A 57671-nucleotide genomic window follows, 5' to 3' on the forward strand; every position below is an offset into this window, starting at 1 on the left:
ACAAAAAAGAACGACGCACTGAACTTAAAACCTAACCGTTCACAACAGCGCGTCGTTGTGTGGGGTGCATTATAGAGAAATCTGAAATGAACGCAAGTGTTTTTTGTAAAAAATTTTAAAAAAATGGCCGCTTGCGTATTTTTACGGCAACTTGTTTATTTATTGTGAGAACTTTATTGATATTTCAGCATTCAATTTATAAAAATGTGATCTATATCACAAAATTATTTACTCTTTTGAAGTACTTGCTGTTATTATTTACTAACTCGATTAGTTATTAACTTCATATATAAGGAATAAATATGAGCCAATTAGATGAATTGCGTAAAGTAACCGTTGTTGTTGCCGATACAGGCGATATTGAAGCGATGAAGCTTTATAAACCTGAAGACGCAACCACAAACCCATCTTTAATTTTAAGTGCATCAGCATTACCGCAATATGCTCCATTAATTGAAGATGCTATTGCTTATGCAAAAGCACAAAGTAGCGATAAAGATCAGCAATTAGTTGATGCTGAAGATAAGTTAGCAGTAAATATCGGTTTAGAGATTCTAAAACTTGTTCCAGGGCGTATTTCTACTGAAGTTGATGCTCGCTTTTCTTATGATACAGAGAAAACTATCGCTAAAGCACGCAAATTAATTGCATTATATAATGATGCTGGCATCAGCAATGATCGCATTTTGATTAAAATCGCGTCTACTTGGCAAGGTATTAAAGCAGCAGAACAACTAGAGAAAGAAGGTATCAACTGTAACTTAACCTTATTGTTCTCTCAAGCTCAAGCTCGTGCTTGTGCAGAAGCAGGAGTTTACTTAATTTCTCCGTTTGTTGGCCGTATTTTAGACTGGTACAAAGCAAATGAAGGCAAAGAGTATGCTCCAGCTGAAGATCCGGGTGTAATTTCAGTAACCAATATCTATAATTACTATAAACAGCACGGCTATGATACTATCGTAATGGGTGCAAGTTTCCGTAATGTTGGAGAAATTATTGAATTAGCTGGTTGCGATCGCTTAACCATCTCGCCTTCTTTATTAAAAGAGTTACAAGAAAGCGATGAGAAATTAGTTCGCAAGTTAGATTACAAAGGCGAAATCAAACCTCGTCCAGAAAAAATGACAGAAGCTGAATTCTATTGGGAACATAACCAAGACCCAATGGCAGTTGAGAAATTAGCTGAAGGTATTCGTAAATTTGCTATCGACCAAGAGAAATTAGAAGCAATGCTTGCTGGAAAACTATAACAGTTGAATGAATGATAAAACCCACTTTAGCATTTTAGTTTAAAGTGGGTTTTCTTCTTATTGATGGATAGGTTGTAAAACTAATGATAAGTCGTTATTAATTACCTTGAATAATAAATCAATGTTTGGGTGTTTACCTACATTTTCCTTTGCATCTTCAGTATGCTCTGCAAACCATTCAAGACCTTGTTTTGCTGCAGTTGTGTCTAATTTCCCATCAAATTTCTCATAAAGTGCATAGTAGAGTTTTAGTGAGCCTAGTTTGCCTTCAATTGCTGGAATATGTTGCATTACCTCTCCGCTATTAATCACATCTAAACCTGAAAGATGATCGATGGTTGGAAAAGTTGCTAAGTAATCTTTAAATTGCATTTGGTTCTCCCTGATAAAGATAAAGGCAGATACGACATCTGCCTTTTGATTATATGCTATTATGATTAAAATTTGTAGCTTAAAGATCCGTTAATTTTACGTTCTTGCCCATAATAGCAATAAGTATCGCAAGCAGCTATATAACGGCGGTTTTCCACATTATCAACATTCACTTGTGCTGTCCAGTTGTTATTAAAGGTATAGCGAGCCATTAAATCTACTACTGTTGCTGATGGTACACAAGCATGTGAATACACGGAGTAATTTTTGGCTGTAACACTATGGCCTAGATAACGTACACCTGCTCCTATTGTTAAGCCATCAAGTACACCTTTAAAACTGTAAGTCGTTTTTGCTGCTAAGGTTGATGTTGGTATTAATGCATTACGCACATTGCCTGCTGTCGTTTCAGTATATGATTTCAAGTAAGTATAAGCTAAGACGGTATTCCAGTTATCAGTAATATTAGTATCTATCTGAACCTCTACTCCTTTCCTACGCACAGGCTCTACACTACTAATAATAGAACCCATACCTGTTGAAGAAGCCACTAACGCCCCTTTATCTTTCGCACGAAAACCCGCAATCGTAATTGTCGCATCTAACCAAGTAGGAACATATTTTAATCCCACTTTATATTGACGAGTAATATTTGGATCATAAAGAGTTTGAGTACCACTCAATCCCATTGGTAAATTAAACGATTCGCTATAGCTAAAATATGGATTTAGCCCATAAGCTCCTTCATACATAAAAGAAGCTGCATACGATGTATGATTATCTTTTACGGTTTGCGTGCTAGTGTATTCATCTTGTTTTACTCGGTCGTGCCGGACACCTAAACCTTGCACATATTTATCCGCAATACGGGCATTATTTTGTAAATAAAATCCTAATTGGCGAGCTTTAATTTGAGTTTGAGGTGCATTGCTTACATTTTGAGCCTGACCATAACCACTTGTAGCATTAATAACATTCGTTGCTGAGGTACTCCCAAATAAAGTATAAAGAGCATCAACTTTGCTATGACGATAATCTGTACCAACTACAACGGTATTTTTTAACCAATCATTTTTATAATCCCAAGCTAGACGATTATCTACTGCATTGATGAAGGCTTTACCATCATTAAATACTACACCACGATTTAACGAATATCCTGCTAAACTTGGTGAAATTGCTGTCCAATTTGCATCATAAGCACTTGGATAGGCATAAGAACCGCGATGGTAACTGGTTAAAATACTTAAACGAGTACGTTCACTAATATCCCATTCAAAACTTGGGGCAACATACAGCGCTTCATTTTTGGTTAAATCCCAATCTCCATCACGAGCACCATAGCTGGTGACAACACGGTAACGAGCAGATTGGTCAGAATTCATTGCTCCTGTGTAATCGGCAGCAAAACCATATTGAGTATGATTTCCCATATTTAGCTTGAATTCACCTGTACCAACTTTCTCTTTACTCGCTCTTTTTGTAATATAATTTACCAAACCAATCTGCTAATACCATAATTAATCCACCTAATAGAGCTGACATTAGCAATTGCTGATAAGCCTTTGTTATCCCTAAAAATCGTGCGATTTGTGGTACAAGTAAACCGATAAAACTAAGTGGCCCAATAATCAATGTGGCTAAAGCAGTTAATAATGCACTAAATAAAATCAACACCCAACGAACCTGTTTAAGGTTCAGCCCTATTGATTGAGCCACTGGAGCTTGTAAAGATAATATGTCTAACCAACGACTAAATATCAAACTAGTCAATAATAAAATAACACTCGCGATAGCAAAAGGTAAGGCAAGTTCTGCATTCACACTTTGGGTCGAACCTGATGTCCACGCAATGAGTTGATTGGCTCTTGGACCGCCAGTGGCAATAGCAATACGTTGTAAAGTATCAAAAAAGGCCGAAAGGGAAATCCCAGTCAGTAACACTGCTAATGCCCCTAAAATACCAGCGAGCCAAAAATATTCTATTTGTTGGACAGAAAACAGAAATAGCACTGCCAAAATCCCCATTGATGTACCTGAAGATACCCCAAGTAATTCAGGACTTGCCATTGAATTGAGTGTTAATCGTTGTAAAATAAGCCCTGCTATGGCTAATAAAATACCAACTGATAACACAATCAACACTCTCGGATATCGAATTTCCAGTAACACTTTTCTCCATTGCGTTTCCATTTCAATAATCGATAAACCACTATTACCATTACCCATAAATAAAGCAAGCAACACTGCTACCATAAAGCCAAATACAATCAAGGCAATTATAAGCGGTGATATTTTTCGATTATTTTGCAAATGTGTTTCTTGCACTCGCCCTGCGTGAGGCAATGCTTTAAACATTAACCACAATAATAATGGTGTGCCGAGTAAAGCAGTTACTGTCCCTGTTGGTAAGTTAATTCCTTTAAAATGAGCCAAAAGTTGCAAACATAAATCGGTAACACAAAGCAATAACGCTCCCAAAACAAAGGCAGAAATCAACTGCCCTTTCAAGGTTCTGATACCAAACTGTCGAACCATTGTTGCTGCCGCTAGCCCAATAAATCCGAGCATTCCAACTGCCGAGACCACCACTGCAATTAACAATGCTGACACCAATACGCCAACTAGCCCCAATTTCCCAACTGATACTCCTAAACTTTGAGCATTATTGTCATTTAGAGATAAAATTGTTAAAGGGCGAATTAGCACCACAACAAGTAAAAAAGCGGGTACGGTTTGGGCTATTAGCCAAAGGCTGTCTCGCCAACTTTCTTGAATAAGAGAACCGGCTCCCCATTGCGATAATCCTCTTGCCTCTTCCAGGTAAAATAGCATCATCATTGCTGAGAATGAGCCAAAGTAAAGATTAACGACTAACCCCGCTAAAATCAGTAATAATGCCGACATTGTTTTTCTCATTGCAAGACTTAATACCAATACCAAACTTAATACTGCACCAAAGAGAGCAATCACACTTGAGCCATTTTCTAACCATTGCGGAGCAAAAATCGCTGTAAGAAATAAAGCGAATTGTGAGCCACTACTGATGCCAAGTGAATAATCCGAAGCCAGAGGATTAGCTAAAACTTGTTGTAATAATAGGCTGGCAAAACCTAAAACGCCGCCAGCCAGTAACGCCATCAGCACACGTGGGAGAGTGTAGTTTTACACTAAAAGTAGATCTAAATTTTCTGTAGCTTGAAACAATGCATCAAAATGTATTTCATTCGGCAATTGAGCTTTAATTAAAATGGTAAATAATCCACAAAAAATGACCGCTAGTAATAAACCTAGCCGTAAAATAGGTTTTATCACCATACTTCGCCTCCATTTACTAAGGCTTCTGCTAACATTTCAGCAAAACGCTGTGCCGATGGGATCCCATCAAAAGTCCAGACTTCAGGCAAAATCAAGGGTGTTTTTGCCATTTCCAAACGTTGCCAAAGACTGTTATATTTCAATGCTGATGCAATATTTGCAGGATAGGGTTTAACTATCACAAATCGGCTATTTTGTGGCAAACTGGCTAATTGCGTTACATTAATTACTTCAAAACCCCAATTGTTGTACGAGCCTTGCCAACTATTTTCAAAACCGAGTTGTGAAAGTACCGTACCAAAAGAGCTATTTTTCGCATAAATTCTCAAATGACGAGTGTCAATAAACTGTACTAATGCAACAGGTCGGTTAAGATATGGCTTTACAAGCGGTCGAATTTTCTCAATTTTTTGCCAATAGCCTTGTTTGAGTGTGTGAAAGGCTTCTGTCTTTCCAACCAATTCTGCTACTTTTTCCGATGCAATCAGAATATTTTGCCACGCTCCGCCCTCACGATAGAAATCTACAATATCCACTTGCTGAGCAAAGCGTTCCAACAATGGTGTGGCTTGTATTAATAAAATGCAGTGGCTGAGCTTTCAAGCTGTGCGAAAGCAGTAATAGTTGCTCAATATTAGGCTGTAAGCGAATGCCAAGATCTTCCACCTTTTCAGGTAAAGCAGGCTCTTTTACCCATTTTTGATAACTTTCTACATCACCTACTGCAATAGGTTTTTCGCCTAATACAATTAATGTTTCGGCAACCGTCCAATCCAACGTAGCAAATCCTTTTTGCGGTTCGATTGCAAAAATAGTATTAGTAAAAAAGAGAGAAAAAACGACCGCTTGTAATAATTTCATCAGATTAGACATCAATAAAAACTCACTGGGCGTTTAGTTTTAGGGTGCTCGATCACATTAAGATCGATGCCATAAATAGATTTCAATGAAGAGGCACTAACAATCTGGTGCGAATTACCTTCTGCCAATAATCTTCCACTATGTAAAGCGATAAGATGATCACAATAACCTGAGGCTAAATTGATATCGTGAATCACAATAATAATACCTAAATTGAGTTCGTGAGCAAGTTTCTGTACCAACTGCATTACTTCAATTTGGTGAGCAATATCAAGGGCTGCAAGCGGTTCATCAAGCAAGAGGAATTGACTTTATTGGGCAAGCAGCATAGCCAGCCAAATGCGAGAACGTTCTCCGCCCGATAAAACATCAACTAGCTGATCTGCAAATTTTTCGGTATGCGTTAAGGCTAATGCTCGCTCAATGGCAGCATTATCTTGTTGCTTATTTCGACCAAATAAACCATTCCACGCATAACGCCCCATTGCAATCAGCTCACGAGCCGTTAAGTTAGTGGCTTGCGGTAAATGTTGAGGTAAATAAGCGACGTGTTTGGCAAATTCACGGCTAGACCATTCATTTAGTTCTTTTTGATTAAACGTAATTTTGCCCGACAAATAAGCGTTTTGCTTTGCCAGTAATTTGATTAAGGTAGATTTGCCCGAGCCATTATGCCCAATTAAACCATAGACTTTACCTTGCTCAAATTGCAACGAGATTGGGTGAAGTAAACGCCTATTGGGGATATCAAAGGTTACATTTTCAACGCTAAACACGTTTTTTCATTAAACGATAAATAAACTCATCTATTCTATTTAAAAACGATTAGCATTTAAACCCTTTTTATGAAGTGCCATAACAAAAAGGCTACATAAAGTGTAGCCTTTATCAATAAAATCTTAATTCCAATGAAATTGTCCATTTACTGCTGTAGCCTTGACATTAAATTGGTTATCGAAGACTGCTAAATTCGCAATTTTACCCACTTCCAATGAGCCAAGTGTATCTTCCACGCCAATCGCTCTTGCAGGATACAGTGTACTCATTCGGATTGCTTCATTGAGGCTGATATCACAATGCTGAACCACGTTACGGATAGATTCAATCATCGTAATCGCCGCACCACCTAGTGCCCCAAACTCATCGAAACATTTACCATCCTTTACGGTTACTTTTTTGCCGACAAAAATAAAAGACTCAATATCACTGCCCGCAGCGGCTACCGCATCACTCACGATCAACAATTTATCGCCTTTCGCTTTTTTCGCAATGCGGATATTGCCCCACTCAACGTGCAAGCCATCGCAGATAATACTCGCATAAATATCGCTATCTAACACAGCCCCCACAACGCCGCCTTCACGCCCGTTACTGACTGGCGACATAGCATTGTGCAAGTGTGTAGCAAAGGCTGCCCCTTCCGCAATACGCTCTTTGGTTTTCGCATAAGTGGCGTTAGAATGCCCAATAGAGACAATAATGCCTGCATCATTAAAGCGTTTAATATGATCTGCGGTTGGATTTTCTGCCGCAATAGTAATTTTAGTAATGACATCGCCATTCGCACAAAGGAACTCAAGCATTTCAGGGCTAATTTCACGGATAAACTCAGGGCGGTGAACACCTTTTTTCTCCACACTTAAATAAGGCCCTTCAAAGTGCAAGCCTAACGCTTGGTTTTTATATTTGGCTAAATATTCACGCATTACAGCAACCGCTTGCTTCATTCCCTCATCAGGCGAGGTAATGAAAGTCGGTAAATAGCTGGTTGTACCTGAACGCAAGTTCGTTTCTTGCATAATTTCAAGAGTACGAATGTTAATCTCTTCATTAAACGTAACACCGCCACAACCATTAAGCTGTAAATCAATAAAGCCGGCAGACAAATTCGCCCCACCTAAATCAATTTTTTGTAAATCTTGTGGTAAATCAGCTTCAAGGATAATCGTTTCAATTTTATCGTCTTTTACCACTAATGCGTGCTGATACAATACTTGTTCGCCTGTGTAAATGACGCAATTTGTTAAGGCATAATGGTTCATATTCTGTTCCTTTTAGGAATGTAGGGGCGTATGTCATACGCCCATTATTAATTAAAATAGGGTGTACGACGTACGCCCCTACCAATAATTAACGAGCTACGTTTTTCTCTAATTCTTTGAAATACTTAACTGTTTTAACTTTAAGCTCTTGAGTGGCTGGTTCATCACATACCACAATACCACGACGGTGTAATTGTAGGCAACTAATAGTCCAAAAGTGATTTACCGCCCCTTCCACACAAGCCTGTAAGGCTAAGGCTTTGTGATGACCTGTAACTAAAATCATCACTTCTTCTGCATCTAATAATGTACCAACGCCCACTGTTAAAGCAAATTTTGGCACTTGGCTTACATCATTATCAAAAAAGCGAGAATTTGCGATACGGGTATCTTCGGTTAAAGTTTTAATGCGAGTGCGCGAAGAAAGTGATGAAGCCGGCTCATTAAACGCAATATGACCGTCCACTCCAACACCACCCATAAACAGATGAATCTTACCATAAGAACGGATTTTTTCTTCATAGCGTTCACATTCTGCATTCACATCTTCCGCCATACCGTTCAGAATATTAATGTTTTCAAGCGGAATATCAACGTGGTCAAAGAAATGTTTGAACATAAAGCTGTGGTAACTTTCAGGGTGCTCTTTCGGCAAACCAACATATTCGTCCATATTAAACGTAACCACATTCTTAAAGCTCACTTCGCCTGCTTGGTAAAGTTTAATCAGTTCTTTATAGGTTTTTTCAGGCGTTCCCCCCGTTGGCAAACCCAGCACGAAAGGGTTTTCTTTGGTTGGTTTGAACGCATTGATACGATCGACAATATAACGAGCTGCCCAAACACTCACATCATGGTCTGTTTCTAATGGAATTAAACGCATAACATCTCCTTAAAATTCTTGAACAAATTACTTCATTTTTTACTATTTTAATGAAATATAACTTCAAATTCTATTTTTTATGCTGTTTTTGTGATCTGGATCACAGAATATTTATAGATTAAAAAAGTCAATCCTCAAAAATTATTTTTGGGATCGAGATCGAAAAAATAACTTTTCCTGCTTGATGTAAATCTCACAAATGCTATACTTTTACTTGTTTTTATATACAGTATTTTTATTATGCAAGAAATTAAACTTTTTGAACAGAAATCGGTACGCAGCCACTACGATGAAGAGAAAGACAAATGGTATTTCTCAATTATTGATGTGATTGAAGTATTGACAGAAAACGGACGTCCTCGTAAATACTAGAGTGATCTTAAAGTGAAATTAAAGAGTGAAGGTAGCGAACTGTCCGAAGAAATCGGACAGTTGAAAATGCCCTCTGCTGACGGAAAAATGCGTTTAACTGATGTGGCTGATACCGAGCAACTCTTTCGTCTTATTCAATCAATTCCGAGCCCAAGGCAGAACCATTTAAGCAATGGTTAGCAAAAGTGGGTTACGAACGCTTACAGGAAATCAATGATCCTAGCCAAAGCCTTGATCGAGCCAGAGAAAATTGGCAGAAAATGGGACAAAGTGAAAAGTGGATTCAACAGCGAATGATGGGACAAGAAACCCGCAATAAACTGACCGATTATTGGAAATCATCAGGGGTGGAACAACCACAAGATTTTGCCTTTTTAACAAATGTAATTCATCAAGAATGGAGCGGGTTATCTGTTCAAAAGCATAAATCGCTTAAAGGTTTACAAAACCAAAACTTGCGAGATCATATGACAGAAGCCGAATTGCTATTTACCGCTCTTGCCGAACTTTCTAGTCGCCAAATTGCAGAAAGTATGCAAGCCGTTGGCGTTGATGAAAATGCTCAAGCAGGAAAACAAGGTGGAAATATAGCCAAAAATGCTCGTCAGGAATTAGAAAATAAAACAGGGAAATCTGTTATTACAGGAGAGAATTTTTTTGCCACTATCTACAAACGAAGAAGAAAGCTAAATACTGATAGGTTTTCTTTTATCAACAAAGGTTGGATATACACCAACCTTTCCCTGAATATTTGCAAAAATTTACAAAAAATAGACCGCTTGTCGCCCTTAAATCGACTGTGCTGCCACCGCATTTTGATAGCCAAACTGCCGCCACGCCTCATAAACTACAACTGCGACAGAATTGGATAAATTCATACTGCGGCTGTCTTTGCACATCGGAATACGGATTTTTTGCGACATCGGCATTTCCGCCAATAACGGCTTCGGAATACCTCTGCTTTCTGGCCCGAACATTAAGAAATCGCCTAATTCATATTTCACATCGCTGTGGTTTTGTTCGCCACGAGTAGTTAAAGCAAACAGGCGTTTTGGTTTAGCTCGTTCTAAAAAATCCTCAAAGTTTTTATATTTTTGAATATTTACAAATTCGTGATAATCCAACCCAGAACGACGAAGTTTTTTATCGTCCCAGCCAAAACCAAACGGCTCAATCATATGTAAACGAAAACCACAGTTGGCACAGAGACGGATAATATTGCCGCTGTTTTGTGGGATTTCTGGTTCATATAAAACAATATCTAACATTTTTACCCTTACTCTCTCCCTTTGTGGGAGAGAAGACAGAAAAATATTTCGTTCAGAAATATTTTTCAGAGAGAGGGGCATTACAAAACTTTTAAGAAAAAGAACCACTTGCTTCCCCTCTCCCTAATTTTTCTTCTGAACGAAGAAAAATCTATCCCTCTCCCACAAGGGGCGAGGGTATTATCTATATCTATACATTCCTCACAATCCAACAATTATGAATTTGTGGATTGCGTTCAAAATCCAGCGGTAAAGTTTTATGCGAAATATTTTCCGCTGTTAAACCTAATGCTGCCAAGCCGTCAAAGTCCATTTTAAAGCCACGCTTATTATTCGAGAACACAATAGTACCATCAGCAGTTAAAATACGTTTAAGCTGTTTCATTAACTCAATATGGTCTCGTTGCACGTCCCAACTGTTTTCCATTCGCTTTGAGTTGGAGAAAGTCGGCGGATCAACAAAAATCAGCTCAAATCGCTCACGACATTCTGCCAGCCACTGCAAGCAATCCGCTTGGAATAAACGATGATGGCGGAGAGATAAATTATTCAACTCTAAATTCTGCTCTGCCCAATTCAAATAGGTGTTAGACATATCCACCGTCGTCGTTGATTTCGCCCCATTTAATGCGGCGTGAACCGTTGCTGATCCCGTATAGGCAAACAGATTAAGGAAGGTTTTCCCCTTCGCCATTTCGCCTACCATTTTACGAGTTAAACGGTGGTCGAGGAACAAGCCCGTATCCAAATAATCGGTTAAGTTCACCCAGAGCTTCGCCCCATATTCGTTCACATAGAAATAGTCGCCTTTATTGGCTAATTTTTCATATTGGTTCGTGCCTTTCTGTTTTTGGCGAACTTTCAGCACCAATTTATTCGTTTCTACCCCTGTTACATAAAGAGTTGCTGAAACGGCATCAAGCAAGCGTTGGCGAGCTTTTTGCTCGTCAATATTTTTCGGAGCTTGATACTCTTGTACCACGATGTGATCGCCGTATCTGTCCACCGCTAAATTATACTCAGGCAGATCCGCATCATATAAACGGTAGGCATCAACGCCTTGCTGTTTCGCCCATTTTTCGATCTTTTTGATGTTTTTCGCTAAGCGATTAGCAAAATCAGGAGCAACTTGAGCATTTTGCTCAAATTGTAAATTTTCGTCAAAATCTGACCGCTTGTTATGCTCGCTGATAGAATAATTTTTCTGTACACAATCGAGCGGACCATTTTTCGCCTTAAATTGACGAGCAGAACGTAAGCGTAAGCAATTTAGCAACTCAGGTTCGCCACTAAAAATTGAGGCATTCCAGCCTGCAAATTGCTGTTTTAAACGCTGTCCAAATACCGAATAAAGCGCAATTAATGCAGGCGTTGTGCCTAAACGCTCACCGTAAGGTGGGTTACAAATGACCGTGCCGATTTGGTCTGGAACTGGATTTTTCAATGCTGCAACATCGCCTTGTTGCCATTGAATGAGATGATCTACCCCTGCGTTTTTAGCGTTTTGTTTCGCTTTAGCAAGGACTCGGTGGTCAAGATCGAAGCCAAAAAATGTTTTTTGTAGGGGCGAATTACAATTCGCCTTTACATTATGAGCTTCCTCCAACACTTCACACCATAATGCCAAATTATGCCCCTTCCACGCATTAAAGCCCCAATGTTTACGGTGAAGTTGTGGGGCAATATTTGCCGCCATTTGAGCAGCCTCAATCAATAGCGTGCCTGAACCACACATCGGATCAACCAATGGCGTGCCTTTTTGCCAACCTGAACGCATCACAATGGCAGCCGCTAAAGTTTCACGCAATGGGGCTTTGCCTGTTTCCTCACGATAGCCTCGAATATGTAAGGCATCGCCACTTAAATCAAGCGAAACCACCACATTTTCACGATCTAAATAGACGTGAATACGCACATCAGGGTTATCTTTATCCACCGTTGGGCGTGCAGATCCTTTACGCTCAAAATAATCAACAATACCGTCTTTCACTCGCATCGCCCCAAATTGGGTGTTGCGGATCTCTCGGTTCGTGCCGTTAAAATCCACAAAAAAAGTATCGCGAGGATCGAACAGTTCCGCCCAATTAAATGAAACAATGGAGGCATATAAATCACTATCACTAAAAATTTTAGTTGTGATTAACGGTAGTAAAATCCGAGAGGCTAAACGGCTATGCAATAATGCTTGATATACGCCCTTTTGGGTGGTTGTAAAATGTACCCCACCCTGTGCAACTTTGCATTCTGCTTGGCAAACTTGCTCTAGCTCGGTTTTGAGCGTTTCCTCAAAACCTCGTGCGGCAGTGGCAAAATAAGTTGTTTGATTTGTCATTCTTTGTTACTCAAATAAAAATATCGCCTCATTATAGCCGAACAAGCGGTCTTTTTCTTGCAAAGTTTTGCAATTTCTTAATTACTTGAAACTTAGCCAAGATCAAAAAAGGGAGATTTATTCAATCTATAAACTTGCTATTTTGAAGCAATAATTGCAGAATTAGCCGATTATGAAGAAAGACAGGAGAAAGAAATGACAACTCCAACCACGATTTTATTAATTGATGACCACCCCTTAATGCGTCAAGGTATGCGTCAGCTATTGGAACTTGACGATCAATTTTCCGTTGTGGGCGAAGCTAGCAACGGCACAGACGGCATAAAACTAGCCTTACAACTTGAGCCTGATGTGATTATTTTAGATTTAAATATGAAAGGCATTTCAGGGCTTGATACGTTACGTTCATTACGTTCTCAAGGAGTAGATGCTCGCATTATCATACTAACGGTTTCTGATGAGCAATCCGATGTGTTTGCTTTAATGGACGCAGGTGTTGATGGCTATTTATTAAAAGATACCGATACGCCAGAGCTGTTAGACAATATCCGTAAAGCTGCCGCAGGCGAAGTGGTGTTAAACGAAACCGTTCGTCAGCACTTGCTAAACCGCCAACCAGAAAATGATCCGCTAAGCTGCTTAACCGATCGTGAGCTTGATGTTTTACAATGGATCGCAACCGGTATGTCAAACAAACAAATTGCCGCCCAGCTCTTTATTTCAGAAGAAACGGTAAAAGTACATATCCGCAACTTACTGCGTAAGCTCAATGTCCACTCCCGTGTGGCAGCAACCGTTCTCTATTTGGAGCAGCAGAAAGGCTAATCTAAAATACAGAAGAGATAAGAAATGCTGAATAACTTAACATTATTCAGCATTTTTGTTTATTGTTTGAATAGAATTCCGTAACACCAATTCTGGCTCTAGCATTATGGTTTGGAAATCCGTTGTTTGAGAGCGTATCCGCTTTAACAAGGTTTCAACCGCAAGTTGCCCTAATTCCGCTTTAGGCTGGCTGATGGTAGACAGCGGTGGTGAGAGATATTTTGCAAGTTCAATATCATCATAGCCAATAATTGAAATATCTTTCGGTACACTTAAGCCGTGCTGCCAAATGGCTTGGTAAGCACCCAGAGCGATAGTATCGCTACAGGCAAAAACTGCTGTTGGTTTCTCAGGTTGAGCAAGCAACTTATTCATTCCTTCCACACCACCTGCAAAATCAAAATGGCTTTCAATAATCCAATTTGGATTAAGCGGAATATTGGCTTCTGCTAGGGCTTTTTTGTAGCCCTCTAAACGATTTTTTGCCAATGATTTTTTTAGGCTTCCTGTAATAATCGCAATTTTAGAATGTCCTGCATCAATTAAGGTTTTTGTGGCAAGATAGCCACCAGATGTTGAATTCTCAAAGATTTTATCCGCATTTAACTCTGTAAACCACCAGTCTAAAACCACTGTTGGCAGTGGAATATTGAGGCTTTCATCAACATTTAACCTTGCATCGCCACACATTAAGAGCAAACCATCCACTTTACGTTGAATGAACGTTTGCAAATGGTGTTGTAAACGTTCCGCATCGCCATTGGTGGTAGCAATAATCAGATTATAGTGATTTTGCTGGCAATAACGCTCAACACCTGCCATCACTTCCGCGAAGAATGGGTTGCTCGTTGCGGTAACTAGCATACCGATGGTTTTAGTTTCATTCACTTTCAGGCTGCGAGCCAAGGCAGAGGGCGTATAATTGAGCTCTTTGACTACCCTCTGCACTTTTTGCCGAATTTCCTCACTTACAAATCGACTATTATTGATAACGTGAGAAACGGTCGAAGTTGAAACCTGTGCAAGCCGTGCAATATCTTTCATTGTTGCCATTTGCAAAATTTCCCTAAAAGACGACCGCTTGTTACTGCTTACTCAAAAAATCTAAGGTTTCTTGACGAGTAGGAATTGATGGCTGAGCCCCTTTTCGGGTGACGCTAATTGCGGCTGCTGCGTGTGCAAAACGAATTGCCTCATTAAGCGGTTTATCTTCCAACATTGCAGTGACTAATGCACCATTAAAAGTATCGCCTGCTGCGGTGGTATCAACGGCATTTACACGAAAACCTGCCACAATTTCCCCTTGCTCACTTTCGCTCACAAAAACGCCTTTTGAGCCGAGTGTAATTAGCACTTTTTCAATGCCTTTTTGATGGAAGGCTTGAGCTGCTTGTTTTGCACTTTCTTCATCCACGACTTTCACGCCCGTTAAAATTTCCGCCTCAGTTTCATTTGGGGTAATCATATCTAACAGACTTAATAATTTATCAGGTAATTCTCTAGCTGGTGCAGGGTTCAACACAACTTGTGTATTATTTTCTTTGGCTATTTTTGCTGCTTGAATAATCGCTGGTAAAGGGGTTTCTAGCTGCATTAATAAGCAATCTGCTTGAGCAATTTCCGATTGAAATTCCGCCACAACAGCTTCATCTAAATGTCCATTTGCTCCGGCTGAAATCACAATGCTATTTTCGCCAGATTCTGCCACTTGGATCATTGCAATGCCTGTCATTTCATTTGCTACAGATTTGATCGGTTGAGTGTTAATACCATCTTTCTCAAAAGCGGCTTTCATTGCTTTGCCGATGTCATCATCGCCAATACAGCCAATAAAAGAAACCTTCGCCCCAAGTCGAGCCGCTGCAACGGCTTGATTTGCACCTTTTCCACCATAAGCAATGTGGTAGCTATGCCCTGTTAAGGTTTCGCCTGGTTTAGCAAAATAGGGAACGGAAATAACGTGATCAGCGTTAATGCTGCCGAGAACGGTTAGGTTTTTCATATTATATCCTTGATATATGTAGGGGAGGGTCTTGTTCCCTCCCAAACAATATAACTACTACGGACAGGCACAGGACCTGTCCCTACGCTATAATTATTTTGAAATTACTTTTAAATCTACGGGGATTTTTGCTTCTACTTTTTCGCCTTTAATGACTTTATCCGCAGTTTCCACACCTAATGAACCGATTAATTCTGGTTGTTGTGCGATAGTTGCACCTAATTTGCCACTTTCAACCGCTTTTACGCCGTCATCAGTGCCATCAAAACCAACGATTAATACCTCTTTCTTCACTGCCCCCACTGCACGCAATGCACCTAATGCCATTTCATCATTTTGTGCGAAAATCGCTTGTACATCGCCTTTGCTTGATAATAAATTTTCCGTTACATTCAAGCCTTTTGTTCGATCAAAATCAGCGGGTTGAGATGCTAATACATTGAATTTATGCGCATCAATCGCTTGTTTAAAGCCCTCTCCACGCTCACGTGCAGCTGATGTACCCGCAATTCCTTCTAATTGGATAACTTTTGCGCCTGCACCCAATTTTTGTGCGATGAAATCACCCGCCATTTTACCACCAGCTACGTTATCTGATGCGATGTGGCTGACTACTTCTCCTTTGGCTGCACCACGATCTAATGTAATTACAGGGATGTTATTACGATTTGCAATTCTCACTGCATTTCCAACCGCTTCTGAATCTGTTGGGTTAATCAATAACACTTTAGCCCCACGCACGGTTAAATCTTCCACGTTAGAAAGCTCTTTTGCTGGGTCATTTTGAGAATCTAGCACCACTAATGTGTAGCCTAATTCATCCGCTTTCTTTTGAGCCCCATCTTTAAGGCTCACGAAAAATGGATTATCTAAAGTTGATACCGCTAATGCGATTGTCTCTTTCGCTGAAGCAGTTGCCGCTACAGAGAAACTCAACATAATAGCTGAAGCGAGAGTTGTTAATTTTTTCATAGAAAATCTCCTTTGAAGATGATTACACTTTTTTAGTACCTAAATAATTATCAGCTAATACGGCTGCTAAAATCACTAACGCTTTAGCAATCATCTGATAATATGAAGAAATATCCAATAAGTTAAGGGCGTTGTTTAAGAAACCAATTATTAATGCCCCAACTAATGTACCCATTACACGTCCTTTACCGCCCATTAAGCTCGTACCACCTACCACTACTGCGGCGATTGCATCAAGCTCATAAGAAACACCTGCTGTTGGCTGTGCAGAAGAAAGACGCGAAGTGATAATTAAGCCTGCTAGTGCAGATAAGAAACCACTTACAGCAAATACGAAAATCTTGATTTTATTTACATTAATGCCTGAAAGGCGGGTTGCAGATTCATTACCGCCTAAAGCGTAAATATAACGACCTATCGGTGTGTGTTTTAAAATATACCAAGCCACAGTAAATACAACTGCCATAATCCAAATAGGAAAAGGAATGCCAAATAAATACCCTGTGCCAATGAAAGAAAACGCGTCTGCTTGGTCAGAAAAACCAGTGCTGATTGGTCGTCCGTCAGTATAAACCATTGTTAAACCACGTAATAACGTCATTGTCACTAAGGTAGCAATAAAGGCTTGCACTTTGCCTTTTGCCACAATCACGCCACTCATACCGCCAAAGGCTGTTCCTAGTAATAAAACTAATGGAATGACAAGGAAAATCGGCATTTCCGACCCCACTAATGAGGCTGCCACTGCACCTGTTAATGCCAAAACCGAACCTACTGATAAATCAATCCCTGCAATTAAGATGACAAACGTCATTCCCACTGCAATAATCGCATTCACCGAAGTTTGGCGTAGAATATTTAAAATATTATCCACGCTGAAAAAATCAGGGTTAATCATTGAAACAATAATGATCAAAATAAATAAGGCAACAAAAGAGCGTTGCTCTATTAAAAATCTGCCTAGTTGAAATTTATTTGCTTGAGTTGTCATAAGAACACCTTAATTTAATACTGTATTTTTACCGATAGCTGCTGCCAGTAATTTTTCTTGAGTCGCTTCTTCACGAGAAAATTCTGCACTAATTCTGCCTTCGTGCATTACTAATATGCGATCACTCATTCCAAGCACTTCCGGCATATCAGACGAAACCATCAAAATACTTAATCCATCTTTTTTAAACTCATTGATTAATTGGTAAATCTCTTTTTTCGCCCCAACATCAACACCACGAGTCGGCTCGTCTAAAATCAACACATTCGGGCGGGTCATCAACCCTTTGGCGATTGCCACTTTTTGCTGATTACCACCGGAAAGCAGCCCGATTTGTTGCTCCCGATTCGGGGTTTTGATGTTAAACATCTCAATAAAATCATCGACCGCCAGTCTTTCTGCATCGTGTCTGATTGACCCACCTTTTGAGAAATGATCGAGAGAGGTCAAAGACATATTCTCTTTTACCGACATTCCTAAAATCAGCCCATCGCCTTTACGATCTTCTGAAATATACACAATGCCGTTATCCAATCCATCTTGCGGGCATTTATTGGAAATTGCTTTTCCTTTTAGCTCAATCGTGCCAGCCGTTTTCGGTAACGCACCATAAAGCACTTTCATTAACTCAGTACGCCCTGCTCCCATTAAGCCAGAAATGCCTACAATCTCGCCTTTGTGTAACTGGAACGATACATCATTTACACCGCTTCCACTTACATTTTTTACATCAAGAAGAAGTTCACCACGCTCTTGCTGCAAATGAGGGTATTGCTCTTCTAAGCGGCGACCAACCATCATTTCAATCAATTTATCTTCATCAATATCCGCAATCACTTGCTCGCCAATAAATTGACCATCACGAAGCACAGTAACATCATCGCAAATTTGGAAAATCTCTTTTAGGCGGTGTGAAATATACACAATGCCTCGATTTTCCGCTTTCAGCTCGTGAATTACCTTAAATAAGGCTTCGGTTTCGGTATCCGTTAAGGCATCAGTTGGCTCGTCCATAATAATCACTTTAGACTCAAAACTGAGTGCTTTAGCAATTTCTACCATTTGCTGTTCGCCAATCGATAATTCAGAACAGAGCTGATGACTGCTATGTTTCACACCAAGTCTAGCAAGCAATTTATCTGCCTCTGCGTACATTTTTTTCCAATCAATCGATCCCCAAGCGGTTCTAAATTCACGCCCAAGAAAAATGTTTTCCGCAATGGTTAAGTTACCGACTAAGTTAAGCTCTTGGTGAATAATGCTAATGCCTGCTTCTTGAGAATGTTTCGGGCCTTTAAAAGTAACTTCTTGACCTAAATAAGTGATTGAGCCTGCATCTTTACTGTAAATGCCCGTCAATACTTTCATTAAAGTCGATTTACCTGCACCATTCTCACCCATTAATGCCATTACTCGCCCTGCATACACAGATAAGCAAGCATTACTGAGAGCTTTAACGCCCGGGAAAGATTTATCAATCCCATTCATTTTTAATAAGGTTTCCATCATTCCACCTTAAAACGGTACACCTGAATATAAAATAATGTTGGCATAAGGTGAGCATTCGCCTGTACGCACAACCGCTTTGCTATAGTGTGTTTGCTCTTTGAAAATTTCGTGATTTACATAATCTACTTGAATTTTATTCTGTTGAAATTGCTCAAGTTGAGCTAAACGCTCTAACAAATCCGCTAAAATCTGCGGATTTTTTTGCTTAATTTCTTCTGCAATCAGCACTCGCTCAACAAAAAGTTCCTGTACTACCACATCAAATGTCTGTAAAAAACTCGGTACACCTGCGGTTAAAGCTAAATCTATTCTCTCCACTTCATTTGGAATAGGCAATCCTGCATCACAAATGGTTAAACTATCTGTATGACCAAGTGTGGCAATGCTGTGTGAAAGTTTTGCATTAAGATTTGTTGTTTTTTTCATCTCAATTTCCCTTTATCTCGCTTCATTATATTTGGAAAACACTCCATCGAAACGTTTCGATGAGATCATAAAAAATTTTCTGCTAACGATAAACAACCAAATTGCAAAAATGTGAAGTAGTTCAAATTATTTTGCTTTATAATAGGCAAAATCTAGTTACAAGCGGTCGGTTTTGTAAATTTTTTTGCAAATCTAACCGCTTGTTTAATTTTATTTTCTCAACACAAACTTATGGCTTTATTAATTACTCACAAATGTACTAACTGCGATATGTGCTTACCCGAATGCCCGAATGATGCGATTTCGGTGGGCGATGATATCTATGTGATCGACCCTGTATTATGTACAGAGTGTGTTGGGCATTACGACAAGCCAACCTGCCAGAAAGTTTGTCCGATTACTAACTGCATTATTACCGACCCTGATCATATTGAAACCGAAGAGCAACTTTGGGAACGCTTTGTGATGATCCATCACCCTGATAAGATATAAAAAACGGTCATATTACTATGACCGTTTCTTTTACTCGCTTTCTTCCAAACTATACGGCAGTTTTGCAATCTGTAAACTCACGCCGTTTACTCTAAATTGAGCATCAAGTTCTACATCTTTGTTTAGCACAACTTGCACCCATAGCGTGTTGTCATGCGTTGAGCTGGCTAATACTGTGCCTGTGCTTTTCCAGTTTTCGCCCAGTTGCATTTCTACTGCGGAACTTGGTTCTGGTAGAGCAACTTCGCCTTCAAATTTGCCAGCAAGGGTAAATAACGCTCGTTTATTTGCCCCACGATATTTAGCTCGGGCTACGGTTTCTTGTCCGATGTAGCAACCTTTAGTGAAAGAAATCGCATTTTCCAGTAGCTGTAAATTTGCAGCCTGTGGAATCAGCTCAAATTGGTTGGCTTTCAATAAGACAGGAACGCCGTCTTGAATGTCCATTAACGTCCAAAGGTTCTCATCAGCTGTTGTTTCAAGCACTTCGCCCCAGACAATCGCTCGAGACTGCCCTGTAGTTAAACGTAAAGCGGTCGAATTTTCGCTTAATTTTGCAAATGCTGCTTCACCTGCCATACCATAAAGTGGGTTGTCTAATTCCGTGAAGGTCACTTTTGAAAACACCGCATATTTTTTAAGTTGGGTCAAGGCTTCAGGCAATAAACTGCGGTGAATGACCGCCATAAATTTCTCATTTTCTGCACGATACAAACGCAGTAACGCACTCATTTTGCCTTTCGGATCACAATGGCTGGTTAGCGTATGTTCGCCCACCGAAATTTTTGCCACATCGCAGGTTAATTGCCCTTGCAGATATTTCTCAGCATCTACCCCTGCGATTTCAATTAAACGATACTGAGAAAGCGGCACGCAGAGATTTGGGTAGCCCTGGCTCACTTGCTTGAAATTCATTGCCATAATCTGTCCTATTCTAAATTCTGAATTTGCTCACGCATTTGCTCAATGAGCACTTTGAGTTCCACTGCAGAATTGGTTACTTCCGCATTAATTGATTTTGAGGCAAGCGTGTTCGATTCACGGTTCAGCTCTTGCATCATAAAATCAAGTTTACGCCCAACCGCACCACCTTTTTTCAGGATATTGGTGGTTTCTTTCACGTGCAGTTGCAAGCGGTCTAATTCCTCCGCCACATCAACACGTTGGGTGAGCAGTACCATTTCTTGCTCTAAACGTTGTGGATCGAGCTGTAAATTCAACTCATCAAAACGCTGTTGTAAGCGATCTTTCTGCCATTGCAAAATCTCAGGCATTAGCGCCTGTACTTTCGCCGCTTCAACCGAAATTGCCTCTAAACGCTGTTGAATTAAGGCTTGTACATTTTCGCCCTCTCTCGCACGCATTGCGATAAAGTCCGCTAAAATCTGCTCAAATCCCTCTAATAGATCTTGGGCGATTTGGTCTAAATCTTGGCTTTCATTATCCACTACACCCGGAAAACGTAATACATCAACGAGGTTGATTTCGCCTTCATTCGCCGTCTCTTTTAACCATTTTAATGATTGAACCACTTGCGTTGCGTAGTCTTTGTTTAATGCAATTTCACTGTTTTGTGTTTTGCTTAAATCAATGCGTAAACTGCACTCTACTTTGCCACGAGTTAAGGCTGAACGCAGACGTTCACGCAAGGTCATTTCAAGGTTTCGAAACTGCTCTGGCAGGCGAAAATAGGTTTCTAAAAAACGTTGATTTACCGATCGAATTTCCCACACCGCATTGCCCCACTCTTTCTTGATTTCTAAATGGGCAAAGGCTGTCATACTATAAATCATTGGTATTCCTCATATTATTGTAACCCTCTCCCCTTTGCGGGAGAGGGACAGATTTTTATTCGTTCAGAAGAAAAATCAGGGAGAGAGGAATTTGCAAAAAATTTCATAAAATCAACCACTTGTTACCCCTCTCTCTGCTTGTTTCGCCAAACGCTTCAACAAGCGCTCTCTCTCCCACAAGGGGAGAGAGTAAAAAACGATTAATAAAAGAAAAATCACATTCTACTGTTTTCTTTGTTAAAATGGTAAAAATTTTAGCAAAAAGGAAAAGAAAATGCGTCCAAATAATCGAGCAAATAACCAAGTTAGAGAAATTAAAATTACCCGTAACTATACACGTTATGCGGAAGGTTCAGTATTAATTGAGTTCGGCGAAACCAAAGTATTATGTAATGCCACGGTGGAAGAAACCGTTCCTCGCTTTTTGAAAGGTCAGCAACAAGGTTGGATAACAGCTGAATATGGAATGTTACCTCGTGCGACCCACTCTCGCACACAGCGTGAAGCCGCAAAAGGCAAACAAGGCGGACGCACAATGGAAATTCAACGCTTAATCGCCCGTTCTTTACGTGCGGTAGTAGATTTAAAAGCCTTAGGCGAACGTACTGTAACGGTAGATTGTGATGTAATCCAAGCCGATGGCGGCACTCGCACCGCCTCTATCACTGGAGCTTGCGTGGCGTTATATGATGCAATGAATAAATTAGTGGCAGACGGCATACTTAAAACCAATCCGATGAAAGGCTTGGTAGCAGCAATTTCGGTGGGGATTGTAGAAGGCGAAGCGGTGTGCGATTTAGAATATGTGGAAGATTCCAACGCTGAAACCGATATGAACGTGGTAATGGTAGAAGATGGTCGCTTAGTCGAAGTGCAAGGCACAGCCGAAGGCGAGCCATTCTCTCACGAAGAGTTACTCACTTTATTAGATTTAGCAAAACAAGGAATTAACCAGTTGGTTGATGCACAGCGTAAAGCGTTGACTGAATAATCTCTTCCCTATTAATCTTACTAAAGAATCTACATTAGGCGTAATTGCCTGATGTAGATTTTTTTATTCCCCTTACTCTTAAATAACCATTATTTTTTTATAGATATATTGCCTTCTTTTAAAAATCAATGTAAATTTCGTTTTCCATTATTTATTTATGGTTTTTACTTTTGAGGTTTGAAAAATGTTTAAGAAAAATAATCTTGCGGCTGCAGTATTTATTGCAATTAGTGGGATCAGTTATGCAAATGAAGCTGTATTGGAGACAATCAATGTTGATGGCAGCATACCTTCAACAAAAGGAAAATTACTCGGCGATGAGTTAAATAGCAATGAAGCTATTGTTGATGAAAAAAGACTAAAACAAGGTGGCGTTACCTTAGGTAATGCCCTTTCTGGTGAATTAGGGATTCACTCTAGCCAATTTGGGGGTGGAGCAAGCACGCCAATTATTCGTGGGCAAGAGAGCAAAAGAGCGAAGATCTTACAAAATAACGGTGAAAATTTAGATATGTCGGGAATGTCACCCGATCATGCAGTTACCGTTGATGCCTTACTAGCTAAACGCATTGAAATTTTACGTGGCCCAACAACCCTGCTTTATAGTGCAGGAAATACCGCTGGTGTGATTAATGTTATTGATAACAAAATTCCAACAGCCATTCCGGAAAAAGGCTATGAAGGGCAATTTGGTGTACGCTTTGGTTCAGCGAGTAAAGAGCGTTTAACCTACGGCGGTTCAACCTTTGCACTGGGTAACAATCTTGCATTGCGTGTACAAGGTATGTATAACAAAGCCTCTGCATATTATGCTCCGAATTTTACCATTGAAGGAAAACCATATCACCGAGTGCCAGACAGCGATGTGCAGTCCCAAACAGGTACAATCGGGCTTTCTTGGATTGGCGAACGTGGGCATATTGGTTTAGCCTACACCGACCGCAAGGATAAATATGGATTGGTTGGGCATACGCATAAATATGATCACCACACCATCAGTATTATTCGCCAAGCAGTAATGTTTGCGAAAGGCTATTTACGCTTCTACCCACACTTAGCAGAAGAAGGCGATATTGATTACAACAACCCGGGCATTCGTTTACTTCACACCCATATTCCTGGTGGTTCGCACTATGGGCAAGATAACCACGAGCACGGTAAACCTTGGATTGATATGCGTTCCAAACGATTTGATCTTGATGGAAGTTTAAAAAATCCACTGCCGGGCTTTGAAACATTAAAAATCTCAGGAAACTATGTTGATTACTATCACGATGAAAAAGATGGCAAACGGGTAGAGAACTACTTCAAAAATAAAGGTAAAAACTTACGCCTTGAGCTTGTGCATAAAGAATGGAATGGCTTGAAAGGGGCTGTTGGTGTGCAATACACCGACCAATTAACCTCCGCATTAGCCCTTGAAGCCTCACGAGCAGCAAGAGTGTTTAATAAGCAACCTTTACTTAATAACCCAAAAACAAAATTGTGGAGTGTGTTTGCGATTGAACGCTTAAACTTAGGCGATTTTACCTTTGAATTAAGTGGGCGAGCGGAACGCCAAAAAATTTCAATGGATTATGATGTGAAATTAATTGACCGTTGGTTAGGTTTCAACACTCCAATGCCAAATCTAGATCCGCACAAAGATAAGGGTTACTCCTACGGATTTGCAACCCATTGGTATTTTGCCCCGAACCATAAACTTACGTTAAATGCCGCTCATCAAGAGCGTTTACCGAATGCACAAGAACTCTATGCTCACGGTAAACATATTGCCTTAAATGCCTTTGAAGCAGGCAATAAAAACTTAACAAAAGAACGTTCTAACCAAGTTGAGCTTTCATTAGCCTATGTTGGTGATAAATGGGATTACAAATTTAATGTATTCCACACTCGTTACGGTAACTATATTTACCCATTAACCCTTAACGATAATCGTGGGCCGAAGTCCTTTACCGATGAATATAACTTAAAAGTAAATCGTTACTATCAAGGAGAAGCACGCTTTAGCGGCGTTGAAGGAGAAATTGGTTATCTATTTACACCAAATTATCGCTTAGCCGTATTCGGGGACTATGTTCGTGGAAAGTTAGTCAACTTACCTAATATTGCAATGAGCTACAATATTTGGACAGGTGAAGTTGACAAATGGGCATCTCAGCCGGATATTTCTGCACCTCGTATACCACCATTACGTTTAGGAGCAAGATTTAATGCAAACTTCAACCAAAACTGGTCTGGAATGCTTGAGTATTACCGTGTTTTCGATCAAAACAAGGTTTCAAAATATGAACAGCCAACAAAAGGTCATCACCAAGTTAATCTCGGTGTAACTTACAGCAATCAGTTTAATCAGACGGATTACCAAGTTTTCCTGAAAGTGGATAATCTGCTCAATCAGAAAATGTACCAACACGCCTCTTATCTACCACATATCCCACAAATGGGTAGAAATGCAATGCTTGGTTTAAATGTAAACTTCTAATTGCAAATTTTTGGCAAAAATTATTCACAATTCTTGTAAGGATTGCTCACAGCTTTGCTGCCGTAGGCTTTGCCAACGTTCAAAAGCGATGCTTTTTGTAACCGCTTGTAAAGATTAATTACAAGCGGTTATTTTTCTACATTTTTTACCAATTACAGATCGTCGATCACCAGATAAATTTTATTCACCGGGCCGTGTACACCAACAACTTTAATCAACTCAATATCTGCAGTAGCAGAGGGACCTGAGATAATGTTCACACAAGATGGCATTCTTTCACCTCGTTGTGCTTTTTCATGCAGGATTTGAGCTAATTGTGCCACACGAGGTAGCACTGTGCTTTTGCGTAATACCACCACCGATTTTTCAGGCAGTAAGCTCACCGAACGACCGAACTCTTTATCAGAGAATAACACTATACCGCCAGACTCCGCCAATCCATATTCGCCATATACCACACCTATATTTGCATTTTGTGCTTTCTCGAAGTTAGTTTCTGATTGGTTGAAATCCCAAATATAGCTGTCTTCGTACTTCGCTTGAATAGCTGAAGTGATACCCAGATCTTTTAAACGTTGATCGTTATTGATGATCACACTTGCTCCCCCATATTTTTCGCAGATCTCGATGATCAATTTAGGTACATCTGCTTCTTTCGTCTCTATAACATCTGCCATCATTACTCGAGCAAAGTCAATAAACTCTTGGCAAAGTTGTGGTTGAACAAGATCAGTTAAACGTGTAATAGCGTGGTTATTTTCCAACACAGGCATTGGTTCAGGCACATTCTGGCGTGGTCTACCCATACGCTGTGCTAATTTATTTAAGAAATTTTCACGATTTTGTAAATCCATCTTAATTTTCCTCTTAACCTCTGTTGTTGAACCAATCACGGAAGCTCTCTCCCTCAGGTTGAGGTAAATCACGGGCTTTTGTCCATTCGCCTAATGCACCAAAATTCACAGGAGCTTTACCGTTTTTAATGAATTTGCTTGCGACTTTTGCCCCTACATTCATACCTACTTTCCAAAGTGCCGGGTGTGAATTAGCAAAATTGAAGCCGAAAATAGATAAGCGTTCTGCCATTGGCGTTAAACCTGCCTCGGCAATTTTCTCACGGTGTTTTAAGATTAACTGTGCAAGTGGGATTTTCACTGGACAAACACTGTTACAAGCGGTACAGAGTGAACAAGCATACGGTAGTTCTTTAAACTCTTCGTAACCACCTAATAGTGGTGAGATTACCGAACCAATCGGGCCCGGATAGATTGAGCCGTAGCCGTGTCCGCCAATTTGGCGATAAGCTGGGCAAGTGTTCAAACACGCACCACAGCGGATACAGCGTAAAACCTCTTGGAATTCACTTTCTAAGATTTTTGAACGGCCATTATCCACAATCACTAAATGGAACTCTTCAGGACCATCTGTTTCGCCTTCAAGGCGAGGACCGGTTAGCCAAGTGTTGTAAGCCGTTAATTTTGCCCCTACCGCACTGCGGGCAAGCATTGTAATTAACACATCAACTTCCTTGAAAGTTGGTGCAATACGCTCCATACCCATTACCGCGATGTGTGTTTTTGGCACGGTGGTTGCCATACGCAAGTTACCTTCATTGGTAACTAAACAAACAGAACCTGTTTCCGGCACCGCAAAGTTACAACCTGAAATACCAATATCCGCTTCTAAAAAATCTTCACGAATTTTTTGGCGAACGAATGCTGTCATCTCTTCTGGGGTTTCAGAGCCTTCATAGCCTAATACATCGTGCATTTCTTGGCGGATTCTATAACGGTCTTTGTGGATTGCTGGCACAACAATATGAGAAGGTTTATCTCCCACAATTTGTAGTAAATATTCGCCTAAATCGGTTTCAACTATTTTGATGCCTTCAGATTCTAAAACGTGGTTCATACCGATTTCTTCGGTAACCATTGATTTTGATTTTACGATTTTCTTCGCATTTTTAGCCTTTGCCACGTTTTTGATGTAATCGGTGGCTTCTTCGGCAGTCTCGGCAAAGAAGACGTGTCCGCCGTTTTGGGTGACTTTTTCACTTAATTGGTAGAGATAAGCATCAAGGTTCGCTAAAACGTGATTACGGATTGCTTTCGCATCATCACGCCACTCTTCCCAGTTACCAAGTTCATCAACCATACGCTGACGGTTTGCACCGATAGTTTCTTGAGCTTTCACTAAGGCTTTACGAACAATTTCGTTATTTACTTGTTGCTCAACACGTTGCTTGAACGGCAGGGTATTAGTTTGTAAATAAGACATATTATTTTCCTCCCTGCATTAACACTTCGGAAATGTGCATTACTTTGATCTCTTTACCTTCACGGCTTAAGCGACCACCAATGTTCATCAAGCAACTCACATCAGCCCCGATTAAATAATCAGGCTCGTCTGTATCAATATTTGCGACTTTCTCTTTTACCATTTCGCCCGAAATTTCCGCCATTTTTACCGAGAATGTACCACCAAAACCACAGCAAGTTTCTTGGTTTTTGATTGGTAATAACTCCAAACCTTTCACATTTTGTAATAAGGCGATCGGTTCGTCTTTAATGCCTAATTTACGGAATAAGCTACAAGACGGATGATACACGGCTTTACCAGGTAAGTAAGCACCTACATCAGTAACACCTAATTTATTGACGATAAAATCGGTTAAATCGTGAAAACGATCTGCCACTTTCTGTGCACGGGCAACCCATTCTGATTCACCAAAACGCTCAAAATGCTCAGGGTAAGTTTTAATCGCATAAACACAAGAACCTGCAGGGGCAACGATCGGATAATCATTCGCTTCAAAGGTTTCTATCAAGTTTTTCATACCCGATAGGGCTTGTTTGGTATAGCCGCTATTAATTGCAGGTTGCCCACAGCAACCTTGTTTTTCTAAGAAAGTGATTTTGCAACCTAATTTCTCTAATAAAAGCACAGTGTTTTTTGCAACTCCTGCTTTCATCACATCTGCAATGCAGGTAACGTAAAAATTAACGTTCATAGAGAACTCCCACAATAAAAATAAGAATTAAACTCAGACTGCCCTATTTAAGACAGAGAAAGGAAGGGGGATTTGCAAAATATTCGCAAAATCTGACCGCTTCCTTTTTTATTCACTAAATACTAATTGTCTAGTTATTACACAGTATAGAAGAGTGGCACAATAAATAGTGCTGCAACTGCTGCAATAACACCATACACAATCATAGGTACAACTGTTTTCTTAATGATGTTACCTTCTTGTTTCTCAATACCTGTTACAGAACATACTGCTACGATATTATTGATACACACCATATTACCCATTGCACCACCAACTGATTGTAATGCAAGAATTAAGGTTACTGATAAACCAACTTGTTGGGCTGTTGCGTATTGTACTGTACCGAAGGTTAAGTTAGATACCGTGTTAGAACCCGAGAAGAACGCACCAATTGCACCTAAGAATGACGCAAATAATGTCCAAGATTGACCTGTAAATTCTGCGAAACTTCTACCGATAACTTGTACCATTGACTCTGAACCGCCAATTAACATTAATTTTACCATAATAATCGCACCTAAAAGGGCTAAGAATGGCTTTTTAACTTGGCTAAATGATGTGCCGAAAATATCTTTGGTATTTTTACCTGATACCGAGAAAATCGGTAAACAGATTAATACCGTAATCACGAACGGAATTAACGCCGGTACATAAAGTAATTTATAGCTGGTTGCAACATTCGTGCCTAAGATATTTTTCAATGCGAAAATTAAACCTTGGCTGATTTCAAAGTTAGCAAAGCCTACTGAACTTGTAATCCAAGTTGTTGCATCATTTAACCAAGTTTTAAATGGAATTTGTTGAATACGGGTAATCACTAAAATGAAAATTAACAAACCTGTTGGTAATAATGCTTTCGCAACTTCACCTGTTGTGGCTTTTTCACCGACTAAATTATTCTCTACTTTAGCCAAGCCGATCCCTGCATTTGCCACAAATACAGACACCAATAAACCAATTGCACCCGCCACTAATGAAGGGAATTCATAGTTGAATTGAGCAATAATGATATAAGGAACAACACAAGCTAAAATACTAATGTAGATAAACACGATATTCTGACGAATTTCTTTCCAGCTCACGATTAAACGTAGTGCCATAATCGGAATAATTAATGCCGCAATAGCGTGAATTAATGCTGTCATAGAACCAATTTCAAGCACTTGAGCATCTGTCAATAAGCCATCTTTTAATAATGGACCCATACCGAACCACGTTGGTGTACCTACTGCCCCGAATGATACCGGTACAGAGTTCATCACAAGCGCCAACATTGCCACTTGTAATGGTTTAAAACCTAAACCAACTAAGATAGGCGCAGCGATAGCTGCCGGCGTTCCGAAACCTGACGCACCTTCAATCATAAACGCAAATGCCCAACCGATAATCATTAATTGTGCGATTGGATTTGGATTAATTGCCCCTAACCATTTACGGATTGTATTGGTTGCACCTGATACTTCAGAGAAGCGGTTAAATAAAATTGCACCAAAAATAACCGTAATTGGCGTTAATACATCGCCTAAACCTGCAATAATATTTGCAAAGATTAAGGTAGTATCATTACCAAAATAGGTAAGTTGAAGAATAAAAATGAGTAATGCGGTTAGTGGAAGAGCCACATAAGATGGCAACGCATTGCGTTTTACCATTAAATAAATAAGTAAAACAATAGGAAAGACGCTCAGAAATAGAGCCATAGAACACCTCTTTTATGATTATAAAATGACCTTACTGGTCTGACAGGTGCGCATTTTACTCCTAAAGCAATCTAATGTAACTTGGTTGTTACAAATTTGTGATCTAATTCAAATTTTTAAGGTTCGTATGATTAAAAAAAAGACTAATTTTTTATGAATAACCCCCAATAGTTATTCATTTTTGGAGTTTATTTTGCAAAAATTTTATAAAAATTGACCGCTTGTTATCTATTTTTAAATTCAATCAAATATAATAAGTCAAAATTATTTTATTCTTTAAGGAAGTGTTATGTCTTTAACCTCTAACAACCGCTATCTTGCCATTTTTGGCGTTATTTTGGCTATCGGCTTAATGGCAGCCGCCTTTATTCTCGGGCATCAATTCAAAAACTTACAGCAAACAGGCGTTATTACCGTAAAAGGTCTTGCCGAAGCTGAACATAAAGCCACGCTAGGTACTTGGCGAGTGTCTATTTTTGGTTGGGGTTTAACCTATAACGATGCAATGAAAGCCAATCAGCAAAACTTAAATCAAGCAGTGAAGTTTTTGAAAGAGCAAGGCTTTTTGGATACGGAGCGTGAAATTACCGAGCTTTCAGTAAATGAAAGAACCGAATATTATGTGGACGAATTTGGTAAAGATCGTTCTCGCAAAAACGGCTATAACGCGACACGTTCAATCGTTCTCTCTACCAAAGATTTAGTCAAACTACAAAACGCCTTATCAAAAATCCAATTCTTACGAGCGGAAAATGAAGCGATTGATTTTAGCCAGCCCGATTATTATTTAGAGAATTTGGAAGAAATCAAACGTGATTTAATCGCAAAAGCAACACAAGATGCCTATGTACGAGCAGAAGAATTTGCCAAAACCAGTAATGTAAAGGTTGGCTTACTACGTTCAGCTTCACAAGGTTCTTTTGATATTAAATCCAGCCGCCCGAACACAGAAGATAGTGATGATAGCTATGGCGGAAGTTACGATACTTCAACTATCGATAAAAAAGTACGTTTAGTCGTAACCATTCAATACGCAATTAACTAACAAAAAAAGACAAAAAAAGACCGCTTACAAGCGGTCTTTTTTTCGGAAAATTTTACACATTGAAACGGAAGTGCATTACATCTCCATCTTGAACGATATACTCTTTTCCTTCTAAACGCCATTTACCTGCTTCTTTTGCTCCAGCTTCGCCTTTGTGGTCGATAAAATCTTGGTAAGCAATTACTTCCGCACGGATAAAGCCTTTCTCAAAATCGGTGTGGATAACTGCTGCTGCTTTTGGTGCGGTTGCCCCTACTGAAACCGTCCACGCACGCACCTCTTTCACACCTGCGGTAAAGTAGGTTTGTAGGTTAAGTAAGCGGTAGCCCGCACGAATTACACGGTTTAAACCCGGCTCTTCAATGCCTAAATCTTGTAAAAACTCGACTTTTTCTTCGTCATCAAGTTCTGCAATTTCAGATTCAATTGCTGCACATACAGGCACAACCACCGCTCCTTCTTTTTCAGCAATTTCACGCACACGATCAAGATATGGGTTATTCTCAAAACCGTCTTCGTTTACATTTGCGATATACATCGTTGGTTTTAGGGTTAAGAAGTTGTAACCTTTAATCGCGTGAAGTTCGTCTTTATCTAAATCGACCGAGCGAATCATTCCAGCATTTTCAAGCACAGGTAAGATTTTCTCCATAATCGATAATTCAAATTTTGCCTCTTTATCGCCGCCTTTTGCACGTTTTTGTAAACGCTGAATGGCACGCTCGCAGCTGTCTAAGTCAGCTAATGCTAGCTCGGTATTGATGATTTCAATATCATCGGCTGGGTCAATTTTACCTGCAACGTGAACAATATCATCATTTTCAAAGCAACGTACAACGTGCCCGATTGCATCTGTTTCACGAATGTTGGCTAAGAATTTGTTACCTAAGCCTTCGCCTTTACTTGCCCCTGCCACTAAACCTGCAATATCCACAAATTCCATTGTGGTTGGTAATACACGCTCTGGTTTTACAATTTCTGCTAATGCGTCTAAACGCGGATCAGGCATTGGCACAACACCTGTGTTTGGCTCGATGGTACAGAACGGATAGTTCGCCGCTTCAATACCCGCTTTTGTTAATGCGTTGAAAAGAGTTGATTTACCCACGTTTGGTAAACCGACAATACCACATTTAAATCCCATTTTTTGTTCCTTTAAATTACAAAATTTTGTGTAAATTTGACCGCTTGTAGAGGCAAATTGCAATTTGCCCATCAATCGTGTGAATTGGGCGAATTACAATTCGCTCCTACATTCTATGCTTTAAAACTATTTAAACGATTTGTTGCTTTGACTATGCCGTCTTTCAGCAAAATGTCAGTACAGCGAGCTGCTTCATCAACCACCGCATTAATCAGATCTTTTTCTGCTGGAGCGGGCTTGCCTAGCACATAAGAGGCTACCATATCTTTATGTCCCGGGTGTCCGATGCCAATTCGCACACGGTAAAACTCTTTGTTATTGCCAAGAGCTGCAATAATATCTTTCAAGCCGTTATGCCCGCCGTGTCCGCCGCCTTTTTTTAACTTAACCGAACCGGGCGGTAAATCAAGTTCATCGTGAGCCACTAAAATTTCTTCAGGCTTAATACGATAAAAATTAGCTAATGCCCCTACCGCTTTTCCACTTAAATTCATAAAAGTGGTTGGCACTAATAAACGTATTTCGCCTTGAGGAGTATTAATTTTAGCCACTTTGCCAAAATATTTGGCTTCTTCTTTGAGGCTTACATTATACATTCGAGCAAGTTCATTAATTAGCCACTCACCAGCGTTGTGGCGAGTCTCTTCATATTTTGCTCCAGGGTTGGCAAGCCCGACAATCAATTTAATTTCTGACACAATCTTGTCTCAATTCTCTAAATTAAAAAGCAATAGTTAAAAGGCGATATTGTAGAGAAAAACCGCTGTTTTCTCAAGGTAGCCATTAATCATACTGCCTATACGGGTTTGGTATACATTGATATTTCGCCAACATCGACTCGGTAAAATCAGAGCGTGATGAGGCATTGCTATTATTCAAGCTCACTACGCCAATTTGTTTCCCTCTACAATCGCCTTTTGCAATAAAGGCTAAATTATAACCCGCTTCACGAGTGTAACCCGTTTTGCTGACTAAGGCTTGGTATGATTGAGAACGAACCATACTGTTAGTGTTCCTCATTGACAAATAGCGACCACCTGCATACACACTCACTAATGGTGAGTTAGAAAGCTGCTGAATTTCAGGTTTACTTGCTGCATAGCCTGCTAATTTTGCGAGATCGACTGCCGTTGAAACATTATTAGGAGACAATCCCGAACTATCGCCAAAGTAGGTTTGCGTCATACCAATTTCTCTTGCTTTGCTGTTCATTCTAGCTAAAAACTGAGCTTTATTTAAATGCGTGGCGTGAGCCAGTGCATGTGCAGCATAGTTATCTGAGCGGACTAACATCGCTTTTAATAATTCGCTACAAGCAATGTTGGTATTTTTGGGTAAAGGGCTAGTTGTGCCTTTAATAAAATCTGCATCAGAAGGCAAAATTTGTGTTTGGCAGCTTGACCCGTAACGATTTTCTTCTAAAAACACCACTGCGGTCATCAATTTAGTGACAGAGGCAATCGGGCGAACTAAGTTAAAGTTCTTTCCTTCCAAAAATTTTTTCTGCTTTAAGTCAAACACCACATAAGCTGAATTTTCAGTTGGGATATAAGCCACTTTCGCTTTAATACGAGGGCTTGGCTTCTTTGCCGGCTGGGAGGAACAAGCACTCAGCACCAAAGCTGCAAGAATAACGGGAATAAATTTTTTCATAAAAGATTCGTCGAAATAATAAAGTCAAAGTTTGGTATTTTACTCGCTTTCTTGCGTTGTGCCATAGCAAGCGGTCGATTTTTACAAAATTTTTGCAAATGCTATTTGCAAAATTCTCTCAAAATTTAACCGCTTGCCCTCTTCCCTCAAATCAGCGAAAATATCAGCGAATTTTCGGCGGACTTTCCGCCCTTTTTATTTTTTAGTTATCGAGAACAAAATGTCATATCCACAAGAAATTAATAAACGTCGCACCTTTGCGATTATTTCCCACCCCGATGCGGGTAAAACCACCATTACCGAAAAAGTATTGCTTTACGGAAATGCCATTCAAACCGCAGGTTCGGTAAAAGGTAAAGGCTCGGCACAACACGCAAAATCGGACTGGATGGAGATGGAAAAGCAGCGTGGTATCTCCATTACCACCTCTGTAATGCAATTCCCTTACAATGATTGCTTGGTAAACCTGTTAGATACGCCCGGACACGAAGACTTCTCGGAAGATACTTACCGTACTTTAACCGCTGTAGATAGCTGCTTAATGGTTATCGACTCGGCAAAAGGGGTTGAGGAACGTACCATCAAATTGATGGAGGTTACCCGCCTGCGTGATACGCCAATCTTGACCTTTATGAACAAGCTTGACCGTGATATTCGTGATCCAATGGAGTTATTGGACGAAATAGAAAGCGTTCTGAAAATCAACTGTGCACCTATTACTTGGCCGATTGGCTGCGGTAAGTTATTCAAAGGGGTTTATCATATTTATAAAGATGAAACCTACCTTTACCAAACAGGTCAAGGGCATACTATTCAAGAAGTTCGCATTATTAAAGGCTTAGATAATCCAGAGTTAGACCAAGCCGTTGGCGATGATCTAGCCCAACAACTGCGTGATGAATTGGAGTTAGTACAAGGTGCTTCTCACGAATTTGATCACGATGCCTTCATCAAAGGCGAATTAACGCCAGTATTCTTCGGAACGGCATTGGGTAACTTCGGGGTAAATCACTTCTTAGATGGTTTAACCGAATGGGCTCCTGCGCCACAATCTCGTGAGTCAGACAGCCGCACAGTTGAGTCAAGCGAAGAAAAATTTAGCGGTTTCGTATTCAAAATCCAAGCGAATATGGATCCAAAACACCGCGACCGTGTTGCCTTTATGCGTGTTGTTTCAGGCAAATATGAAAAAGGAATGAAGTTAAAGCACGTCCGCATTGGTAAAGATGTAGTGATTTCTGATGCTCTTACCTTTATGGCTGGCGACCGCTCACACGCAGAAGAGGCTTACGCAGGCGATATTATCGGCTTACACAATCACGGCACAATCCAGATTGGCGATACCTTTACGCAAGGCGAAAACTTGAAATTTACCGGTATTCCAAACTTCGCACCAGAATTGTTCCGCCGCATTCGCTTGAAAGATCCACTTAAGCAAAAGCAGTTACTAAAAGGCTTGGTGCAACTTTCGGAAGAAGGAGCGGTGCAAGTATTCCGTCCACTCATTAATAACGATTTAATCGTAGGTGCGGTGGGTGTGCTACAGTTTGACGTGGTGGTTTCACGCCTAAAATCAGAATATAACGTAGAGGCGATTTACGAAACCGTAAACGTGGCAACCGCTCGTTGGGTAGAATGCTCTGATGCGAAAAAATTCGAAGAATTTAAACGCAAAAATGAGGCAAACTTAGCCCTAGACGGCGGCGATAACCTCACTTACATCGCTCCAACAATGGTAAACCTAAACCTTGCACAAGAACGTTATCCAGATGTAACTTTCTTTAAAACAAGGGAGCATTAATCATAAAAGCTCGGCACTAAAAGTCGAGCTTATTTTTTGCTCAAAATTTGACTAAACTAGAAAATAAAACTAAACTAAGAAATCAAACTAAGGAGAATAATAAGATGCATGCACCGATTGAAACTATCAATATACACGAAGCCAAAACCCATCTTTCTCGCATTGTAGAAGAGGTGAAGAAATTTGGTAAGCCGATGATTATCGCCAAATCAGGTAAAGCTCAGGTAAAAATTGTCCCTTTAGATGACAATACTCCACAAAAACGTTTTGGTTTTATGAAGCAATCAACTTGCAAAATCCCTGATAATTTTGACCGCTTTTATGAAAATGAAATAGCAGCAATGTTTGGTGGGGAAAACGAATGAAAATCTTGTTAGATACCCATATCTTACTTTGGATGGCTTGGGATAAAAAAGACAAATTTTCATCACAAGTGCTTGAATTATTAGAAGACCCGAATAACGAGCTCTATTTTAGTTTAGCGAGTTTATGGGAAATTTCGATTAAATCTTCGCTTGGTAAGCCTGATTTTGATGTTGATGTATCAGCATTCGAAAATGGTTTAGTTAATGCTGGTTTTCGCACTTTACCCATCACGTTAGCACATATTTTAAAGCAATCAGAGTTACCGCTAATTCATCGAGATCCTTTTGATAGAATGCTTATCGCTCAAGCAGAAATTGAAAGGCTCTTCTTTTTAACTGCAGATAACATCATTTTACAATATCACAAGCCTTTTATAATGAATGCCAGCTAATCTATTTTGCTATGAAAAAATATTTCCTCCCCTTATCACTCTTTCTAGCGAGCTTTTGCTACGCCGAAAACCAATGTATTGAGTACTCAAACCAATCTCCTGTTCATATTACACGAGTGGATCTCAACTGCGGCAATATTCAACTGATTGGCTCACAGAAAAGTGATAGTGAATCTACCGTATCTCAATTCGCTCAGAAATATGAAACTGATGTTGCGATTAATGCCAATTTTTATTGGAAAGATTACACCCCTATTGGTTTAGTCGTAACTCAAGGCAAACGCTGGTCAAAATATAACGATGTGAGAAATCGAGTGATTTTTGCGTGTGATAAAGCAAATAAATGCTTAATTGAAGATAAAAATAAAGCGACTCCCCACAACCCAAAATGGCAAGTTGCTATTAGCGGCTGGCATTGGTACAACGCAAAAAGTAAAAAGTTTGAGTGTGCCGATACCGACAAAGTAGGTTGTGTTCAAAGTATTTTTCACGATAAACACCCTCGCACCCTGCTTGGTTTGAACGATGAGAAAAACTGGCTCTATCTTGTTGTGGTTGAAGGAAGACAGTTTGCCTTCGGAGGCGTAACCCTAAATGAGCTAGCAGAAGCCGCTCATAAACTTGAACTCACAAGGGCAATCAACCTTGACGGTGGCGGAAGTTCAACGATGGTAATTGGTAACAAGCGGGTAAATTCACTGCCTGTTTTACAAAAGGAAGAACGTAAAGTTGCCAATCATTTTGGGATAAAAATTCTTCCTGTGCAAAAATAAAATTCACTTCACACTCTTGCTCATTAAATAACCAATTAAAATACTCAACTAAAAATAGCTCTACTTTTTTTATGGAAATATGCTAAAGTTCCGCCGTTATAGTAATCCCTTATTTTTTTATGGAGACAAATAGAATGAAAAAATGGTTAATTCCATTAACAATGGCGGCATTTTGCGTTGCAGCTTGTGATGATAAGAATAATGCACAAGCAAAAGTAGAGCAACCAGTGGCACAACCTGAACAATCGAAAAAAAATCCAGAAACTTTACCGCTTGTAACTATTGTTGCTCCTTGGGAATTAAATAGCTTAGATTTAAACCAATCTGGCGTGATTTTCCAACGTATGAATATTGCTGAAACCTTAGTTGAAGCCAACCTTGAAGGGCAATTAGTAGAAGGTTTAGCAACTAAGTGGGAAAGTAATGCTGATGCTACAGTTTGGACATTCTCTCTGCGTACTGCAAAATTCCATAACGGCAAGCCTTTAACCGCACAAGCGGTCGAAAAATCATTAAAAATTGCACTTTCAAAACCGGGTGTTTTGCAAAAAGCCTTTATCAAAGAGATCAAAGCGCTTGATAACAACCAAATTCAATTTGAATTAACGAAATCTTTTGTGCCGTTCCCTTCTTTCTTAACCCACTACACCACCTTAATTTTGGCGGAAGAAAGTTTTGATGAAAAAGGCGATGTGGCACAGGTAATCGGTACTGGTGCATTCAAAGCAACGAAAATTGAAGCACCACAAAAATTAGAGAGCGTTCGTTTTGATGAATATTGGGGCAGTAAACCACAACTTCAGCAAGCGAATTATTTAGCAAGCAGCCGTAGCGAAACCCGTACTTTAATGGCACAGAGCGATAAAACCTCGTTAGTCTTCAACTTAGATAAAGCGAGTGTGGCTCGTTTAAAAGCTGATCCGAATTTACAACTTATCAATACGTCTATTGCCCGCACGACTCAGCTCAAAATGGACGTTGCAAAGCCATTCTTTAACGATTTAGTCATTCGTCAAGCCTTATCGCAAGCAATTAACCGCAAAGCGATTGCTGAGCAGATCTTAAAAATTCAAGATGGAATGGCAGACCAAATTTTACCGAAAGCGTTTGCTGACTGGCGTGTTGCAACAACAGAATCAACCTTAAGCCACGATGAGACAATTGCAAAAATTAAGGAAAATTTGACCGCTTCCGGTTATGAATATAATGCAGAAGGCAAATTAACCAAAGAGGGCAAACCGTTTAGCTTCACATTGAGAACCTATTCAGATCGCCCTGAATTGCCGATTATTGCGACTATTTTACAAGCTGAATGGAAGAAAATCGGGGTTGATGTGAATGTATCTGTCGGTAACTTCAGTGAAATTCCGCTAGGGCATCAAAATGGTACTTTAGAGATGGCTCTTTATGCGTTCAACTATGCGAAAACCCTCGATCCGTTCGCCTTATTAGTGCAAGACTTTGCTAATGGTGGAAGCGATTGGGGAACAATGAACTGGCGTAATGAAACGCTAGATCAAGCCCTAAAACAACTTGAAACAGAAATCGATCCTGCAAAATCGAAGCAATCAAAGCAACAAGTGAGCCAAATTATTCACGATGAATTGCCGATTATTCCGATTGTGTACGATCAACAAACAGTTGTAGGGCATCAAGGTATTAATGGCTTGACACTTGATCCGTTTGAAAGACGTTTTTATTTGGAAAAGTTAAGTAAATAATTTGCGTAGGGACGCACTGCGTGCGTCCATAACGTCATATTTTCTATATTTGCGGACACACGCAGTGTGTCCCTACATCAAAAATCATTACCTTTTAAACTATAAAACAAATGCTAAAAATCCTCCTCCGCCGTCTTACCCAACTTTTATTAGTGATTTGGTCTGTCGGCACATTAACTTTCATTATTACCCGCCAACTGTCGGGCGATATGGCATACCGTATTGCCGCTAGCCGCTATGGTTATGACCAAGCGGATAGTATGGCAGCCGAAGCGGTGCGTGCCGAGCTTGCCTTAGATCAGCCTTGGTGGCAGAGCTATTTCAGCTGGTTAGGCGATTTATTACAGTTCAATTTAGGCAAATCGTTGGTAACTGGCGATTCTGTCTGGTCTGAAATTCAGCACCAATTCGGGCATACCTTAAGCCTTGCGGTTGTGGCACTTATCTTAGCAATCCTGATCGGTCCGACACTTGGGTTACTCGCCGCTCGCAAACCAAACGGATTTTTTGACCGCTTGACATTGGTATTCAGCACATTATTCCGCTCTGTGCCAGCCTTTATCATCGCTATCGGTTTAATTACGCTTTTTTCAGCACAGCTTAAATGGTTACCTGCGGGCGGATACGGTAGTTGGCAGCATTTTATCTTACCAGCTTTAACTCTTGCCATTGGCTTGAGTGCAGTTTCGGTGCGAGTTACTCGTTCTGCGATGGTGCAGGTAAAAAATGCCGAGTTCTACCAATTCTCGCAATTAAAAGGACTAAGCCGTTGGAAAACCTTTGTGCGACACGGTTTACCCAACATTGCCGTGCCTGTTATTGCTTACCACGCAGTACAGCTTGTCTATTTAATTGAAGGGGTTGTGGTGGTAGAAAGTTTATTCGCTTGGCCGGGCAGCGGACACGCATTGGTTCACGCCATTATTGCCCGTAATGTACCGATGATTCAAGGCACAACCTTAGTAATGGGCGGATTATTTGTTGTATTAAACACTCTTGCTGATCTACTCAGTGCTTGGATTGACCCACGAATTAAGCGATAGGACAGAAAATGAAAATTTCAACTTCACAATATTTAGGCGGCGCAATCCTATTGATTATGCTCGGGTTCGCCTTCTTACAACCTTATTTTTATCCGATGGATATCGGCTTTCAAGATTTAACCAATACGCTTTCTAATCCAAATGAATTAGCGTGGTTCGGCACAGATCATCTTGGTAGAGATATGCTCGCTCGCCTTTCCTCTGCGATTCGCCTCTCTTTTGGTTTATCGCTCTTTAGCGTGTTTTGTGCTTTAGTAGCAGGCTTGATTACGGGCATTATGGCAGGCTTTTTTGGCGGTTGGATTGACCGTATTTTCAGCTTTATTTGTGATTTAGTGATGGCTCTGCCGGGCTTACTATTAGTGCTACTCTTTGCTGCCCTCTCTCCAGGTTCGTTCTGGACACTTTACTTAGGGATTTCTCTGGTAATGTGGGTGGAGTTTTTCCGTGTGATCCGCTCAATCAGTTCAACAATGGCAAACAGCTCAGAAATTCAAGCCTCTCTCTTAATGGGAATGGGCTGGCTTTACAGCTTCAAACGCCATTTATTACCACGTTTATTACCAATGATTGCAACCTTATCTGCATTCTCGCTCGGCAATGCGATTTTAGCCCTCGCAACACTCGGCTTTGTGAGCGTAGGATTACGCCCACCAACAGCAGAGTTAGGCCTGATGATGACAGAATTATTCCCTTATTACTATGAAGCTCCGATTATCTTTTTACAGCCTGTCGTGGCGGTGTTTTTAATGGTACTTAGCCTACAATTATTGTCTGGGAAAGTTAAATAATTACGTAGGGGCGGGTCCTGTGCCTGCCCGAAAACTCCTATTATATTTATGGGCGGGCACAGGACCCGCCCCTACAGTAATAAAATAAAGATGAAACTACTCAATACCCAAAATCTCTCTGTTAAAACTACAAGTGGTTTAGAACTTGTTAAACCAATCAGTTTACAATTAGAAACAGGTAAAAATATTACAATCTTAGGCGAAACTGGTTCTGGCAAAAGTTTACTCATTCAAGCCATTATGGGTTCTCTTCCTGAGGGGCTAATTGCAAGCGGTGAAATTTCTGTCGAAAATTGCAAAATTTCTGCTGAACCTGACCGCTTGCAAACGCTTTGGGGCAAAACCTTAGTAATGCTGCCACAAGAGCCACGCCGCTCGCTCAATCCAATTATGGCAATCGGCAAACAGTTATGGGAAAGTTTTCACTATGTGGCAGGGAAATCATCTCCCCAAGCGAAAACGGAAAGCCAAACCTATTTAGCCAAACTCGGCTTGAAAGAGTCGGTGGAAAGCTATCCCCACCAGCTTTCAGGCGGTATGGCACAACGAGCTTCTTTTGCTATTGCAACCGCTGCTGGGGGAAAAATTTTACTTGCCGATGAGCCGACCAAAGGGCTTGATCCAACGAGCAAAGGTAAAGTAATTGAGCTGTTGAAATCCGCTTACCAAAACGGTGGCGGCTTATTAACTATAACTCACGATATTGAAGTTGCCGAGCAACTTGGAGGCTACATTCTGGTAATGAAAAAAGGCGAATTGTTGGAACAAGGTGAGGCGGAAGCACTATTAAGCAATCCTCAGCACGCTTATACCAAAGCCTTAATTGCAGCAGATCCAAAACATTGGCAACCCTTGCAAGATTTGCAAAATTTGAGCCAAAAACAACCGCTTGTATCGGTTAAAAATCTGAGTGTCGCTCGTGGCAAGAAAACCCTGTTTAACAATCTCTCCTTTGATCTGCACAAAGGCGAAGTGCTAGGCATTATCGGGCATAGTGGAATTGGTAAAAGCTCTCTTGCTGATGTATTGTGTGGTTTGCTAAAACCAAAATCGGGAGAAGTAAAATGGCACAGCCAAAGCCACAAAAAGCACCAAGTGTTAAAGCTCTACCAAGATCCACCGGAAGCCTTTGCCCCGAATGTCAGCCTACAAACTTTGCTTGATGATGTGATCAACAAACATCACTTAGATCGTAAACCAATCCCAAGCTTGTTAGAGCAACTCTCACTTAACCCTGAGATTTTGCAACGCAATGCGGAAAATGTCTCCGGTGGCGAGCTACAACGGGTGGCGATTTTACGAACGTTATTGCTCGACCCTGTATTGTTGTTTGCTGATGAGGTAACTTCTCGACTTGACCCAATCACGCAACACGAAACCATTGAATTGCTGATAAACCAATGCCGTGCCAGAAATTGCAGCTTGATTTTAGTCAGCCACGATCCTTATCTAATTGAAAAATCGTGCGATAAGGTGATTAATTTGGAAGAGTATGTAGGGTAACAAGCGGTTCAATTTCTGAGATTTTTTACGTCTCTACAAACAAAAATGCGAAGACACTATTTTGTTACATTAGTTCTTCGCATTTTTCCTTACTTATTCTTTATTATAGAGCCAGTTTCTGCCGCACAATTTCAAACAAACAAACGCCTGTTGCAACCGATACATTCAATGATGAAACCGATCCTGCCATTGGAATACTGATGAGTTGGTCACAATGCTCACGAGTTAAACGACGCATTCCATCGCCCTCTGCTCCCATCACTAAAGCGATTGAGCCTGTGAGTTTTGCTTCATAAATGCCCGATGTAGTTTCGCCTGCAGTCCCTACAATCCACACATTGTGGCGTTCTTGTAAATCACGCATTGTGCGAGCCAGGTTGGTTACACGAATAAGCGGCATTACCTCTGCCGCCCCACAAGCGACTTTGCGAGCGGTTGAAGTGAGTTGAGCTGATTTATCTTTCGGCACAATCACTGCATCAACCCCAGCAGCATCAGCAGTACGCAAACACGCACCGAGATTGTGTGGATCTGTTACGCCATCTAAAATAAGCAGTAACGGATTTTGTTTTTGGCTTAAAATTGCCTCTAGATCGTGTTCGTTTAGCTCTTTTTGTGGCACAACTCTGGCAATAATGCCTTGATGCACCTCACCCTGCGATTTGTTATCTAAGGTTTGGCGATTAACCTGCTGAACTGAAACACCTAAGCGTTGTAGTTCATTTAATAGTGGTAGTAACCTTTTGTCCTCACGCCCTTTCAGCACCAGCACTTCAATTAAACGCTCCGGGGCATTGTCTAAAAAGGCTTTCACGGCGTGAATGCCATAAATTTGTTCACTCATAATTTTCCTTAATAATCGGGCGAACACATCGGTTCGCCCCTAAAGTAAATACTTTACAACAATATCTTCACAATTTTATCGAGTTTTACTCTGCCAAATTTTTTCAGCAATTTACGCACATTTTCAGGGTAATCTGCTAACACTTCTAAATCGCTATAGTGGCTTAAAATCTGTGTGTGTTGGCGAATTTGGCTCAGTTCCATTTCCGCTTTTTCGCTGAGTTCAGCTTTTGGATCAGAAATTAAAATCGCATTTTCAGCATCTAATCGCCACGCACGAGGGTTTAAGTTATTGCCTGTGAGCAAAATATAGCGGTTATCAACCCATACACCTTTAAGATGATAGCTATTTTCGCCATCTTTCCATAAACGAATAGTAAGCTGCCCATTTTGAATATAAAAATTTAATCGCTTAGCGAAAGCCCGTAAATTCTTTTCATACAAATAAGGCAGAGCTGATGCCATCGTAAATTTTTCATCAGGTTTGGTGTAGAAATCATTAGCGGTTTTGTCGCCCACAATAATTTCAACCGATTTACCATTTGCCAGTAACCATTCAATGCGGGTTCTTAACGAAAGCGGGAAATTGAAATAAGGCGTACAAATCGTTAATTTTTGTTCTGTTTGGTAGAACAACGCCTCAATCACTTTGTTAAGCTGATTTCTACGGCGACCTAAGCCAAATAATGGTGAAACGAGCAAGTCGTCACTTTTCGTAATACCATTAAATTGATATTGCTCACGGCTTAGCTGTTTACGAAAAGCCTTAATCTGTGTGCGAATATCAACCGTCTTAGCACGATTTGTTTGATCTAAACGTTTGACTGCTTCATTCGGTAAAATATGTTGCTGAATAAAACCTACCCAACTATCTGCAAGTGCTTTATTTTCAATAACATGGTAGCGGTCGTAACGGTAGCGATCTAACTGATGTAAATAAACGTTATTAATGCTTGCTCCGCTATACAAAATCGTATCGTCAAACACGAAACCTTTTAAATGCAACACGCCAAACACTTCTCTCCCGTTAATCGGCACGCCATAGAACTCAATTTCTTGATCTTGAGGCAAATCTTGCTCAGATTTAAATTTTGTGTACCAATCGGCATTCGAGAGACTTCCCACTTCGCCAATACGTCCACGTTGGGCTCTGTGCCAATCAACCAAGATTTTAATTTCTAAATTTGGGTTGCTTCGTTTCGCATCATAAAGAGCGGTTAAGATCTCTTGCCCAGCTTCATCTTTTTCAAAATAGAGAGCGGTTAAATAAATGCGTTCTTTCGCCGCTTGAATCAGCTGTAAAATTTGCTGTTTAAACGCTTGGCTTGACTTAAGAAAATCCACTTGTTCTGCCGTTTGTGGCAAGAACGGTAAACTTTCTATCAGCTTTTCGGCTTTGCGTTGTTTATTCAAAATTAACATTAATGATTCCCGATTTTTAATAACTGCCCGCTATTTTACACCGAAACAATTAATAAAGCGATTTTACATTAACGGCACTCGTAGCTTTCGGGGTTGTTTGGCTCGCCTTTGGTGTAATAAGCCGCTTTCGGGTAAGGACAAAGTCGGATCTGTTTTGCCTTATTCGGATATAATTCGCCTGCTTTGGCAATGATTTGCTCTGGAGATTTACCCTTCTCCACCCAATTTTCAAGAGCGGTGAGCATATCAAAATCATTCACTGTTGCCCCTCGCCCACAATGGTTCATTGCAGGCACAAAAAACAATTTTGCAAAATTTTGCGGATTTTCGACCGCTTGTTGTAGGCTCTGATACCAATCTCGCAAATCAACCGCCGAAAAAATCGGGTCTGAAACGCCTTGATAAATCAGCATTTTTCCGCCTCTTTGCTCAAAAGTTGAAAAATCTAATTTATCCGCATCGTGAATACCGCCAACCGATTTTACTTGCTCGCTGGCAAGATCTAAATCCACTTCAAGTGGGTCAAAATTAGGCTGGAGAGGCGTTAAATAGTAATGAGTTAAACTTTTTAGCCCCATTTTAAAGCTGATGCTATTTGGTTCAGCGGTTTTGCTATCGCCTAATTTCCAATCCCGCCAGCCTTTTGCATTCACACCTGAATCGTATACCCAAGGACTGTAAATTAACTCGCCTTGGCTATTTTTTGCTCCACTAAAAGTGGTTTCAATAAGTGTAGCTTTCTCTTTTCCAAGCTCATTTTCTACCATTTCAGGCTTGAAATCGCACTTTTCCCACGCATTAATTAAGCCATCTTCTAAACCATCGAGTTTATCGTAACGCTTAAGAATGGCGTTGGCAAGAGTATCGAGATCCTGCTGTGTTAAGGATTCTGCTAAAATTTTCTGCCCGTCTTGATTGGTTGGAGCGGCTGCCAATAACGCTCGGTTATCCCATACCTCCGCCAAAACAGAAATAGGCTGGTAACTCTGCTGATTTTTCAACCCATTCGGCTTTGTAAATGTCGGTTTGGTAAATCGAGGAAGATTTGAGCTGTTGGCATTGCTCAGAAGAAGCCGCTACCGTTTGGGTAAATATTGAGATAAAAGAGAGGAAAATCAGTATTTTTTTCATTTTAATTATTCTAGGTAAATACAGGCGGTTATTTTTTAGGAAATTTTTGCAAATCTTAGAATGGGTGTCTATCTATCGCTGAAAAAGCTAAGGCAGGGAGAACCCTGCCTTAGAATAATTAATTTTGCGATTAAGCAAACAAACGTTTTTCGCCTTCGCCTGCAACGTTTTCCACACAACGTCCACATACTTCTTCGTGGCCTGCGTGTGTGCCGATATCGGTTGCATAGTGCCAGCAACGAGGGCATTTTTCGCCATCTGCATTTTCTACTTTTACTGCTAAGCCAGCTAATTCGCCTTCAGCAATATCCGCTTCTGCAAGTGGTTTTACAATCGCTTGTGAAGTAATTAATACAAAGCGTAATTCATTGCCTAGTTGCTCTAATAACGGACGAATTTCATCATTCGCATATACTGTTACTTTCGCTTCTAAACCTGCACCAATCACTTTATCTTTACGAGCTTGCTCTAACACACGGTTTACTTCCGCACGCACTTTTAAGATTTGCTGCCAGTAAGCATCGTCTAATTCATCTTGCTCGGTTAAAGCAAATAAACCTGTGTAAAACTCTTCGGTAAAGACAAATTCGCTTCTGCCTTCAACCTGTGGCAAGTAGCCCCAAATTTCATCTGCAGTAAATGAAAGAATTGGCGCAATCCAACGCACAAGGGCTTCTGCAATGTGCCATAACGCAGTTTGGCAACTACGGCGAGCAAGGCTATCTGCTTTGGTGGTGTATTGACGGTCTTTGATAATATCTAAGTAGAATGAACCCATCTCAATTGAGCAGAAACGCATTAAGCGTTGCACAACGGTGTGGAATTGATAGTTATCATACGCCTCTTTAATTTCATTTTGGGCTTCTAAGGCACAAGCTACCGCCCAGCGATCTAATGCGATCATCTCTTCCGGTTTGACGAAATCACGTTTCGGATCAAAACCGTTTAAGTTCGCTAACAAGAAACGTGCGGTGTTACGAATACGGCGGTAAGATTCCCCAGCACTATTTAAAATGTTGTGAGAAACGGCAATTTCGCCTGTGTAGTCGGTTGAAGCGACCCATAAACGTAAAATATCTGCACCGTTTTTGTTCCACACTTCGCTTGGCACAATCACATTACCGAGTGATTTAGACATTTTTCTGCCTTTTTCATCTACGGTAAAACCGTGCGTTAAAACTTGTTTGTATGGTGCTTTGTCATTCGTTGCGGTAGAAAGCATTAATGATGACATAAACCAACCACGATGTTGGTCTGAGCCTTCTAAATACATATCTGCTGAATTGCCGTTGAACTCTGGGCGTTGTTCTACCACAGAGGCATAAGTTGATCCTGAGTCGAACCATACATCAAGCGTATCTGGCACTTTGCGGTAATCTCTCGCTTCATCACCTAAAAGCTCTGCTGGGTCTAAATCCCACCACGCTTGAATGCCTTTTTCTTCCACACGTTTTGCCACTTCTTCGATTAATTCAAGCGTGCGTGGGTGTAATTCTTCGGTTTCGTTATGTACGAACATTGCCATTGGCACGCCCCAAGTACGTTGGCGTGAAATACACCAGTCTGGACGATTTGCCACCATATTATCAATACGAGCTTCACCCCAACTTGGAATCCAACGAACGGACTTAATTTCGCCTAATGCTTGTTTGCGTAAGCCTTGTGTTTCCATACCGATAAACCATTGCGGAGTTGCACGGAAAATAATCGGGGTTTTATGACGCCAGCAGTGCGGGTAGCTGTGTTTAATGCGAGATAATTTTAATAACGCCCCAACTGCTTGTAATTTCTCAACGACTTTATCGTTAGATTCAAATACACCTAAGCCAGCAAAGAATGGAGTTTCCGCTTTGAATTTACCGTCATTTGAAACCAAACCTGCCATTTCAATGTTGTATTTGCGAGAAACCACAAAGTCGTCCGCACCGTGATCAGGAGCAGTGTGTACTAAACCAGTACCGCCATCGGTGGTAACGTGATCGCCTAACACAAACGACACGCTATAGTCATAGAATGGGTGGTTAAAGCGTAATAATTCTAAGCTTTCGCCTTTTGCTGTGCCTAACACTTCAAAAGTTTCAACGCCTGCTGCTTTTGCAACATCTTCGACTAAATCGACCGCTAGTAGCACTCGTTCGTCATTAAATTGCACTAACGCATACTCAAGGTTTGCATTAATTGCGATCGCACGGTTAGACGGAATTGTCCACGGGGTTGTAGTCCAAATCACCGCAGAAATTTTGCCGTTACCTTTTGCATTGAATTTTGCTTCAATCTCTGCAGAATCCACCGCTTCAAAACGCACATAGATTGATGGAGAAACTTTGTCTTCATACTCCACTTCAGCTTCTGCAAGTGATGAACCACAATCTAAACACCAATGTACCGGTTTTGAACCTTTGTATAAATGACCGTTTGCAATCACTTTGCCTAACGTGCGGATAATACTCGCTTCAGTATGGAAATTCATTGTCAGATATGGATTATCCCAATCGCCTAAAATTCCCATACGGATAAAATCGGCTTTCTGCCCTTCAACTTGTTCTTTTGCGTAATCACGGCACGCTTGGCGGAACTCTGCAGCTGAAATTTTTTCATTTGGCTTGCCGACAATGCCTTCTACTTTTAACTCAATCGGTAAACCGTGGCAGTCCCAACCCGGCACATAAGGGGTATCGAAACCTAATGCGGTTTTCGATTTCATAATAATATCTTTTAAAATTTTATTTACTGCGTGGCCTAAATGTAGATTACCGTTCGCATACGGAGGACCATCGTGCAAAATAAAGGTTTTCTTACCTTTAGAAGCAGTACGAATTTTTTGGTAGAGGTTTTTGTCATACCAATTTTTTAACATATCAGGCTCGCGTTTAGCGAGATCCCCACGCATAGGAAAGCCTGTTTCAGGCAAATTTAAAGTGTTTTTGTAATCAACTGTCATTTTTATTTTCCAATTTTAATCAAATATTGGTGATTGTAGGGGCAAATTGCAATTTGCCCCTACCTGTATATTCCGAGCTCAAGAAACTAAATTGCAACGTTATTTTGCAAATTCCTTAAAAAATTCAACCGCTTGCACTCTGTCATTCTCAATCTGCATTTTTAATTCTTCAAAGCNACGTTATTTTGCAAATTCCTTAAAAAATTCAACCGCTTGCACTCTGTCATTCTCAATCTGCATTTTTAATTCTTCAAAGCTATTAAACTTAGTTTCACTGCGTAGTTTTTTCAGAAAAACGACTTCAATCGCTTCGCCGTAAATAGATGAATTGAAATCAAAAATATGCACTTCTAATAGCGGTTTTGTGCCGTTGATAGTTGGGCGGTTTCCCACATTGGCAATGCCGTTATAGCTACCTTGCTTCGTGTTTACTTTTACCGCAAATACGCCTTGAATTGGCGTAACTAGGCGGTTAAGCATAATATTTGCGGTTGGAAAGCCAATCGTTCTGCCGAGCTTGTTGCCGTGAGCCACTCGCCCGTGAATAGAATAGGGTTTACCTAATAGTCTTTCGGCTAATTCTAAGTCGTTATTTTGTAAGGTTTCTCGCACTAAAGAGCTACTAATGCGCTCTTCATTTAAGCTGTGAGTATGGCTTTCTTCCACCGCAAAACGGTATTTTAAGCCTGCATTGCGTAAGGTTTCAAAATTACCGATGCGTTTTGCCCCAAAACGGAAATCATCGCCAACACTTAAGTAGCGGACTTTCAAGCGTTTCGCTAATAAATCACAGATGAAATCTTCTGCTGAAATTTGGGCGAATTTTTCGCTAAAACGAACGCATAACACGAAATCCACGCCCGCTTCTGCTAAATATTTTAGTTTATCACGCAGACGCATTAGCCGTGCGGGCGGGTGACAAGCGGTCATATTTTCACTTTTTTTTGCAAAAAATTCTCGAGGTTGTGGCTCAAAAAGCATTACGACAGAGGGTAAATCCATATCTAACGATTTATCACATAAACGAGATAAAATGTTTTGATGCCCGATATGCACGCCATCGAAATTACCAATAGAGAGAACACAGCCTTTGCTTAACTCGCTATATTTATCTAAATTGTGGAAACCTCGAATAAGCTGCATAAAAATATAAACCGTTTTAAAGTGAAAATTGCTGTGATTATAGCGAGAAATCAGCAAAAAAGGAAAAAAAATCCTATCTGTTATCAATTAATGCACGAATATAACATTAGCACGGCTTTTTTCGAATAAAAAGATATTCAAATGCTACATTTTACTATATGATGGCAATCAAAAATCGGGGGAATAACTATGACAGACTTCGCTTATCTTCAACAAAAACGTAAACAGCTTAAACTTAAAGTCAATGATGTTTGTGAACAAGCTGGTGTAACACGAGCCTATTTTAATCAGCTAGTGAGCGGTAAAATTAAAAATCCGAGTGCGAATAAACTAAAAGCATTGCATTCAGTGTTAGAAATTGTCGAAGATAGTAATCAGCGTTCTGGTGTCATTTTTGGTAAATTTTACCCGATCCATACTGGTCATATTAATATGATCTATGAGGCATTCAGTAAAGTTGATATTTTGCACGTTATTGTGTGTACCGATTCTGAGCGTGATTTACGCCTTTTCCAACAAAGTAAAATGAAGCGTATGCCTACCAATGAAGATAGACTTCGTTGGGTACAGCAGATCTTCAAATATCAACAAAAACAGATCTTTATTCATCATTTAGTTGAAGATGGTATTCCAAGCTACCCAAACGGTTGGGAAGGCTGGTCTGCTCGAGTGAAACAGCTATTTGCGGAAAAAAATATCAATCCGACTATTGTGTTTAGTAGCGAAACGCAAGACAAAGAGCCATACGAGAAATATTTAAATTTAGAAGTGCATTTAGTCGATCCTGCCCGTGAATCTTTTAATGTCTCTGCTACTCAAATTCGTAATAACCCGTTCCAATATTGGCGTTTTATTCCGAAAGAAGTTCGCCCGTTCTTTGTGAAAACCATCGCCATTTTAGGCGGTGAAAGCAGCGGTAAATCCGTTCTAGTCAGCAAATTAGCCAATGTGTTTAATACCACTTCGGCGTGGGAATATGGGCGTGAGTTTGTGTTTGAGCAACTCGGTGGCAATGAGCAAGCAATGCAATATTCTGACTATCCGCAGATGGTATTAGGGCATCAGCGTTATGTTGATTATGCGATGAAGCACGCTCACAAAGTTGCAATTATTGATACCGATTACATTACAACACAGGCGTTTTGTATTCAATACGAGGGCAAAGCTCACCCATTCTTAGATTCAATGATTCGTGAATATCCGTTTGATGTCACCATTTTACTTTCAAACAACACTAAGTGGGTGGCGGACGGCTTGCGTAGTTTAGGCTCGAAAAAGCAACGCCAGCAATTCCAACAGTTATTGAAAAAATTACTGGAAAAATACCGAATTCCTTATATTGAAATTGAATCGCCAAGTTATTTAGATAGATATAATCAGGCAAAAGAGGTTGTTGAGGCGATTTTAAACGAAGAACCGATCCCACTACAATTTAAACAATATAACCTTAACGATAAAGAGTAACGGAATACAAGATGATACTTTTTGCAGGCGATCCGCACGGTAGCTATGAGCATCTTTACCCTGTTTTGCAACAACAAACAGAGGAAGTGGCACTAGTCATTCTAGGTGATCTCCAACTTACTACCTCCGATGAATTAGATAAACTTTCGCAATATTGTGATATTTGGTTTATTCACGGCAACCACGATAGCAAAACTGTTGCTGCCTTTGATTCTATTTGGAATAGTCATTGGGAAGAACGCAACATTCACGGCAAAGTAGTGGAAATTCAAGGAGTAAAAATTGCAGGGATTGGCGGCGTGTTTCGAGGACATATTTGGATGCCGCCAAATCGCCCGATGTTTTTTGACCCTATTCATTTTTGCCAATATACTCCGCAAGAGAAAATTTGGCGTGGCGGTGTACCATTAAGACACCGTTCTTCTATTTTTCCTTCTGATTTTGAAGTATTGGAAAATGAAAAAGCGGATATTTTAATTACGCACGAAGCACCAAAGCCACATCCGCAAGGCTTTTCAGTAATTAATCAATTGGCTAAAAAATTAGGAGCAACTAAGATTTTTCACGGACATCATCACGATAATTTTCACTATGATAATCAAAATACCAAATATAGTTGTCATATTTATAACATCGGTTTTCGTAGCCTTGCTGATATTAATGGACATTACTTAATTTTAGGCGTTGATGATAGAGAGAAATCGCTAAAAATTTGATTGAATTAAACAAATTGCCATTTTTATGCTTTCCATTTCGCAATTTATAAGTAGAATTTAAATAATTTGTAACATAAAGGTTATAAACAGAATTTATAAATTAGATCAGAGGTTAAAAAATGAAAATCCCACAAATCTTAATTGTTGAGGATGAATTAGTCACACGGAATATGCTCAAAAGTATTTTTGAGGGTGAAGGTTATCAGGTATTTCAAGCATCTAACGGCGAAGAAATGCATGCTGTATTGAACACGCAAGAAATCAATCTTGTATTAATGGATATTAACTTGCCGGGCAAAAACGGCTTAATTTTAGCTCGTGAAATTCGGGAGAACCGTAAACTGCCTTTAATGTTTTTAACGGGGCGTGATAACGAAATTGATAAAATTTTAGGCTTAGAAATTGGTGCTGATGACTATATTACTAAACCATTTAACCCTCGTGAATTAACCATTCGTGCAAGAAACTTACTACAACGCACTATGGGCGAAAAAAATGAAACAAAAGAACAATCTGAAGTTGAGAGCTACCGTTTTAACGGTTGGACATTAGATATCCACAGCCATAACTTAATTAATCCGGAAGGCGAAGCAACGAAATTACCACGTAGTGAGTTTAGAGCCTTATTACATTTCTGTGAAAACCCGGGTAAAATCCAAACTCGTGAGGATTTACTGAAGAAAATGGCAGGACGTGAATTAAAACCTCACGATAGAACGGTTGATGTAACAATCCGTCGTATTCGTAAACATTTTGAAGATCATCCAAATACGCCGGAAATTATCGTAACCATTCACGGCGAAGGTTATCGCTTCTGCGGTAATATTGAATCTTAATCAAAGAGGAGTCATATAATGAAAAAATTAACTGTTGCAGCACTTGCTTGCTTATTCTCTGCAAATCTGTTTGCAGCTCCAGTTGGCAATACATTTACGGGTATTGGCGTAGGTGTTGATGTAACCACAACCAAATACAAAGTCGATGGCGTGAAAGGTAAAGATTCAACAGGTCCTGTGTTAGTGGTTGATTACGGTATCGATCAAGGCAATAACTTTGTAGGCATTGTGCAAGGTAAAGCAAAAGTAGGTAGCACCAAAGTATTTAGTGATGTAAAACAAAAAAATAAATACACCGTTGCTTATCAGCAAGGTTACCGTGTTGGCTCAGACTTACTCCCTTATGTAAAAGTTGATGCAAGTTCAAGCAAAGTCGGTAGTGAAACCTATCGTGGCTTCGGCTTCGGTGCAGGGGCAAAATATGCGGTATCAAGCGATGTTGAACTGGGTGCAGAATACACCCGTGATAACTTAAAACGTAGCGGTACTAAATTAAAAGGTAATGCGTTTACCGCAAATGCAACTTATCGCTTCTAGTATCATTAATCGGTTGCAAAATTCTTTAAAAATACAACCGCTTGTAACAAAAGAGCCTGAATATTCTTCAGGCTCTTTGCTTATCTATTAATACAACACACGGGCTCGAATTGTATCTTCAATAGCTTTTAAGCGTTGTAATGCGTCATCAACATTATCGCATTCCACATCAATTACAACATAACCAATAGTTGGGTCGGTTTGTAAGTATTGAGCGGCGATATTCACATTCGATTCCACAAATACTTGGTTGATTTGGTTTAAAATACCCGGGCGGTTTTCGTGAATATGCAATAAACGTTTGGTTTTACTGTGAATAGGTAAAGATACCTCAGGGAAGTTCACCGCTGATAGTGTCGAGCCGTTATCTGAATATTTCACAAATTTATTCGCCACTTCTGTGCCGATATTTGCTTGTGCTTCAGAGGTTGAACCACCGATGTGTGGGGTTAAGATTACATTATCAAACTTACATAGTGGCGATACAAAGGGATCGTTAATTGAAGCAGGCTCTTCTGGGAATACGTCAATTGCCGCACCACGCAATGAGCCGTCTTCAATACGAACAGCTAATGCATCTAGATCAACTACAGTACCACGAGCGGCATTAATTAATACAGAACCTTCTTTTAGTTGTGCAATACGCTCCGCACTCATTAGATTTTGGGTTGAGTCAATTTCAGGAACGTGTAGTGAAACCATATCGCAGGTTGAAAGCAAGTGTTCTAACGTTGGCACTTGTTGAGCATTACCTAAAGGCAGCTTATTTTCCACATCATAGAAATAAACCTGCATACCAATGGCTTCGGCAAGCACACTTAACTGAGAACCGATATGACCATAGCCCACGATCCCCAATTTCTTACCACGCACCTCATTTGAACCAGCAGCAGATTTGTTCCATATCCCACGGTGAACTTCCGCATTCGCTTTTGGCACTTGACGCATTAATAAAATCATCTCAGCTAATACTAATTCCGCCACCGAGCGAGTATTTGAGAATGGTGCATTGAAGACAGGGATACCACGTCTTTTCGCCGCATTCAAATCCACTTGGTTTGTGCCAATACAGAAACAACCAATCGCAATTAATTTCGGAGCTTGAGCCAGCACCTCTTCGGTTAAAAAGGTACGCGATCGAATACCAACAAAGTGTGCATCTTTAATTGCATCAATTAACTCTTGACCGTCTAATGCCTTCTTATGCACTTCAATATTGGTATAGCCTGCTGCTAAAAGCACATCAATTGCATTTTGATGCACGCCCTCAAGCAGAAGAAATTTGATCTTTGATTTATCCAAAGAAATTTTAGCCATTTTTTGCTCCTAGTATTATGTGTTTGCGATAATAAATTATTCTAATATAACTGCACCTTCAGGTGTACCAACAATAGTAACATTTGCATAACGTTGGGCGAAAATACCATTTGTTACCACACCTGCAATATTATTGATTGTATGTTCCATTTTCAATGGTTCGATAATTTTAAAATTATGCACATCTAAAATCACATTGCCATTATCCGTTACAACCCCTTCTCTATATTCTGGTGAGCCACCCAGAGCCACTAACTGACGAGCAACATAAGAGCGAGCCATCGGAATCACTTCTACAGGTAATGGAAAGGTTGAACCTAACACATCCACCTGTTTTGAGCTATCTACGATACAGATAAATTTTTTCGCCAACGAACTTACGATTTTTTCACGCGTTAACGCCGCTCCACCGCCTTTAATCATTGCACCCTGTGGCGTAATTTCATCTGCACCATCAATATAAACATCAAGCTCGCTCACTTCATTGGCACTAAACACTTCAATGCCGATATCACGCAGACGTTCTTCAGAAGCTTTTGAAGCTGCAACTGCCCCTTTAATTTCTTCTTTTATTGAAGCAAGTGCATCAATAAAGCAGTTTACCGTTGAGCCACTGCCTACACCAACAATCGTATTCGGTTTTACAAATTTTAATGCAGCTTGTGCTGCAATTTTTTTCATTTCTTGCTGATCCATTTTTGTCTCCACTTGTAGGGGTAAATCATTATTTGCCCTTTTTGGTTGGGCGAGACATATTTCGCCTCTATATCTATTCTACACATATATGCAACAAGCGGTCATATTTTGCAATTTTTTACAAAATATAACCGCTTGCGATTAGTTACGTTTTACTGCTTCAACAATCTCTTCTGCACAGCTTTGAGCCAGTTGAGCATCTTCACATTCTACCATTACGCGAATTAATGGCTCAGTGCCCGATTTACGCAATAAAATACGCCCTTTGCCAGCCAAGCGTTTTTCCACCTCAGCCGCTACCGCTTTTACTTCCTCGTTTTCAAGTGGATTTGCCGCCCCTTTCTCAAAGCGAATATTTAACAACACTTGTGGGAATAATGGTACAGCTTTTGCTAAATCATTGAGGCTTAATTTATGGCTTACCATAGCCGCTAGAACTTGCAGAGAAGCAATAACGCCATCGCCTGTGGTGTTTTTATCTAATACGATAATATGCCCTGAGTTTTCACCACCCAGTTTCCAGCCTTTTTCTTTAAGCTGCTCTAGCACATAGCGGTCGCCCACATTAGCACGAGAGAATGGAATAGCTAACTGTTTTAATGCTAATTCCAAGCTCATATTACTCATTAACGTACCAACCACACCGCCTTGTAATTTGCCAGAACGAAGGGCTTCACGGGCTAAAATAAACAGAATTTGGTCGCCATCCACTTTGTTACCTAAGTGATCCACCATAATTAAACGGTCGCCATCGCCATCGTAAGCTAGGCCAACATCTGCACCTGCTTCAATAACGACTTTTTGTAATGCTTTAATATCCGTTGCACCGCATTTTTCGTTGATGTTTAAACCGTCTGGTTTAGTACCAATCTCAAGTACTTCTGCCCCTAACTCACGCATTACGTTTGGTGCGATATGGTAGGTTGCACCGTTAGCACAATCCACTACGATCTTATAACCTTCAAGGCTTAATTCAGACGGAAAAGTTCCTTTACAAAACTCAATATAACGCCCTGCAGCATCATTGATACGGCTTGCACGCCCTAAATTAGCTGAATCGACACAATCCATTGGCTGATCAAGCATTGCTTCAATCGCTTCTTCGATTTCATCAGGTAATTTTTCACCTACTGATGAGAAGAATTTGATCCCGTTATCATAATATGGATTGTGAGAAGCTGAAATCACAATACCCGCTTCAGCTCGGAAAGTACGGGTTAAATACGCAATCGCAGGGGTTGGCATAGGGCCTACGAACACTGCAGATAAGCCTGCTGCAGTTAAACCTGCCTCAAGTGCTGATTCCAACATATAGCCAGAAATACGAGTATCTTTACCAATCAATACCTTTTTTGTGCCTTGTGTTGCCAGCACTTTACCTGCTGCCCAGCCGAGCTTTAAGGCAAATTCAGGAGTAATTGGAAATTTGCCTACTTCACCGCGCACACCATCTGTGCCGAAATATTTACGAGCCATTTTAATTCTTAACCTTTATTTCAAAAAATATTGATATGCCGGGCTATTGCTTACATTCTGGAAACGGTAGCCAAGCTGTTCTAAATGTTGGTGCAATTCTACTTCATCACCCTGATTTAATGCAAATGCCGCAAGAATATCACCATAATCCGCCCCGTGAGCACGGTAGTGGAAAAGCGAAATATCCCAATTTGTCAGGGTCTGTAAGAATTTTAACAATGCCCCTTTCTGCTCAGGGAACTCAAAACTGTAAAGTTGTTCATTTGTAATCGAAGTTGCTCTACCGCCCACCATATAACGGATATGGGTTTTCGCAATATCATCATCAGACAGATCCGCCACATCATAGCCATTTTGTTGTAGATCTTTGATAATCTCCTGTTTTTCTTCTGAGCCTGCAATTCTCACACCTACAAATACGCACGCATTTTTATCATCTGAGTGGCGATAATTAAATTCTGTTACTGCACGATTACCTAAAATCTCACAGAACGTTAAGAAACTTCCTTTCTGTTCAGGAATTGTTACCGCCAACAATGCTTCACGTTTTTCGCCAATTTCGCAGCGTTCAGATACAAAACGCAAGGTGTGGAAATTGACATTTGCCCCAGAAAGGATACAAGCTAGATTTTTCTCTTGTAGCTGATGTTCTTTCACATATTTTTTCAAGCCAGCCAATGAGGTTGCCCCCGATGGCTCTGAAATCGCACGCACATTCTCAAAAATTAACTTCATTGAGGCACAGATTTCATCATTATCCACTAGCACTACGTCATCAACATATTGTTGGCAAAGGCGGAATGTTTCATCACCAATACGGCGAACAGCTATACCGTCAGCAAATAACCCCACACGTTCTAAATCGGTTGGCTCACCTTTTTTCAGAGCGTGATACAAACAAGCAGAATCTTTAGACTCCACACCAATCACTTTAATATTCGGTAAAATCTGCTTAATAAGCACTGCAATACCTGCAATTAAG

The 57671-nt window shown here is 40.3% G+C and carries 51 protein-coding genes and 3 pseudogenes (1 of these 54 running past the window's edge); 20 read left to right on the forward strand and 34 right to left on the reverse strand.

What is annotated here, in order from left to right; translation table 11 throughout:
• Window positions 1-302 precede the first annotated feature (302 nt).
• Window positions 303-1250 (forward strand): transaldolase, encoded by a 948-nt coding sequence (tal, locus tag ACERCG_RS05965; protein ID WP_373611139.1) that lies wholly within the window; start codon window positions 303-305, stop codon window positions 1248-1250.
• Window positions 1251-1307: 57 nt separating this feature from the next.
• Here tal and ACERCG_RS05970 read toward each other — a convergent pair whose 3' ends face one another.
• The 7 genes and pseudogenes from ACERCG_RS05970 to nagB all read right to left on the reverse strand — a co-directional run bounded on the left by ACERCG_RS05970 (window position 1308) and on the right by nagB (window position 8726).
• Window positions 1308-1622, reverse strand: a complete 315-nt coding sequence (locus ACERCG_RS05970) for a DUF2322 family protein (protein ID WP_373611140.1) — start codon at window positions 1620-1622, stop codon at window positions 1308-1310.
• A 65-nt stretch (window positions 1623-1687) separates the two neighbouring features.
• On the reverse strand, window positions 1688-3055 hold the full coding sequence (locus ACERCG_RS05975; protein ID WP_373611246.1) for a TonB-dependent siderophore receptor: 1368 nt from the start codon (window positions 3053-3055) through the stop codon (window positions 1688-1690).
• A gap of 58 nt (window positions 3056-3113) precedes the next feature.
• Window positions 3114-4937 (reverse strand): annotated as a pseudogene (gene fhuB, locus ACERCG_RS05980) (Fe(3+)-hydroxamate ABC transporter permease FhuB); the annotation flags it as partial.
• Window positions 4934-5813, reverse strand: a pseudogene (locus ACERCG_RS05985) (iron-siderophore ABC transporter substrate-binding protein). The pseudogenes ACERCG_RS05985 and fhuB, both read right to left, overlap by 4 nt.
• Window positions 5813-6577, reverse strand: a pseudogene (locus ACERCG_RS05990) (ABC transporter ATP-binding protein). Before ACERCG_RS05990 ends, ACERCG_RS05985 begins: the two co-directional pseudogenes overlap by 1 nt.
• 123 nt (window positions 6578-6700) lie before the next feature.
• Window positions 6701-7843 (reverse strand): N-acetylglucosamine-6-phosphate deacetylase, encoded by a 1143-nt coding sequence (nagA, locus tag ACERCG_RS05995; protein WP_373611141.1) that lies wholly within the window; start codon window positions 7841-7843, stop codon window positions 6701-6703.
• A gap of 88 nt (window positions 7844-7931) precedes the next feature.
• A complete protein-coding gene (gene nagB, locus ACERCG_RS06000) occupies window positions 7932-8726 on the reverse strand; it encodes a glucosamine-6-phosphate deaminase (protein ID WP_373611142.1) in 795 nt (264 codons plus the stop codon).
• A gap of 240 nt (window positions 8727-8966) precedes the next feature.
• Here nagB and ACERCG_RS06005 point away from each other — a divergent pair, with 240 nt between their 5' ends.
• Both ACERCG_RS06005 and ACERCG_RS06010 read left to right on the forward strand, forming a co-directional pair.
• Window positions 8967-9098, forward strand: a complete 132-nt coding sequence (locus ACERCG_RS06005; RefSeq protein ID WP_373611143.1) for a phage antirepressor protein — start codon at window positions 8967-8969, stop codon at window positions 9096-9098.
• 185 nt (window positions 9099-9283) lie between these two features.
• Window positions 9284-9970: a hypothetical protein gene (locus ACERCG_RS06010; protein WP_373611145.1), complete on the forward strand. Its 687-nt coding sequence runs from the start codon at window positions 9284-9286 to the stop codon at window positions 9968-9970.
• Here ACERCG_RS06010 and trmL read toward each other — a convergent pair.
• Together trmL and rlmKL are read right to left on the reverse strand one after the other, a co-directional pair.
• Complete coding sequence (gene trmL, locus ACERCG_RS06015; RefSeq protein WP_373611146.1) at window positions 9887-10366, reverse strand: tRNA (uridine(34)/cytosine(34)/5-carboxymethylaminomethyluridine(34)-2'-O)-methyltransferase TrmL; 480 nt, start codon at window positions 10364-10366, stop codon at window positions 9887-9889. The two genes, ACERCG_RS06010 and trmL, sit on opposite strands and share 84 nt — an antisense overlap.
• Window positions 10367-10556: 190 nt before the next feature.
• Window positions 10557-12698, reverse strand: coding sequence for a bifunctional 23S rRNA (guanine(2069)-N(7))-methyltransferase RlmK/23S rRNA (guanine(2445)-N(2))-methyltransferase RlmL (gene rlmKL / locus ACERCG_RS06020; RefSeq protein WP_373611147.1), 2142 nt, complete (start codon window positions 12696-12698; stop codon window positions 10557-10559).
• A gap of 195 nt (window positions 12699-12893) precedes the next feature.
• Here rlmKL and ACERCG_RS06025 point away from each other — a divergent pair, with 195 nt between their 5' ends.
• Window positions 12894-13523 carry a response regulator gene (locus tag ACERCG_RS06025; RefSeq protein WP_373611148.1) on the forward strand — a complete coding sequence of 210 codons (630 nt, stop codon included), beginning with the start codon at window positions 12894-12896 and terminating at the stop codon, window positions 13521-13523.
• Window positions 13524-13565: 42 nt separating this feature from the next.
• On the opposite strand, the gene ACERCG_RS06030 is transcribed toward ACERCG_RS06025, so the two are convergent.
• The 6 genes from ACERCG_RS06030 to rbsD all read right to left on the reverse strand — a co-directional run bounded on the left by ACERCG_RS06030 (window position 13566) and on the right by rbsD (window position 19423).
• Window positions 13566-14576, reverse strand: a complete 1011-nt coding sequence (locus tag ACERCG_RS06030) for a substrate-binding domain-containing protein (protein ID WP_373611149.1) — start codon at window positions 14574-14576, stop codon at window positions 13566-13568.
• A gap of 31 nt (window positions 14577-14607) precedes the next feature.
• On the reverse strand, window positions 14608-15525 hold the full coding sequence (rbsK, locus tag ACERCG_RS06035) for a ribokinase (RefSeq protein ID WP_373611150.1): 918 nt from the start codon (window positions 15523-15525) through the stop codon (window positions 14608-14610).
• Window positions 15526-15618: 93 nt separating this feature from the next.
• Window positions 15619-16497, reverse strand: coding sequence for a ribose ABC transporter substrate-binding protein RbsB (rbsB, locus tag ACERCG_RS06040; protein ID WP_373611151.1), 879 nt, complete (start codon window positions 16495-16497; stop codon window positions 15619-15621).
• Between the two features lie 22 nt (window positions 16498-16519).
• On the reverse strand, window positions 16520-17488 hold the full coding sequence (gene rbsC / locus ACERCG_RS06045; protein WP_373611152.1) for a ribose ABC transporter permease: 969 nt from the start codon (window positions 17486-17488) through the stop codon (window positions 16520-16522).
• Window positions 17489-17497: 9 nt separating this feature from the next.
• Window positions 17498-18994, reverse strand: a complete 1497-nt coding sequence (gene rbsA, locus ACERCG_RS06050) for a ribose ABC transporter ATP-binding protein RbsA (protein ID WP_373611153.1) — start codon at window positions 18992-18994, stop codon at window positions 17498-17500.
• Between the two features lie 9 nt (window positions 18995-19003).
• Window positions 19004-19423, reverse strand: a complete 420-nt coding sequence (gene rbsD / locus ACERCG_RS06055; RefSeq protein ID WP_373611154.1) for a D-ribose pyranase — start codon at window positions 19421-19423, stop codon at window positions 19004-19006.
• 231 nt (window positions 19424-19654) lie between these two features.
• On the opposite strand from rbsD, the gene ACERCG_RS06060 reads away from it, so the two are divergent.
• Window positions 19655-19915, forward strand: coding sequence for a YfhL family 4Fe-4S dicluster ferredoxin (locus ACERCG_RS06060; RefSeq protein ID WP_334255928.1), 261 nt, complete (start codon window positions 19655-19657; stop codon window positions 19913-19915).
• A gap of 30 nt (window positions 19916-19945) precedes the next feature.
• On the opposite strand, the gene ACERCG_RS06065 is transcribed toward ACERCG_RS06060, so the two are convergent.
• The gene (locus ACERCG_RS06065) at window positions 19946-20836 is read right to left on the reverse strand and encodes a folate-binding protein (RefSeq protein WP_373611155.1); all 891 of its coding nucleotides are present in this window, start codon (window positions 20834-20836) and stop codon (window positions 19946-19948) included.
• 8 nt (window positions 20837-20844) lie between these two features.
• A complete protein-coding gene (locus ACERCG_RS06070; protein WP_373611156.1) occupies window positions 20845-21708 on the reverse strand; it encodes a YicC/YloC family endoribonuclease in 864 nt (287 codons plus the stop codon).
• Between the two features lie 274 nt (window positions 21709-21982).
• Between ACERCG_RS06070 and rph the strand changes: the two genes are divergently transcribed.
• Window positions 21983-22699, forward strand: coding sequence for a ribonuclease PH (gene rph, locus ACERCG_RS06075; RefSeq protein WP_373611157.1), 717 nt, complete (start codon window positions 21983-21985; stop codon window positions 22697-22699).
• Window positions 22700-22883: 184 nt separating this feature from the next.
• Entirely contained in the window at window positions 22884-25184 is a 2301-nt protein-coding gene (locus tag ACERCG_RS06080; RefSeq protein ID WP_373611158.1) for a TonB-dependent receptor, read from the forward strand.
• Between the two features lie 152 nt (window positions 25185-25336).
• Here the strand turns inward: ACERCG_RS06080 and ACERCG_RS06085 are convergent, their stop codons facing one another.
• The 4 genes from ACERCG_RS06085 to ACERCG_RS06100 form a co-directional block, all read right to left on the reverse strand.
• Window positions 25337-26038, reverse strand: coding sequence for a lactate utilization protein C (locus ACERCG_RS06085; protein WP_373611159.1), 702 nt, complete (start codon window positions 26036-26038; stop codon window positions 25337-25339).
• A 13-nt stretch (window positions 26039-26051) separates the two neighbouring features.
• Window positions 26052-27461, reverse strand: a complete 1410-nt coding sequence (locus ACERCG_RS06090; RefSeq protein ID WP_373611160.1) for a LutB/LldF family L-lactate oxidation iron-sulfur protein — start codon at window positions 27459-27461, stop codon at window positions 26052-26054.
• Window position 27462: 1 nt separating this feature from the next.
• Window positions 27463-28194 (reverse strand): (Fe-S)-binding protein, encoded by a 732-nt coding sequence (locus ACERCG_RS06095; RefSeq protein WP_373611161.1) that lies wholly within the window; start codon window positions 28192-28194, stop codon window positions 27463-27465.
• Window positions 28195-28331: 137 nt separating this feature from the next.
• Window positions 28332-29936: an L-lactate permease gene (locus ACERCG_RS06100; RefSeq protein WP_373611162.1), complete on the reverse strand. Its 1605-nt coding sequence runs from the start codon at window positions 29934-29936 to the stop codon at window positions 28332-28334.
• A gap of 289 nt (window positions 29937-30225) precedes the next feature.
• Here ACERCG_RS06100 and ACERCG_RS06105 point away from each other — a divergent pair, with 289 nt between their 5' ends.
• Window positions 30226-30981, forward strand: coding sequence for an SIMPL domain-containing protein (locus ACERCG_RS06105; protein WP_373611163.1), 756 nt, complete (start codon window positions 30226-30228; stop codon window positions 30979-30981).
• A 52-nt stretch (window positions 30982-31033) separates the two neighbouring features.
• Here ACERCG_RS06105 and ychF read toward each other — a convergent pair whose 3' ends face one another.
• The 3 genes from ychF to ACERCG_RS06120 all read right to left on the reverse strand — a co-directional run bounded on the left by ychF (window position 31034) and on the right by ACERCG_RS06120 (window position 33778).
• Window positions 31034-32125 carry a redox-regulated ATPase YchF gene (gene ychF / locus ACERCG_RS06110; protein WP_373611165.1) on the reverse strand — a complete coding sequence of 364 codons (1092 nt, stop codon included), beginning with the start codon at window positions 32123-32125 and terminating at the stop codon, window positions 31034-31036.
• Window positions 32126-32238: 113 nt separating this feature from the next.
• Window positions 32239-32823, reverse strand: coding sequence for an aminoacyl-tRNA hydrolase (gene pth, locus ACERCG_RS06115; protein WP_373611166.1), 585 nt, complete (start codon window positions 32821-32823; stop codon window positions 32239-32241).
• A gap of 85 nt (window positions 32824-32908) precedes the next feature.
• Entirely contained in the window at window positions 32909-33778 is an 870-nt protein-coding gene (locus tag ACERCG_RS06120) for a D-alanyl-D-alanine carboxypeptidase family protein (RefSeq protein ID WP_373611167.1), read from the reverse strand.
• A gap of 220 nt (window positions 33779-33998) precedes the next feature.
• On the opposite strand from ACERCG_RS06120, the gene prfC reads away from it, so the two are divergent.
• From prfC to ACERCG_RS06160, 8 genes are all read left to right on the forward strand, one after another.
• Window positions 33999-35579, forward strand: coding sequence for a peptide chain release factor 3 (gene prfC / locus ACERCG_RS06125; protein ID WP_373611168.1), 1581 nt, complete (start codon window positions 33999-34001; stop codon window positions 35577-35579).
• A gap of 104 nt (window positions 35580-35683) precedes the next feature.
• A complete protein-coding gene (locus ACERCG_RS06130; protein ID WP_373611169.1) occupies window positions 35684-35944 on the forward strand; it encodes a type II toxin-antitoxin system Phd/YefM family antitoxin in 261 nt (86 codons plus the stop codon).
• On the forward strand, window positions 35941-36336 hold the full coding sequence (locus ACERCG_RS06135; RefSeq protein WP_373611171.1) for a type II toxin-antitoxin system VapC family toxin: 396 nt from the start codon (window positions 35941-35943) through the stop codon (window positions 36334-36336). Before ACERCG_RS06130 ends, ACERCG_RS06135 begins: the two co-directional genes overlap by 4 nt.
• Window positions 36337-36347: 11 nt before the next feature.
• Entirely contained in the window at window positions 36348-37109 is a 762-nt protein-coding gene (locus ACERCG_RS06140) for a phosphodiester glycosidase family protein (protein ID WP_373611172.1), read from the forward strand.
• A 134-nt stretch (window positions 37110-37243) separates the two neighbouring features.
• Window positions 37244-38830, forward strand: a complete 1587-nt coding sequence (locus tag ACERCG_RS06145) for an ABC transporter substrate-binding protein (protein ID WP_373611173.1) — start codon at window positions 37244-37246, stop codon at window positions 38828-38830.
• A gap of 110 nt (window positions 38831-38940) precedes the next feature.
• On the forward strand, window positions 38941-39873 hold the full coding sequence (locus ACERCG_RS06150; RefSeq protein ID WP_373611174.1) for an ABC transporter permease: 933 nt from the start codon (window positions 38941-38943) through the stop codon (window positions 39871-39873).
• Window positions 39874-39881: 8 nt separating this feature from the next.
• The gene (locus ACERCG_RS06155; RefSeq protein ID WP_373611175.1) at window positions 39882-40664 is read left to right on the forward strand and encodes an ABC transporter permease; all 783 of its coding nucleotides are present in this window, start codon (window positions 39882-39884) and stop codon (window positions 40662-40664) included.
• 90 nt (window positions 40665-40754) lie between these two features.
• Window positions 40755-42167, forward strand: coding sequence for an ABC transporter ATP-binding protein (locus ACERCG_RS06160; RefSeq protein WP_373611176.1), 1413 nt, complete (start codon window positions 40755-40757; stop codon window positions 42165-42167).
• 103 nt (window positions 42168-42270) lie between these two features.
• Here the strand turns inward: ACERCG_RS06160 and rlmB are convergent, their stop codons facing one another.
• The 6 genes from rlmB to ribF form a co-directional block, all read right to left on the reverse strand.
• Entirely contained in the window at window positions 42271-43011 is a 741-nt protein-coding gene (rlmB, locus tag ACERCG_RS06165; RefSeq protein WP_373611177.1) for a 23S rRNA (guanosine(2251)-2'-O)-methyltransferase RlmB, read from the reverse strand.
• A gap of 53 nt (window positions 43012-43064) precedes the next feature.
• Window positions 43065-44432, reverse strand: a complete 1368-nt coding sequence (pssA, locus tag ACERCG_RS06170) for a CDP-diacylglycerol--serine O-phosphatidyltransferase (RefSeq protein WP_373611178.1) — start codon at window positions 44430-44432, stop codon at window positions 43065-43067.
• Window positions 44433-44500: 68 nt separating this feature from the next.
• Window positions 44501-45433: a tannase/feruloyl esterase family alpha/beta hydrolase gene (locus ACERCG_RS06175; RefSeq protein ID WP_373611179.1), complete on the reverse strand. Its 933-nt coding sequence runs from the start codon at window positions 45431-45433 to the stop codon at window positions 44501-44503.
• Complete coding sequence (locus ACERCG_RS06180) at window positions 45378-45563, reverse strand: hypothetical protein (protein WP_373611180.1); 186 nt, start codon at window positions 45561-45563, stop codon at window positions 45378-45380. The genes ACERCG_RS06175 and ACERCG_RS06180 overlap by 56 nt, the downstream gene beginning before the upstream one ends.
• Window positions 45564-45693: 130 nt before the next feature.
• Window positions 45694-48504: an isoleucine--tRNA ligase gene (gene ileS, locus ACERCG_RS06185; protein ID WP_373611181.1), complete on the reverse strand. Its 2811-nt coding sequence runs from the start codon at window positions 48502-48504 to the stop codon at window positions 45694-45696.
• 180 nt (window positions 48505-48684) lie between these two features.
• Window positions 48685-49647: a bifunctional riboflavin kinase/FAD synthetase gene (gene ribF / locus ACERCG_RS06190; protein WP_373611182.1), complete on the reverse strand. Its 963-nt coding sequence runs from the start codon at window positions 49645-49647 to the stop codon at window positions 48685-48687.
• A 189-nt stretch (window positions 49648-49836) separates the two neighbouring features.
• Between ribF and nadR the strand changes: the two genes are divergently transcribed.
• The 4 genes from nadR (at window position 49837) to ACERCG_RS06210 (ending at window position 53200) form a co-directional block, all read left to right on the forward strand.
• Window positions 49837-51111 (forward strand): multifunctional transcriptional regulator/nicotinamide-nucleotide adenylyltransferase/ribosylnicotinamide kinase NadR, encoded by a 1275-nt coding sequence (nadR, locus tag ACERCG_RS06195; protein WP_373611184.1) that lies wholly within the window; start codon window positions 49837-49839, stop codon window positions 51109-51111.
• Between the two features lie 11 nt (window positions 51112-51122).
• Window positions 51123-51827, forward strand: a complete 705-nt coding sequence (locus tag ACERCG_RS06200; RefSeq protein ID WP_373611185.1) for a metallophosphoesterase — start codon at window positions 51123-51125, stop codon at window positions 51825-51827.
• 119 nt (window positions 51828-51946) lie between these two features.
• A complete protein-coding gene (arcA, locus tag ACERCG_RS06205; RefSeq protein WP_373611186.1) occupies window positions 51947-52663 on the forward strand; it encodes a two-component system response regulator ArcA in 717 nt (238 codons plus the stop codon).
• A gap of 18 nt (window positions 52664-52681) precedes the next feature.
• A complete protein-coding gene (locus ACERCG_RS06210; protein WP_373611187.1) occupies window positions 52682-53200 on the forward strand; it encodes a porin family protein in 519 nt (172 codons plus the stop codon).
• Between the two features lie 87 nt (window positions 53201-53287).
• Here the strand turns inward: ACERCG_RS06210 and serA are convergent, their stop codons facing one another.
• The 4 genes from serA to ilvA all read right to left on the reverse strand — a co-directional run.
• Entirely contained in the window at window positions 53288-54517 is a 1230-nt protein-coding gene (gene serA, locus ACERCG_RS06215; protein ID WP_373611188.1) for a phosphoglycerate dehydrogenase, read from the reverse strand.
• A 36-nt stretch (window positions 54518-54553) separates the two neighbouring features.
• Complete coding sequence (gene rpiA, locus ACERCG_RS06220; protein WP_334253744.1) at window positions 54554-55213, reverse strand: ribose-5-phosphate isomerase RpiA; 660 nt, start codon at window positions 55211-55213, stop codon at window positions 54554-54556.
• A 141-nt stretch (window positions 55214-55354) separates the two neighbouring features.
• On the reverse strand, window positions 55355-56689 hold the full coding sequence (glmM, locus tag ACERCG_RS06225) for a phosphoglucosamine mutase (protein ID WP_373611189.1): 1335 nt from the start codon (window positions 56687-56689) through the stop codon (window positions 55355-55357).
• A gap of 15 nt (window positions 56690-56704) precedes the next feature.
• A protein-coding gene (gene ilvA, locus ACERCG_RS06230) for a threonine ammonia-lyase, biosynthetic (RefSeq protein ID WP_373611190.1) crosses the window boundary here: on the reverse strand, window positions 56705-57671 show its 3' portion. It continues 560 nt past the right edge of the window; the window shows 967 of its 1527 coding nt (coding positions 561-1527); its start codon lies beyond the right edge, outside the window — the gene reads right to left on this strand; the stop codon is at window positions 56705-56707.

The sequence above is a fragment of the Mannheimia sp. E30BD genome, assembly GCF_041807785.1.
GTDB lineage: Bacteria > Pseudomonadota > Gammaproteobacteria > Enterobacterales > Pasteurellaceae > Mannheimia.

Excerpts from the sequence above, each read along its gene's own strand:
- pssA (WP_373611178.1), bottom strand. The coding sequence starts at position 44,432 with ATGTTAATTTTGAATAAACAACGCAAAGCCGAAAAGCTGATAGAAAGT.
- ACERCG_RS06095 (WP_373611161.1), bottom strand. The coding sequence starts at position 28,194 with ATGAACGTTAATTTTTACGTTACCTGCATTGCAGATGTGATGAAAGCA.
- ACERCG_RS06025 (WP_373611148.1), top strand. The coding sequence starts at position 12,894 with ATGACAACTCCAACCACGATTTTATTAATTGATGACCACCCCTTAATG.
- rph (WP_373611157.1), top strand. The coding sequence starts at position 21,983 with ATGCGTCCAAATAATCGAGCAAATAACCAAGTTAGAGAAATTAAAATT.
- nadR (WP_373611184.1), top strand. The coding sequence starts at position 49,837 with ATGACAGACTTCGCTTATCTTCAACAAAAACGTAAACAGCTTAAACTT.
- prfC (WP_373611168.1), top strand. The coding sequence starts at position 33,999 with ATGTCATATCCACAAGAAATTAATAAACGTCGCACCTTTGCGATTATT.
- tal (WP_373611139.1), top strand. The coding sequence starts at position 303 with ATGAGCCAATTAGATGAATTGCGTAAAGTAACCGTTGTTGTTGCCGAT.
- ACERCG_RS06150 (WP_373611174.1), top strand. The coding sequence starts at position 38,941 with ATGCTAAAAATCCTCCTCCGCCGTCTTACCCAACTTTTATTAGTGATT.
- nagB (WP_373611142.1), bottom strand. The coding sequence starts at position 8,726 with ATGCGTTTAATTCCATTAGAAACAGACCATGATGTGAGTGTTTGGGCA.
- ACERCG_RS06135 (WP_373611171.1), top strand. The coding sequence starts at position 35,941 with ATGAAAATCTTGTTAGATACCCATATCTTACTTTGGATGGCTTGGGAT.
- ychF (WP_373611165.1), bottom strand. The coding sequence starts at position 32,125 with ATGGGATTTAAATGTGGTATTGTCGGTTTACCAAACGTGGGTAAATCA.
- ACERCG_RS06145 (WP_373611173.1), top strand. The coding sequence starts at position 37,244 with ATGAAAAAATGGTTAATTCCATTAACAATGGCGGCATTTTGCGTTGCA.
- ACERCG_RS06030 (WP_373611149.1), bottom strand. The coding sequence starts at position 14,576 with ATGGCAACAATGAAAGATATTGCACGGCTTGCACAGGTTTCAACTTCG.
- rbsD (WP_373611154.1), bottom strand. The coding sequence starts at position 19,423 with ATGAAAAAAACAACAAATCTTAATGCAAAACTTTCACACAGCATTGCC.
- rbsA (WP_373611153.1), bottom strand. The coding sequence starts at position 18,994 with ATGGAAACCTTATTAAAAATGAATGGGATTGATAAATCTTTCCCGGGC.
- ACERCG_RS06105 (WP_373611163.1), top strand. The coding sequence starts at position 30,226 with ATGTCTTTAACCTCTAACAACCGCTATCTTGCCATTTTTGGCGTTATT.
- ACERCG_RS06090 (WP_373611160.1), bottom strand. The coding sequence starts at position 27,461 with ATGTCTTATTTACAAACTAATACCCTGCCGTTCAAGCAACGTGTTGAG.
- ACERCG_RS06210 (WP_373611187.1), top strand. The coding sequence starts at position 52,682 with ATGAAAAAATTAACTGTTGCAGCACTTGCTTGCTTATTCTCTGCAAAT.
- ACERCG_RS06155 (WP_373611175.1), top strand. The coding sequence starts at position 39,882 with ATGAAAATTTCAACTTCACAATATTTAGGCGGCGCAATCCTATTGATT.
- rbsB (WP_373611151.1), bottom strand. The coding sequence starts at position 16,497 with ATGAAAAAATTAACAACTCTCGCTTCAGCTATTATGTTGAGTTTCTCT.
- ACERCG_RS06200 (WP_373611185.1), top strand. The coding sequence starts at position 51,123 with ATGATACTTTTTGCAGGCGATCCGCACGGTAGCTATGAGCATCTTTAC.
- arcA (WP_373611186.1), top strand. The coding sequence starts at position 51,947 with ATGAAAATCCCACAAATCTTAATTGTTGAGGATGAATTAGTCACACGG.
- rbsC (WP_373611152.1), bottom strand. The coding sequence starts at position 17,488 with ATGACAACTCAAGCAAATAAATTTCAACTAGGCAGATTTTTAATAGAG.
- trmL (WP_373611146.1), bottom strand. The coding sequence starts at position 10,366 with ATGTTAGATATTGTTTTATATGAACCAGAAATCCCACAAAACAGCGGC.
- ribF (WP_373611182.1), bottom strand. The coding sequence starts at position 49,647 with ATGCAGCTTATTCGAGGTTTCCACAATTTAGATAAATATAGCGAGTTA.
- serA (WP_373611188.1), bottom strand. The coding sequence starts at position 54,517 with ATGGCTAAAATTTCTTTGGATAAATCAAAGATCAAATTTCTTCTGCTT.
- ACERCG_RS05970 (WP_373611140.1), bottom strand. The coding sequence starts at position 1,622 with ATGCAATTTAAAGATTACTTAGCAACTTTTCCAACCATCGATCATCTT.
- rpiA (WP_334253744.1), bottom strand. The coding sequence starts at position 55,213 with ATGGATCAGCAAGAAATGAAAAAAATTGCAGCACAAGCTGCATTAAAA.
- ACERCG_RS06120 (WP_373611167.1), bottom strand. The coding sequence starts at position 33,778 with ATGAAAAAATTTATTCCCGTTATTCTTGCAGCTTTGGTGCTGAGTGCT.
- ACERCG_RS06180 (WP_373611180.1), bottom strand. The coding sequence starts at position 45,563 with ATGAAAAAAATACTGATTTTCCTCTCTTTTATCTCAATATTTACCCAA.
- ACERCG_RS06005 (WP_373611143.1), top strand. The coding sequence starts at position 8,967 with ATGCAAGAAATTAAACTTTTTGAACAGAAATCGGTACGCAGCCACTAC.
- ACERCG_RS06085 (WP_373611159.1), bottom strand. The coding sequence starts at position 26,038 with ATGGATTTACAAAATCGTGAAAATTTCTTAAATAAATTAGCACAGCGT.
- ACERCG_RS06140 (WP_373611172.1), top strand. The coding sequence starts at position 36,348 with ATGAAAAAATATTTCCTCCCCTTATCACTCTTTCTAGCGAGCTTTTGC.
- rlmKL (WP_373611147.1), bottom strand. The coding sequence starts at position 12,698 with ATGACAAATCAAACAACTTATTTTGCCACTGCCGCACGAGGTTTTGAG.
- ACERCG_RS06130 (WP_373611169.1), top strand. The coding sequence starts at position 35,684 with ATGCATGCACCGATTGAAACTATCAATATACACGAAGCCAAAACCCAT.
- rbsK (WP_373611150.1), bottom strand. The coding sequence starts at position 15,525 with ATGAAAAACCTAACCGTTCTCGGCAGCATTAACGCTGATCACGTTATT.
- ACERCG_RS06080 (WP_373611158.1), top strand. The coding sequence starts at position 22,884 with ATGTTTAAGAAAAATAATCTTGCGGCTGCAGTATTTATTGCAATTAGT.
- ACERCG_RS06060 (WP_334255928.1), top strand. The coding sequence starts at position 19,655 with ATGGCTTTATTAATTACTCACAAATGTACTAACTGCGATATGTGCTTA.
- ileS (WP_373611181.1), bottom strand. The coding sequence starts at position 48,504 with ATGACAGTTGATTACAAAAACACTTTAAATTTGCCTGAAACAGGCTTT.
- glmM (WP_373611189.1), bottom strand. The coding sequence starts at position 56,689 with ATGGCTCGTAAATATTTCGGCACAGATGGTGTGCGCGGTGAAGTAGGC.
- nagA (WP_373611141.1), bottom strand. The coding sequence starts at position 7,843 with ATGAACCATTATGCCTTAACAAATTGCGTCATTTACACAGGCGAACAA.
- ACERCG_RS06100 (WP_373611162.1), bottom strand. The coding sequence starts at position 29,936 with ATGGCTCTATTTCTGAGCGTCTTTCCTATTGTTTTACTTATTTATTTA.
- ACERCG_RS06160 (WP_373611176.1), top strand. The coding sequence starts at position 40,755 with ATGAAACTACTCAATACCCAAAATCTCTCTGTTAAAACTACAAGTGGT.
- ACERCG_RS06065 (WP_373611155.1), bottom strand. The coding sequence starts at position 20,836 with ATGGCAATGAATTTCAAGCAAGTGAGCCAGGGCTACCCAAATCTCTGC.
- rlmB (WP_373611177.1), bottom strand. The coding sequence starts at position 43,011 with ATGAGTGAACAAATTTATGGCATTCACGCCGTGAAAGCCTTTTTAGAC.
- ACERCG_RS05975 (WP_373611246.1), bottom strand. The coding sequence starts at position 3,055 with ATGGGAAATCATACTCAATATGGTTTTGCTGCCGATTACACAGGAGCA.
- ACERCG_RS06070 (WP_373611156.1), bottom strand. The coding sequence starts at position 21,708 with ATGATTTATAGTATGACAGCCTTTGCCCATTTAGAAATCAAGAAAGAG.